The organism is Arthrobacter sp. B2I5 (assembly GCF_030816735.1).
In the GTDB taxonomy this organism is placed as follows: domain Bacteria; phylum Actinomycetota; class Actinomycetes; order Actinomycetales; family Micrococcaceae; genus Arthrobacter.
In genome coordinates this window covers 1812176-1869720 of the sequence record NZ_JAUSYF010000001.1, presented here as the reverse complement: position 1 = coordinate 1869720, position 57545 = coordinate 1812176, and the positions used below count along the sequence as shown (strand labels likewise).

Annotated in this window: 53 protein-coding genes and 1 pseudogene (2 of these 54 running past the window's edge); 38 read left to right on the top strand and 16 right to left on the bottom strand. The window is 63.1% G+C overall.

What is annotated here, in order from left to right:
* A protein-coding gene (locus QFZ60_RS08965; RefSeq protein WP_307089871.1) for a heavy metal translocating P-type ATPase crosses the window boundary here: on the bottom strand, positions 1-1410 show its 5' portion. 564 nt of this gene lie to the left of the window's left edge; 1410 of the gene's 1974 nt are visible here — the first part of the coding sequence; it begins with the start codon at positions 1408-1410; the stop codon falls past the left edge of the window.
* Positions 1411-1625: 215 nt separating this feature from the next.
* On the opposite strand from QFZ60_RS08965, the gene QFZ60_RS08960 reads away from it, so the two are divergent.
* Genes QFZ60_RS08960 through QFZ60_RS08950 form a run of 3 tightly spaced genes read left to right on the top strand, consistent with a single transcriptional unit; the run spans position 1626 to position 2987 of the window.
* The gene (locus QFZ60_RS08960) at positions 1626-2078 is read left to right on the top strand and encodes a flavodoxin domain-containing protein (protein WP_307089869.1); all 453 of its coding nucleotides are present in this window, start codon (positions 1626-1628) and stop codon (positions 2076-2078) included.
* A 15-nt stretch (positions 2079-2093) separates the two neighbouring features.
* Positions 2094-2456 (top strand): DUF5655 domain-containing protein, encoded by a 363-nt coding sequence (locus QFZ60_RS08955; RefSeq protein WP_307089867.1) that lies wholly within the window; start codon positions 2094-2096, stop codon positions 2454-2456.
* Between the two features lie 60 nt (positions 2457-2516).
* A complete protein-coding gene (locus QFZ60_RS08950; protein ID WP_307089866.1) occupies positions 2517-2987 on the top strand; it encodes a GyrI-like domain-containing protein in 471 nt (156 codons plus the stop codon).
* Positions 2988-3023: 36 nt separating this feature from the next.
* Here QFZ60_RS08950 and QFZ60_RS08945 read toward each other — a convergent pair whose 3' ends face one another.
* Positions 3024-3410 carry a hypothetical protein gene (locus QFZ60_RS08945; RefSeq protein WP_307089864.1) on the bottom strand — a complete coding sequence of 129 codons (387 nt, stop codon included), beginning with the start codon at positions 3408-3410 and terminating at the stop codon, positions 3024-3026.
* 152 nt (positions 3411-3562) lie between these two features.
* Here QFZ60_RS08945 and QFZ60_RS08940 point away from each other — a divergent pair, with 152 nt between their 5' ends.
* From QFZ60_RS08940 to QFZ60_RS08920, 5 genes are all read left to right on the top strand, one after another.
* A complete protein-coding gene (locus QFZ60_RS08940) occupies positions 3563-4342 on the top strand; it encodes a DUF4386 family protein (RefSeq protein WP_307089861.1) in 780 nt (259 codons plus the stop codon).
* Between the two features lie 172 nt (positions 4343-4514).
* Positions 4515-4787 (top strand): DUF1508 domain-containing protein, encoded by a 273-nt coding sequence (locus QFZ60_RS08935; protein WP_307089859.1) that lies wholly within the window; start codon positions 4515-4517, stop codon positions 4785-4787.
* An 11-nt stretch (positions 4788-4798) separates the two neighbouring features.
* Positions 4799-5761 (top strand): ABC transporter ATP-binding protein, encoded by a 963-nt coding sequence (locus QFZ60_RS08930; RefSeq protein ID WP_307089857.1) that lies wholly within the window; start codon positions 4799-4801, stop codon positions 5759-5761.
* Position 5762: 1 nt separating this feature from the next.
* On the top strand, positions 5763-6935 hold the full coding sequence (locus tag QFZ60_RS08925) for an ABC transporter permease (protein WP_307089855.1): 1173 nt from the start codon (positions 5763-5765) through the stop codon (positions 6933-6935).
* Entirely contained in the window at positions 6932-8098 is a 1167-nt protein-coding gene (locus QFZ60_RS08920; RefSeq protein WP_307089853.1) for an ABC transporter permease, read from the top strand. The genes QFZ60_RS08925 and QFZ60_RS08920 overlap by 4 nt, the downstream gene beginning before the upstream one ends.
* Before the next feature lie 70 nt (positions 8099-8168).
* On the opposite strand, the gene QFZ60_RS08915 is transcribed toward QFZ60_RS08920, so the two are convergent.
* Complete coding sequence (locus QFZ60_RS08915; RefSeq protein ID WP_307089851.1) at positions 8169-9626, bottom strand: DUF5129 domain-containing protein; 1458 nt, start codon at positions 9624-9626, stop codon at positions 8169-8171.
* A gap of 121 nt (positions 9627-9747) precedes the next feature.
* Between QFZ60_RS08915 and QFZ60_RS08910 the strand changes: the two genes are divergently transcribed.
* From QFZ60_RS08910 to QFZ60_RS08860, 11 genes are all read left to right on the top strand, one after another.
* Positions 9748-10599, top strand: coding sequence for a universal stress protein (locus QFZ60_RS08910; RefSeq protein WP_307089849.1), 852 nt, complete (start codon positions 9748-9750; stop codon positions 10597-10599).
* A gap of 60 nt (positions 10600-10659) precedes the next feature.
* A complete protein-coding gene (locus QFZ60_RS08905; RefSeq protein WP_307089848.1) occupies positions 10660-11190 on the top strand; it encodes a hypothetical protein in 531 nt (176 codons plus the stop codon).
* The gene (locus QFZ60_RS08900) at positions 11187-11381 is read left to right on the top strand and encodes a hypothetical protein (protein WP_142031419.1); all 195 of its coding nucleotides are present in this window, start codon (positions 11187-11189) and stop codon (positions 11379-11381) included. The genes QFZ60_RS08905 and QFZ60_RS08900 overlap by 4 nt, the downstream gene beginning before the upstream one ends.
* 53 nt (positions 11382-11434) lie before the next feature.
* Positions 11435-12301 (top strand): HNH endonuclease, encoded by an 867-nt coding sequence (locus QFZ60_RS08895; RefSeq protein WP_307089845.1) that lies wholly within the window; start codon positions 11435-11437, stop codon positions 12299-12301.
* A gap of 24 nt (positions 12302-12325) precedes the next feature.
* Positions 12326-13273 (top strand): alpha/beta fold hydrolase, encoded by a 948-nt coding sequence (locus QFZ60_RS08890; RefSeq protein WP_307089843.1) that lies wholly within the window; start codon positions 12326-12328, stop codon positions 13271-13273.
* A gap of 107 nt (positions 13274-13380) precedes the next feature.
* Positions 13381-14403, top strand: coding sequence for a LacI family DNA-binding transcriptional regulator (locus QFZ60_RS08885; RefSeq protein ID WP_307089842.1), 1023 nt, complete (start codon positions 13381-13383; stop codon positions 14401-14403).
* 143 nt (positions 14404-14546) lie between these two features.
* The gene (locus QFZ60_RS08880) at positions 14547-15839 is read left to right on the top strand and encodes a sugar ABC transporter substrate-binding protein (protein ID WP_307089840.1); all 1293 of its coding nucleotides are present in this window, start codon (positions 14547-14549) and stop codon (positions 15837-15839) included.
* 65 nt (positions 15840-15904) lie between these two features.
* Complete coding sequence (locus tag QFZ60_RS08875; protein ID WP_307089839.1) at positions 15905-16876, top strand: carbohydrate ABC transporter permease; 972 nt, start codon at positions 15905-15907, stop codon at positions 16874-16876.
* A 1-nt stretch (position 16877) separates the two neighbouring features.
* Positions 16878-17756 (top strand): carbohydrate ABC transporter permease, encoded by an 879-nt coding sequence (locus QFZ60_RS08870; RefSeq protein ID WP_056336391.1) that lies wholly within the window; start codon positions 16878-16880, stop codon positions 17754-17756.
* Positions 17757-17758: 2 nt separating this feature from the next.
* The gene (locus QFZ60_RS08865; protein WP_307089837.1) at positions 17759-19276 is read left to right on the top strand and encodes a glycoside hydrolase family 32 protein; all 1518 of its coding nucleotides are present in this window, start codon (positions 17759-17761) and stop codon (positions 19274-19276) included.
* Positions 19277-19509: 233 nt separating this feature from the next.
* Complete coding sequence (locus QFZ60_RS08860; protein ID WP_307089835.1) at positions 19510-21369, top strand: substrate-binding domain-containing protein; 1860 nt, start codon at positions 19510-19512, stop codon at positions 21367-21369.
* 62 nt (positions 21370-21431) lie between these two features.
* Here the strand turns inward: QFZ60_RS08860 and QFZ60_RS08855 are convergent, their stop codons facing one another.
* Positions 21432-21761 (bottom strand): hypothetical protein, encoded by a 330-nt coding sequence (locus QFZ60_RS08855; protein WP_307089833.1) that lies wholly within the window; start codon positions 21759-21761, stop codon positions 21432-21434.
* A gap of 164 nt (positions 21762-21925) precedes the next feature.
* On the opposite strand from QFZ60_RS08855, the gene QFZ60_RS08850 reads away from it, so the two are divergent.
* Positions 21926-22426: a DUF2087 domain-containing protein gene (locus QFZ60_RS08850; protein WP_307089831.1), complete on the top strand. Its 501-nt coding sequence runs from the start codon at positions 21926-21928 to the stop codon at positions 22424-22426.
* A gap of 62 nt (positions 22427-22488) precedes the next feature.
* Here the strand turns inward: QFZ60_RS08850 and QFZ60_RS08845 are convergent, their stop codons facing one another.
* From QFZ60_RS08845 to QFZ60_RS08835, 3 genes are all read right to left on the bottom strand, one after another.
* The gene (locus QFZ60_RS08845; RefSeq protein ID WP_307089829.1) at positions 22489-23340 is read right to left on the bottom strand and encodes a phosphotransferase; all 852 of its coding nucleotides are present in this window, start codon (positions 23338-23340) and stop codon (positions 22489-22491) included.
* A 70-nt stretch (positions 23341-23410) separates the two neighbouring features.
* The gene (locus tag QFZ60_RS08840; protein ID WP_307089826.1) at positions 23411-24283 is read right to left on the bottom strand and encodes a hypothetical protein; all 873 of its coding nucleotides are present in this window, start codon (positions 24281-24283) and stop codon (positions 23411-23413) included.
* Entirely contained in the window at positions 24283-26031 is a 1749-nt protein-coding gene (locus QFZ60_RS08835) for an FAD-dependent oxidoreductase (protein WP_307089825.1), read from the bottom strand. Before QFZ60_RS08835 ends, QFZ60_RS08840 begins: the two co-directional genes overlap by 1 nt.
* 252 nt (positions 26032-26283) lie before the next feature.
* Here QFZ60_RS08835 and QFZ60_RS08830 point away from each other — a divergent pair, with 252 nt between their 5' ends.
* The 8 genes from QFZ60_RS08830 to QFZ60_RS08795 all read left to right on the top strand — a co-directional run bounded on the left by QFZ60_RS08830 (position 26284) and on the right by QFZ60_RS08795 (position 33203).
* Positions 26284-26646, top strand: a complete 363-nt coding sequence (locus QFZ60_RS08830) for a UBP-type zinc finger domain-containing protein (RefSeq protein WP_307089823.1) — start codon at positions 26284-26286, stop codon at positions 26644-26646.
* A 64-nt stretch (positions 26647-26710) separates the two neighbouring features.
* Entirely contained in the window at positions 26711-27418 is a 708-nt protein-coding gene (locus QFZ60_RS08825) for an MSMEG_4193 family putative phosphomutase (RefSeq protein WP_307089821.1), read from the top strand.
* A 9-nt stretch (positions 27419-27427) separates the two neighbouring features.
* Positions 27428-27982, top strand: a complete 555-nt coding sequence (locus tag QFZ60_RS08820; protein WP_307089819.1) for a DUF3090 domain-containing protein — start codon at positions 27428-27430, stop codon at positions 27980-27982.
* Positions 27982-28749: an SCO1664 family protein gene (locus QFZ60_RS08815; RefSeq protein WP_307089817.1), complete on the top strand. Its 768-nt coding sequence runs from the start codon at positions 27982-27984 to the stop codon at positions 28747-28749. Before QFZ60_RS08820 ends, QFZ60_RS08815 begins: the two co-directional genes overlap by 1 nt.
* A gap of 258 nt (positions 28750-29007) precedes the next feature.
* Entirely contained in the window at positions 29008-30183 is a 1176-nt protein-coding gene (locus QFZ60_RS08810) for a serine hydrolase (RefSeq protein ID WP_307089815.1), read from the top strand.
* A 706-nt stretch (positions 30184-30889) separates the two neighbouring features.
* On the top strand, positions 30890-31618 hold the full coding sequence (locus QFZ60_RS08805; RefSeq protein WP_373427670.1) for a hypothetical protein: 729 nt from the start codon (positions 30890-30892) through the stop codon (positions 31616-31618).
* A 26-nt stretch (positions 31619-31644) separates the two neighbouring features.
* Positions 31645-31821: a hypothetical protein gene (locus QFZ60_RS08800; protein ID WP_307089811.1), complete on the top strand. Its 177-nt coding sequence runs from the start codon at positions 31645-31647 to the stop codon at positions 31819-31821.
* A gap of 230 nt (positions 31822-32051) precedes the next feature.
* Positions 32052-33203: a glycosyltransferase gene (locus QFZ60_RS08795; protein ID WP_307089809.1), complete on the top strand. Its 1152-nt coding sequence runs from the start codon at positions 32052-32054 to the stop codon at positions 33201-33203.
* A 2001-nt stretch (positions 33204-35204) separates the two neighbouring features.
* Here QFZ60_RS08795 and QFZ60_RS08790 read toward each other — a convergent pair.
* Entirely contained in the window at positions 35205-35549 is a 345-nt protein-coding gene (locus tag QFZ60_RS08790; RefSeq protein ID WP_307089807.1) for a helix-turn-helix domain-containing protein, read from the bottom strand.
* 198 nt (positions 35550-35747) lie between these two features.
* Between QFZ60_RS08790 and QFZ60_RS08785 the strand changes: the two genes are divergently transcribed.
* Together QFZ60_RS08785 and QFZ60_RS08780 are read left to right on the top strand one after the other, a co-directional pair.
* On the top strand, positions 35748-36467 hold the full coding sequence (locus tag QFZ60_RS08785) for a DUF4389 domain-containing protein (protein ID WP_307089805.1): 720 nt from the start codon (positions 35748-35750) through the stop codon (positions 36465-36467).
* Between the two features lie 106 nt (positions 36468-36573).
* Positions 36574-37323 (top strand): DUF4386 domain-containing protein, encoded by a 750-nt coding sequence (locus tag QFZ60_RS08780; protein ID WP_307089803.1) that lies wholly within the window; start codon positions 36574-36576, stop codon positions 37321-37323.
* 67 nt (positions 37324-37390) lie between these two features.
* Here QFZ60_RS08780 and QFZ60_RS08775 read toward each other — a convergent pair whose 3' ends face one another.
* Positions 37391-37783: a hypothetical protein gene (locus tag QFZ60_RS08775; protein ID WP_307089801.1), complete on the bottom strand. Its 393-nt coding sequence runs from the start codon at positions 37781-37783 to the stop codon at positions 37391-37393.
* Between QFZ60_RS08775 and QFZ60_RS08770 the strand changes: the two genes are divergently transcribed.
* From QFZ60_RS08770 to QFZ60_RS08760, 3 genes are all read left to right on the top strand, one after another.
* Positions 37782-38339 carry a hypothetical protein gene (locus QFZ60_RS08770; RefSeq protein WP_307089800.1) on the top strand — a complete coding sequence of 186 codons (558 nt, stop codon included), beginning with the start codon at positions 37782-37784 and terminating at the stop codon, positions 38337-38339. The two genes, QFZ60_RS08775 and QFZ60_RS08770, sit on opposite strands and share 2 nt — an antisense overlap.
* A gap of 262 nt (positions 38340-38601) precedes the next feature.
* Positions 38602-39159, top strand: a complete 558-nt coding sequence (locus QFZ60_RS08765) for a hypothetical protein (protein WP_307089799.1) — start codon at positions 38602-38604, stop codon at positions 39157-39159.
* Positions 39156-39329 (top strand): hypothetical protein, encoded by a 174-nt coding sequence (locus QFZ60_RS08760; RefSeq protein ID WP_307093431.1) that lies wholly within the window; start codon positions 39156-39158, stop codon positions 39327-39329. The genes QFZ60_RS08765 and QFZ60_RS08760 overlap by 4 nt, the downstream gene beginning before the upstream one ends.
* 1229 nt (positions 39330-40558) lie before the next feature.
* On the opposite strand, the gene QFZ60_RS08755 is transcribed toward QFZ60_RS08760, so the two are convergent.
* Positions 40559-41182 carry a GIY-YIG nuclease family protein gene (locus QFZ60_RS08755; RefSeq protein ID WP_307089797.1) on the bottom strand — a complete coding sequence of 208 codons (624 nt, stop codon included), beginning with the start codon at positions 41180-41182 and terminating at the stop codon, positions 40559-40561.
* A gap of 189 nt (positions 41183-41371) precedes the next feature.
* On the opposite strand from QFZ60_RS08755, the pseudogene QFZ60_RS08750 reads away from it, so the two are divergent.
* Positions 41372-42607, top strand: a pseudogene (locus tag QFZ60_RS08750) (IS3 family transposase); the annotation flags it as partial.
* 538 nt (positions 42608-43145) lie between these two features.
* Positions 43146-43742, top strand: coding sequence for a hypothetical protein (locus tag QFZ60_RS08745; protein ID WP_307089795.1), 597 nt, complete (start codon positions 43146-43148; stop codon positions 43740-43742).
* Between the two features lie 769 nt (positions 43743-44511).
* Here QFZ60_RS08745 and QFZ60_RS08740 read toward each other — a convergent pair.
* From QFZ60_RS08740 to QFZ60_RS08715, 6 genes are all read right to left on the bottom strand, one after another.
* Positions 44512-45837: a hypothetical protein gene (locus tag QFZ60_RS08740; protein WP_307089793.1), complete on the bottom strand. Its 1326-nt coding sequence runs from the start codon at positions 45835-45837 to the stop codon at positions 44512-44514.
* Positions 45830-49225 (bottom strand): serine/threonine-protein kinase, encoded by a 3396-nt coding sequence (locus QFZ60_RS08735; protein WP_307089791.1) that lies wholly within the window; start codon positions 49223-49225, stop codon positions 45830-45832. The genes QFZ60_RS08740 and QFZ60_RS08735 overlap by 8 nt, the downstream gene beginning before the upstream one ends.
* Positions 49226-49512: 287 nt before the next feature.
* Positions 49513-49824, bottom strand: a complete 312-nt coding sequence (locus QFZ60_RS08730) for a hypothetical protein (protein WP_307089789.1) — start codon at positions 49822-49824, stop codon at positions 49513-49515.
* Positions 49821-51095, bottom strand: a complete 1275-nt coding sequence (locus tag QFZ60_RS08725) for a hypothetical protein (RefSeq protein ID WP_307089787.1) — start codon at positions 51093-51095, stop codon at positions 49821-49823. The genes QFZ60_RS08730 and QFZ60_RS08725 overlap by 4 nt, the downstream gene beginning before the upstream one ends.
* Positions 51096-51281: 186 nt before the next feature.
* Positions 51282-51941 (bottom strand): DUF4352 domain-containing protein, encoded by a 660-nt coding sequence (locus tag QFZ60_RS08720; RefSeq protein WP_307089785.1) that lies wholly within the window; start codon positions 51939-51941, stop codon positions 51282-51284.
* 50 nt (positions 51942-51991) lie between these two features.
* Positions 51992-52654: a hypothetical protein gene (locus QFZ60_RS08715; protein ID WP_307089783.1), complete on the bottom strand. Its 663-nt coding sequence runs from the start codon at positions 52652-52654 to the stop codon at positions 51992-51994.
* A 238-nt stretch (positions 52655-52892) separates the two neighbouring features.
* On the opposite strand from QFZ60_RS08715, the gene QFZ60_RS08710 reads away from it, so the two are divergent.
* The 3 genes in view from QFZ60_RS08710 to QFZ60_RS08700 are tightly spaced (each overlapping or abutting the next) and all read left to right on the top strand, a layout consistent with a single transcriptional unit that may run on beyond the window.
* Positions 52893-54950 carry a hypothetical protein gene (locus QFZ60_RS08710; RefSeq protein WP_307089781.1) on the top strand — a complete coding sequence of 686 codons (2058 nt, stop codon included), beginning with the start codon at positions 52893-52895 and terminating at the stop codon, positions 54948-54950.
* A complete protein-coding gene (locus QFZ60_RS08705) occupies positions 54950-56578 on the top strand; it encodes a class I SAM-dependent DNA methyltransferase (RefSeq protein WP_307089780.1) in 1629 nt (542 codons plus the stop codon). The genes QFZ60_RS08710 and QFZ60_RS08705 overlap by 1 nt, the downstream gene beginning before the upstream one ends.
* Positions 56575-57545: the 5' portion of a restriction endonuclease subunit S gene (locus QFZ60_RS08700; RefSeq protein WP_307089778.1), read on the top strand. Its footprint extends 220 nt past the window's final position; only the first 971 of its 1191 coding nucleotides appear in the window; the start codon lies at positions 56575-56577; its stop codon lies off the right edge, out of view. The genes QFZ60_RS08705 and QFZ60_RS08700 overlap by 4 nt, the downstream gene beginning before the upstream one ends.

The window sequence follows — 57545 nt, the reverse complement described above, 5'->3', positions numbered from 1 at the left end:
GGCATTGCGGCGCAGTAGATCCTTCATGATCAGCGCCCCGGCGTACTCGCCGTTCACCGCCACATAAACAGCCAATTGGCCGCTCCGGACTGCTGCTTCGCGGAACCCGGTGGACGAACTGCGGACCAGGCCGGCTTTTCCCACCACCACCCGCTGGCCGTCGCAGACAGCTTCCACCCCGTGCGTTGCGCTCTCCGTCGCTTGCTGTACCGGGAGGAGTCCCAGGCCGGCCGACTCTGCCGCTTCGATCACGGAGGCCGCCAGCACGTGGGAAGAGTACTGCTCCGCCGAGGCAGCCAACTGCAGGATTCGTTCGCTGCCCAAGGCCTCACCCGGGCCTGGCGCCACTTGGATGCCATCCAGGACGGGCCGCCCTGACGTGAGCGTTCCGGTCTTGTCAAAGACGGCGGTCCGGGCCTTCGCAAGCTGCTCAAGCGTCCCGGTGTTCTTGATGATGATCCCCTTATGGGCTGCCTGGCTGGTGCCGGCCAGGAACGCCACGGGTGCAGCGATCAGGAGCGGGCAGGGCGTGGCTACCACCAGGACCTGGGCAAAGCGGAGCGGCTCACCCGAAAGGAACCAGGCGGTCCCGGCCATGGCCAGGGCCAGGAGGGTGAAGGGAACTGCGTAACGGTCAGCGAGTCGGACAACGGGAGCCCGGCTGTTGGATGCCTCCTCCACCAGGGCGATGATGCGGCTGTACTGGGAATCGGCTGCGGCGGCCGCGGCCCGCATGCGGATAGCGGCCTCGCCGTTGACCGCACCGCTGAGCAACTGTTCCCCCTTGCTGCGCTCAACGGGCAGGCTCTCACCCGTCAGCGATGACTCATCCAGGGTGGCTGAGCCGGACAGCAGTTCGCCGTCCACAGGTACCAGCTCGGACGGGCGGACCACCAGGATGTCCCCAGGTGCTACCTCCCCAATGGGGATATCTTCGAGTATCGCGCCGGTCCCTTCCCGGTGCGCGAACCGGGGCGCCCTGTCCAGCAGCGACCGCAGTTCGCGTGCCGCGCGTCCCTGGGCAAAGTTCTCCAGCGCCTCACCCCCGGTCAGCATCAGGATTACCACCAGTGCGGCGAGATATTCCCCCACGGCCACCGTGCTGGCAATCGCCGTCAGCGCCAAAAGGTCGATACCCCAGCGTCCCTCCCGCAGGGACCGGACCATGCCAGGCGCACGCGCCACTACGATGACCGCTGCGTAGGCGGAGGCGAGGACGCGGACCTGCAAGTCCAGGCCGGCCTGGAGCATCACCAGCGTGGCGAGGAGGACGAGGCAGGTCAGTGCGACGACGGGATAACGCCTGAGAAAGCCCCATGCCTTTCCTGCCGGCGACGTGGGGGATGCCCCGTCGTCGAGGTTGCCGGGACTCCCCTTGGTTGCCGCGGGCAGTGCGGCCTGGTTTCTCACTTAGGCCCCCCGGGAAGTAGTCGGCGGTGATCGCACATAAAGCCGAACCTACCCGGCCGCCCGCAGCCGGGCTAGGGCATTAGGCCCCAACCCCCTCCAGGCAAAGCCCTCGAGCAGGCCTTTGGGCCCTGCCGTGACTTTTGGCCCTGACACGGCAGCCGGACCAGGAGCATGGTTGAGGGCAACATGCCGCCGACAAAGACCGGGAGTTCCACATGAAAGTCGTTGTCCTCTACGACACCGCGTATGGGAACACCAGGACCATTGCGGAGTCGGTGGCATCCGGACTGGGGCAGGGTGCGGCCGCCGTTCCGGTTGAAGGGTTCGATACGGAGACCCTGCACCCGGGTGACCTGCTCGTCGTCGGCAGTCCCATCAATGGCTGGAAGCCCACCGCCCGGATCACTGAAATGCTGGCAGACCTCGGCCGTCGTAGGCTGACCGGGGTGAAGGCCGCTGCTTTCGATACCAGGGTGAAGCTGTTCATCCACGGTGATGCAGCCGGGAAGATCACCAAGGCCCTTGAGGCGGCAGGTGCCGGCATCATGGGCGAACCCATGGCCTTTTACGTCAAAGGCAGTGAAGGGCCACTCATCGACGGCGAGGCAGAGCGGGCAGCAGCATGGGCCGCCGGTCTTGCGGCCTCGCTGGGCAATGGCAGTGTGTAGGCAGGGCCTTCGACCTTGCAGCAGTTGACGGTGGAGCGGTTCTTCGACGGCGCACCGTCGGCCCTGAGGCTTTACCAGGCGGCGGAGGAGATGGCCGCGGAAGTGGGTCCGCACGACGTGCGGGTCAGCAAGAGCCAGATCTCCTTTCGCCGGCGCCGCGGCTACGCCTACCTCTGGCGGCCAGGGGTGTACGTGAAATCAGCGGTTCCGCTGGTCCTGTCCCTCGCGCTGCCGCGTTACCTGGCATCGCCGCGGTTCAAGGAAACCGTCCATCCAGCGGCCGGAACCTGGATGCATCACCTGGAGCTCACGGACAGCTCCCAGCTCGATGCCGAGGTCCGCCGCTGGATGCAGGAAGCGTATGACGCCGCTGCCTGACCTTTCCCCTAGAGTCCTATGGCCCTGTCAGGCTGCTTCCCGGAAGGCAAAGCTGATGCCATGAATGAACAGGGCCAGCCGCCGCGAAGGATCCATCTCACCGCGCAACCAATCGCCGTGGTCCGCGAACGCGTCCCCATGAACGAACTGACAAACTTCTTCGGCCGCGCCTTTGGCACAGTCATGGCCGCCGTCCAGCAGCAGGGCGCCAGCCCGGCAGGCCCGCCGTTCGCGCTGTACCACGGAATGCCGGACCAGACAGTGGACGTTGAAGCAGGATTTCCCGTGGCCGGGAACTTCCAGGGAACCGCGGAAGTGGCCAGCGGGATGCTTCCTGATACCGACGCCGTCGAAGCCATCCATACCGGCCCCTATGACAGCCTGGGCACCACCTACGATGCCATTCTTGAGCACATGAAGGCTGGCGGTGTCGCCCCCTCGGAGACCATGTGGGAGTACTACCTGACGGATCCGGAAGCGCAACCCGATCCGGCGACATGGCAGACCAGGGTGGTCTGGCCAGTCGCCTGAGGATGGCCCAAACCTGAGGGAGCGGGCGTCGGAGGGCTACGAGCCCCTGCGCCGGCTGAAGGTCAGGTCCCAGGGCTGGGTGCCGTGGCTCGTTTCAGACCATCCATCCCGTGCAATCTCCTGGCGGAGCTGGCCCAGGCTGGCTTCCAAGCCAGGAGCCCACGCCTCTTCTGGTGGTGTCTTGTTCAGGGGTGGTCCGGGAAACGTATCGCTGGCATAGAGGCTGCGGCCATCCTCCGTCCTGCCCACGAAGCGCAGCTGCGTGCGTCCGTACTGCGAGCCGAGCGTCGAGAGGATGCGCACCCACCACTTCCCGGACGCGGCGTCCTCCAGCTCTATCCGGAGCCGCTCTTCAGGCCCGGGTTGTGCCGGGTTCGAAGCAGGACCGTCCGGGTGGGCTGGCTGCGGGGCATCTGCGGTCATGTCTTCCTCCGGGGAAACGCGATCATGGGCTAGGTCCCGCAGTCTTCCAAGGATTGGCTCGACGGAACAGGGCCCTTGGTCACTGCGTGCACTGGAGGAGTGGGCCTGTGCTTCGCCCTGGGTCCAAAGGCACTACCCCGCCCGGAAGGCGGATGGCAGAGTCCAGCCATGACAAGGCACTCCCCATGACCGGCCGGCATCCGCGAGCCCCATACCCGGCCGGCGGTACTGCGGTAAACACCGGGCACGGGCACGGCTGGCAGCTACTGTATCTGGCCGCAGGTGCGTCCTCGATCGTGTTTGTGCTCCTGCTGATAACTGCCCTGGTACTTGACTTCATGGCTCCGCCGCCCGTGCACGGCGGAGCCGCCACCCTGGAGTTCATCGCCGCCAACAAGCAGGTCTACGTGGCCGAGCAGGTCCTGTGGATCCTGCCGAACATCCTCCCTGTCCTTGTTTTTGCTGCACTTTTCGTGGCTCTCTCGGCCGGTCAGAAGAGCCTTCCCCTGATTGCGCTTGTTTTCGGTGCCCTGCCGTGGGCACTCCTGCTTGCCGTACCGGTAAGCAGCCGGGGTTCACTCAACCTGGTGTACCTCAGCGACCGCTTCACGGCGGCCGGGTCGGATGAAGAACGCAGAGCCTACGCCACGGCCGCCGAAGCCATCATTGCGGAGAACAACACTCCTGCCATCGTTGGTGCCCTCTCTTCCCTCGGCATCCTCCTGATGGGACTGGCGATGCTGAGGGGAAGCACGGGGCTCTTCCCGCGGTACCTGGGATGGCTTGGTGCGGGCACGGGAGCCTTGGGTGTTGTCAGCGAGGTCCTCCGGCACGCTGCACCCGGGTTTTATTGGGGCTACGGCATCCTGCTGTGGGTGTGGTTCATCGCCACAGGAACCGCACTCATCCGGCTGTCCCGCGTGCCAACCTGAAGCCCGGTGCCGGCGTTCAAGGTCTTTGGTCCCTAAAAAGCCCGCTCGTCATTTGAGATGGTGGTTCAGGCCGGATTCACCACGCTGGGGTTGTGCGTCCGGGTTGCGGGGCCGATGTTGGCCGGTATGCAGCCTCATCAACGGGGGCGGGAGCTAGAGGAGAGCAAGGCTTATGGCAGGTACGTTCGAGTTGTTTGTCGATGAAGATTCACAGATCCGGTTCCGGCTTGTAATGCCGGATGGACACGTACTCGCGGTTTCCGGACAATTCACTGACAAGCGCGCGGCGGCCGCGGCCATCGAAGAGGTGCGCGAATGCGCCGGAACCGGGCTGATCCGGGACGTGGTTTCGCCATCGCCCAGCCGGGCCATAGTCCCTGTTCCGCACCCCCGCCACACCGTACGGCGCGGGGTTCGCAGGCTGAACTCCCTCGGCGCCGCTTAGGTACGGACGCCGTGACAACGGGCCTGCAGATCCAGCGGACGGAGGTCCTTGGCGCCGAAGGGTTCGTAAAGAAGTACGGCAACCGCACCGTCGTGGAGGGCGTCTCCTTCCACATCCGTGCCGGTGAAACTTATGGGCTGCTGGGTCCGAACGGTGCCGGCAAAACCACGATCATCTCCATGGTTGCAGGTTTGATTCGTGCTGATGCCGGGTCTATCCGCATCGCCGGCGAAGTGATGGCGCCCTCGAGTATCCGCGCCAGGCGGCACTTCGGCCTGGTCCCCCAGGAGCTGGCGATCTACCCCGATCTCACGGCGAAAGAGAACCTCCGGTTCTTCGGCAGGCTGCAGGGCATGGGCGGGCAGGAGCTCAAGCTGCGCACCGCGGAGGTCCTGGAGCTCATCGGGCTGGCGGACCGGGCGGGTGAGCAAACCAAGAAATTCTCCGGCGGGATGAAACGCCGGCTGAACATCGGCATCGGCCTCCTTCACCGTCCCACCCTTCTGATCCTGGATGAACCCACTGTCGGCGTGGACCCCCAGTCACGCAATTCAATCCTCGAATCGGTGGAGGTCCTCGCCACCGAAGGAATGGCCGTTCTCTACACCACCCACTACATGGAAGAAGCCGAACGCCTTTGCAACCGGATCGCGATCATCGATGAGGGCCGGATCCAGGCAGAGGGCACCAGGAACGAGCTGGTGGAGCTGACCGGAGGGGTGGACCGCATAGACCTGCGGGGCAGCGGTGACGTTGCCGCTGCGTCCGCAGCGCTCCGCCTGCTCCCCGGTGTGCAGAATGTAGACGCCGGGTCATCCGGCATGATCCTGACCGTCCACAATGGACCCGGCCTGCTCGCCCCCATCGTCGAACGGGCCGGTTCAGCGGGAATGGCCCTGACCGCCGTCGAAATTGTGCGCCCCGACCTCGAATCGGTGTTCCTGCACCTGACCGGCAAAGCGCTCCGGGACTGACATGCGCGGCCTCTGGGCCATGGTTGCCAACGACCTGCGGCTGCGGATCCGGGACAAGTCGGTGTTCATCTTTTCCCTCATCGTCCCGTTGGCCCTGATGGGGGTGCTGAATCTTTCCTTCGGCAGCTTCGGAACTGACAGCGTGGAGCTGAAGCCGGCTGTCGTCGTCGCAAATTCCGGCGACGGCGGACAGCTGGGCTCCGCCTTGCTGGAAACCCTCGACACGCTCCCCGTCATGGAGGTGACCATCAGGACGGTTCCTGCCGGCGACGTCAGCCGGGAGACGAAGGATTCCGGCGCGGATCTGGGCATCGTGCTGCCGGCGGATTTTACGACGGCGGTCACGGCCGGCCGTCCAGTTGCCGTGCAGGTGGTGCAAGGCGATGCTGCCCGCATGGAGACGAACGTGCTGGTTTCGGTCGTCGACGGCCTCCTGGAACAGTTTTCGGCCGGAACCGTCACGGCGACGGCAGGCGAGCGTGCCGGGCTCCCCCACCAGGTGCTCGGCGACCTTGCCCGTCAAACCGCTGCCGGCACCCCTGCCCTCAGCCTTTCTGAAGGGCAGGCAGCATCAGGACAGCTCTCGCTGAAGGGCAGCCTGGTAGCCGGCCAGGCCGGGCTTTTCCTGCTGTTCACTGTCGGTTTCGGAGTTTTGGGACTGCTGGCCGAGCGCGAAGGTGGAACACTTGCCAGGCTGGAATCTGCCCCGGTGACGCGCGGGAGCATGGTCACGGCGAAAGCGCTGGTGGGATTCATCCTGGGCGTGGCGGCAACAGCGGTGCTGCTGGGTGTCGGCAGCCTGCTGTTCGGGGTCTCCTTCGGCTCCCCTGCCGTTGTGGCACTCCTCGTCCTTGCCGTCGCCGCGGCAGCCACCAGCCTTACCTTCATTGTGGCGCGGCTGGTCCGGACCGCGGAGCAGGCCAACATTGCCCAGTCCATCCTGGGCATGGTCCTCGGCATCGCCGGCGGGGCCTTTTTTCCCATCCAAACCTCGGGTTTCCTGGCCAGCCTCATGGATCTGAATCCCGTGGCCGCGTTCATCCGGGGCCTGGGGATATCCGCCGGTGGCGGCGGCGTGGCTGACGTCGCCGTCCCCCTGGTAATAATGCTGGGTTTCGCCGCCGTGGCAACACTCGCCTCACGCCTGGTACCGGACCGGGGTTCCCGGGGATGAAAAGCCTGGCGGGAATTGCGCTGGTGGAAGTCCGCCGCTTCCTGCGGGACCGGTCGAACATCTTTTTCGTGTTCATCTTCCCGCTGCTGCTGATCCTGTTGCTCGGTTCGCAGTTCGGGGCCAACAGCGGCCAGGCACGGGTGGGACTGGCCGGTGACGTCGGCAGCGGGCTGGCGAAGGCCCTGGTCCAGCAGCTGCAGGCAGACGGCCTGGATGTGGCAACGGCAGGCGAGGCAACGGTACGGGACCAGTTGAGCCGCGGAAGGATCGACGTCGGGATCTTCCTGGCGGATGCTGACGCTGCCGATTTCTCCGCGGGGCGTCCGGCCCGGATCGAGGCTGTGGCGGCATCACAGTCCTCGGCGCAGGCAGTCCTGCAGGAAGTGCGGGGTTCTGTCCAGGCAGTCAGCACAGAGCAGCGGCAGCGCAAGCTTCTGGAAGGAGCGGGCATCGGTGCCGCGGAAGCGGCCGCAGTATTGGAGCAGGCAAGGGAATCGGTGAAACGGCCCATCATGGACCTGGTTGACACGAATGATGTCACGCAGGAATTCCGGGGTCTGGGCAAGTTCGATCTTGGCGCGGTCCAGCAGCTCCTGCTGTTCGTCTTCCTGAGCTCGCTTACCGGGGCTGCCACCCTCATCAAGGCCAGGCGCCTTGGCGTCGTTGCCCGGGTCATGGCCGCGCCCGTGGCCAGCTGGCAGGCAGTGGGCGGCCAGGCACTGGGACGGTTCGGGATCGCGGCCGTGCAAGGCCTCTACATCATGGCCGGGACAGCGCTGTTGTTCGGCGTGGAGTGGGGAAACCCCCTGCTCGCCGGCGTCATCCTCGCTGTGTTCTGTGCGGTTTCCGCTGCGGCGGCAATGGTCATCGGCTCCGTCCTGGACAATGACGCGGCAGCATCCGGGGTGGGTGTGGGTCTGGGTTTGGTGCTGGCCGGCCTGGGCGGGTCCATGGTGCCTCCGGAGTTCTTTTCCGGAGCGCTTCAACAGGTATCCCTCCTGACGCCGCACCGCTGGGCCTATGACGCCTTCGCCGAAGTCCAGCGGCACGGCGGCACGCTGACGGACATCCTGCCGCAGTTGGGCGTTCTGGCGGCGATGGCCGCGGCTTTGTTGGTTCTGGGGTCATTCCTGTTGCGGCGCAGTCTTGGACGCGCGCTCTGAACCGGCGCTAACGAAACCCGCAGGGCCGCAGGCGGCCAGCGCTGTGCCTGCACCGGTAGTGGAATTGCGGCTAGAAGCTGGACGAACTGCCGGAGCCCGAGAAACTGCCGCCACTGCTTCCGTACCCCGTGGTGCTGCCGCCGCCCCTGGCGGAGTTGACGCTGCTGACTCCGGTATTGAAGCCGGAGCTGAATGTGGCCACGGAGAAAAAGTTGTAGGACGGATACACCGTGCCCAGGATGCTGGGTTCGTAGGTCCGCTGCCTGTGGTGGTCCAGGCCCCCGTGTGCCGTCTCCATCTGCTCGCGCATCAGGCGGGCCTCGCGCTCATTTTTTGCGAAGCCCTGGATGACGGTTTCTGCATGGTTCTCCAACAGCTCCGAGAGCCGTGAGCGTGCCTCATAGAGCCGGTCCAGGGCCTTTTCCGGGCTGATGCTCCGGTCGGCCAGTTCCGCCGTCCACCGTTCGATGTCCCGGAGGCTCTCGTCGCGGAAGGAACGAAGTGCCGTGGCGGTGGCAGAGTCCCCCTGCCCGTGGCGTTTGGCCAGGAGTTGCTCAAGCCCGGCCAGGTCTTTGCGGAACGGGGCGAGCTGCCGGTCCCAGGCGGTAGGCCAGGTGTCGGCGCGGTTGAGCAGGGCGTTGCTGTCGGCGATGACGTCATCCAGGGCATCCAGCTCTGCTGCGGCATCCGCGAACTGGCGGGCGAGCTTGAGGTTCTTCCGCCGGCTGAGCGCCCGTTTGCCCAGCGCGTGCACCTGGTTGGAGAGTTCGGTCGCGGCCGCATAGCGGCTCAGGAAGGTGCGGTGTTTCTCCAGGACGCGGCTGCCGTAACGGGATGATTCGGGGATGGTGCCGGCGTTCAGTTCCGTGACGTCCAGGTCCATGCTGACGTTGGAGTAGCTCCGGTCACCGCGTTCGATCTGCGTACGGCAGGACGTCCTGGTCACGGCCCGCACAATCAGCCATGCCGCAGCGCCCAGGGCCGCAAGGCCCCCGGTGATCCAGGCCGTGATCAGGAAGGCGGCAGACCTGTACCAGGGCTGGTTGATGAGCTCGGCGGCACGGCGGATTCCGGCCACCGTGCCGTCGGTCCATTGTGCGTCGCGGAACAGGTCCTTCGAGGCGTCCTGGATGTCGCTGCGCTGTTCAAGCGACACTTTCCGGTCCTCGCCCATGTAAGTGCCCACGTGGCGTCCCACCGGGTCGAGCGCGAAAATGAACAACCCATCTGCCCATTTCTGTCCATCCGCGCTGATCCACTCAGGGTGCCTGTCACGGGCGAACTTCAGGACCTCTTCATTGAGGTTGTCCTCAGGCTTTCCGTTGTATGTAAAGACGGCAACGCGGGTGGGCTCGTAGAACTGGATCTTCTCGATCGCTGGAACCAGCGTGTTCCGGTCCAGGACACCGGCTGTGTCTTCCACGACGACGGCTGCCGGGGCCGTGGCAACGCTTGGGGCCGCAGCCCCCAGCAGGGTGGCAGCCAGGGCAAGCATGATCACGGCTATCCGGCCAACCATGCTGCCCATATCCCTTCCCGCTTCCTAGAATCAGAAGGATTCCTGGATTCAGCATGGAACCAACGGCCCGGCGCGCCAAAGGGGCGAAGGTCCCGCCAGCGAAGATCGGCCTGATGAGGAGCGCTGCCACATGACACACGGTTCGGGGCACATTGTGGCCGGTTATGACGGCTCGGACGAGGCGGCGGCCGCCGTCCGGTGGGCGGCGCGCCATGCCCGGGCGATCAGTTGCCCGCTCCATGTGGTGCATTGTTCGATGTGGCCGTTGCTGACAAGGCACCTGGGTCCTGTCCCGGGGGTGTCCGGCAGTGGCCTGGAACAGTCCGCCCAGTCCGTCGTGGAGGAGGGCGTCTCGCATGCGGCAGCGGAAGTACCTGGCCTTGAAATCCGCAGCACCCTGCTCCACGGACTGCCCGCACAGCTCCTGGCTGAATTTTCCGCCGGTGACAGGATGCTGGTTGTCGGCAGCCGCGGGCTGGGCGGTTTCCTGGGCCTCCTGGTGGGGTCCGTGAGCCTGGGGCTGGCGGCCACTGCGGCCTGCCCTGTTGCTGTGGTCCGGGAGGACACCCATCCCGCCGGACCCGTCGTCGCCGCCGTCGATGCATCGGGCTCGCCCGCAGCCCTGGAAGACGCCTGCGGCCTGGCGTCCGCATGGCAGGCACCCCTCACGGTGGTCCACGTCCGCCACGAGCCCGCCGGCTACCCGCGGCAGGACGGGCAGGACTCCGGGGCTGATGCCCGGGAAGTCCTTGAATCCGCCCTGGCCCACGCGCGGACCATGGTGCCCAATGCTGCCGTCGACGGCAGGTTGCCCACGGACAGTTCGGTCCCGCACGCCATCCTTGAGGCCGCCCGGGAAGCGCGGATAGTGGTGGTGGGTTCCCAGGGCCGCGGGGTCCTCCGGGAGACCATTGGGTCAACCGCGCACGCAGTACTGCACCATGCCCACGGGCCGGTCCTCGTTTCCCGGCGCGGTGCCTGAGCAAGGCTGCGGCAGGAGTGTCGGCCCGGCTCCAGCAGCACTGGCGCCTAAGCTGGTTCGGTGACCCCTGTCCCCTCCCCCGGCCCGCTGGACGTCGTCGTCCATTCGGGGCCGGCGGACTGGTGGGTCATCCTTGCGGGGCTCGGCCCCCTGGCCGTCCTTATCGCAGCCCTGCTTGCCTTCTACATCAACTGGCGGACGCTCAAGCAGCGCACCGCAGCTGACCAGACCGCGCTGGACCAAAAGCGCGAAGCGGACGCCGACGCCCTGCGGCAGAAGACCGAAGCAGACAGCCGTGCGGAATGGTGGCGCCGTACGCAATGGGCGCTGGACCGGGCTTTGGATCCCGATGAAGGGACAAAGGCGCTGGGCCTGGCCACGCTGGAAGTCCTTGCCAGGAGCGAACTCGCCCGCACCGAGGAACTCGAGTTGTTCGACATCGCCTGGAAGAGTGTGTCCGGCGACGAGAACGGAGATGATGAAGAAGCCGGTGCAGCCCCGGGGCAGGAGACGGCCTTCGTGGACGACGGCGGGAACTTAGGCGAGAATGGAACAACGGATGAAGACAATGCCAGGGAGGTTGAACCATGAGTGCAGCATCGCCTGAACACCGCCTTGTCCACCCTCCCCGGAACAGCGCTGCCAAGCCTGCCGGGAAAAAAGCCACCCCCGCCGAACATCGGGTCCAGGTTGCTGCAGCCAGGCTGCGCGTCACGCTTGATGAACGCTTAGGCCGGGAAACGCCTGCCAAGACCAAGGCCCTTGCCAAGGAACCGATCTAAGTTCCGTTGCAAGTGCTTGGGGTTCGACGACGCATGGCCGGGTTCGGTGGGCAGTGGCAGTAATCCTTGGCTGCGGCCTGGAGCGGCTGCGCCGCTGGGACTATGAGGCCGTCGTCGGGCAGGTGGCGCAGTCCGGCAGGTATCTGGACCGTTGGCGTATCGGCTCCCGCCCTGACATCCTCCCGGGAAGCGAAGCCTGGCTCCTGCTGCAAGGCAGCAATGATGCGGGCAGCGGACTGATCGGCCACGGTTGGGTGGCGTCGGAGCCGTACCAGGCTGCAGCGGGCGAGGTTCCCGGTGCCACGGATTGGTCCATCGCGGTGGTCTTCGATTCCCTGTTGCCGCTGGGTGAACAGATACGTCCCGGGACCCTTCGGGAAGCCTTCCCCGGCGGCCCCTGGGATATGGCGAACGGCCCCTCCCTGGTGGCCCTGCCGCCGTCGTCCGGGCCTGTTCTGCAGAACTTGTGGCGGCAATGCGGGCCAACGACGGCGGATCCCACCGAGGTGGTGGCCGGAGCCTGGCCGCCGGGCGCCGTCAGCCATGTCCAGGTGAACCGCTTTGAGCGGGACCCTGACGCACGGCGCGCCTGCCTGGCCTTCCATGGCACGTCGTGCGCCGCCTGCGGCTTCTCCTTCGAGTCCGCCTACGGCGAGGCCGGCGCAGGAGCAATTGCCGTGCACCACGTGGTGCCGCCGGCGATGCTTGGCGGCGGATACCAGCTTGACCCCATCGCCGACCTCATTCCGCTCTGCCGTAACTGCCACTCGGTGGCGCATGGCGCCAACCCGGCGCTGACGGTGTCCGAACTCCGGAGCATCATCTCGGCCGCCGGGCATCTGAGGGGTGAAGTGGTCAGCGATCCGGCCCTTCAGGCGCAGGAGGATGCGCGGCGGATCCTCGGGAGCGGCCAGCCGTAGGGTTTGCGGGGTTATCTTGGGACCATGGCGGAGCCGGACCGGAAAGAGTACGGGGTTGACCCTGAGGAGTTCGGTTCTGCCCTGGTGGATACCGCCGCCCTCCTGGATGCGGAGTTGGGGGACGTCGATTGGTCAGTTCCGCCGCCGGGCTCGGTGCATGTCCCCATCGACGTTCCCAGTGGCAGGCTGGCAGCCATGGCGCTGGGTGATCCGGACAATCCCTGCGTACTCCTGGTACCCGGGGCCACCGGTTCGAAAGAGGATTTCTCGCTCATGATGCCCGACCTGGCTGACGCCGGCTACTTCGCGCTGGCCTACGACCTGGCCGGTCAGTACCAGTCAGCAGGCGCAGGCCCGGAGAACCTGGTGCCGCCCCGGAAGCACTACGACTACCGGCTATTCGTGGATGACTTCCTGGCGGTCATGATGTCCACTGCCACCCCTGTCCACGTCGTGGCTTATTCCTTCGCCGGCGTTATCGCGCAAATGGCCTACGTGGAGCACCCGGAGCTTTTCAGGTCCCTCACCCTGCTGGGCTGCCCGCCGGAGCCCGGCCAGGGCTTCAGGGGCGTGAGCCACCTCGGCCGTTTGAGCACGTGGGTGAACGGACGGGCAGGCGCTGCCCTCCTGATTTGGGGCATCCGCAGCGGCCGCATGGTCCACGTGCCGCCTGGGCGGCAACGGTTCGTCAATTACCGTTTCCGCTTCACGCACCGCGCCGCCGTCCGGCACATCTACATACTCATGCAAAATGTTCCGGACCTTCGGCAGCTCCTGGCGGAGGCGCCGATTCCCAAGTTTGTTGCGGTAGGCGAACACGACCTGTGGCCGCTTCAGCTGCACCGGGTGTTCGCGCAGGCCATTCGTGCCAGGATCGGGGTATACAGGGGCGGGCACAGTCCCTGTGAAACTTCCCCGCATGAGTTCAGCCGCGATCTTTTGGCCCTTTATGCCAAAGCGGACGAGGGGTAATCCAGGCATTTGAGCCGCCAAAGACCCGGAAGGCCTTGACGGCAGCAAAACGTTTTGCATAGAGTGATGCAGGCAACATACAAAACGTTTTGCAAAGGAAGAAGTCAATGGCGACCAAGGTAAACATCCGGGACGTGGCGAAAGCTGCCGGCGTTTCCGTGACCACCGTGTCCCATGCCCTGAGCGAGGCGCACAGCTCCCGGGTCAACGCCCGGACTGTGGAGCACATCAAGGCGGTGGCCGGAGAACTCGGCTACGCCCCCAACCGGCTGGCCAGCGGACTGCGCAACCAGCGCTCCCGGATCCTCGGCCTGGTCAGCGATGAGATCACCACCACCCCCTTTGCCGGTGCCATGATCCAGGGTGCACAGGACGCAGCCTCCGAGCACGGACACCTGCTAATGGTGGTCAACTCCGGCCTGGATAATGAACTCGAACGACAGGAAATCCGGGCCCTGCAACAGCACCAGGTGGACGGGGTCATCTACGCCCGGATGTTCCACCAGCTGGTATCCGCTCCAGGCGAGCTGAACGGTCTGCCGACGGTCGTCCTGGATGCGGCCACGGACGATCCCCGGCTGTCCTCTGTGGTACCGGATGAATTTGGTGCCGGCCAATCGGCTGCCGAACTCCTCGTGGCAGCAGGCCACCGCAGGATCGCCATGATCAACAACGAGGACGACATTCCGGCAGCCCACGGGCGGCTTGCAGGCTTCCGCGAACGCCTGCTCCGCTCCGGACTGGAACTGGCGGAAGAGAACCTGGTGGCCGCACATCCAAGCACGGCCGGAGGGCGGGAAGCTGCGCTGCAGCTGCTGTCCGGAACGGAGCGGCCCACAGCGCTGTTCTGCTTCAACGACCAAATGGCCATGGGCGCCTACCAGGCCGCCGGACACCTCGGCATCAAGGTGCCGCAGGAGCTCTCGATCGTGGGGGTGGACAACCTCGAACTGATCGCGGATGCCCTGTGGCCCGGGCTGTCCACCGTGGCCCTCCCGCACTACGAAATGGGCCGGTGGGCCGTCCTCAAACTCCTCGCCGAACTTGATGACCCGGACGCCGCCCGCATCCAGGAAAAGATCTCCTGCCCGCTCGTCGAGCGGGCGTCTGTGGCTCCACCCCAAGACTGAACCATCCAGCGCCTGAACCGGATCCGCACAGCGGACCCGGCCCTCAGTAAACCCGCAAAAAGGGAACGCAGCCGTTGCAGCGGCCGCGTTCCCGGCAGGACCCCATCAATCCCTCCACCGTGTCCAAGCAGAAAGACCGACCCATGAACAAGACGCTCACCAAGGTCCTCGCGACCAGCATAGCCGCCGCCGCACTCACTGCCACCCTCGCCGGCTGCGGCAAGGGCAGCGCCTCCTCCTCCACGGAAGGATCCGGCGAAATTGCCCTGTGGACCCACAATGCAGGCAACCCCGACGAACTGGCCGCCGTCCAGAAGATCGTCGACTCCTACAACGGCAGCCAGGACAAGGTGAAGATCAAGGTCCAGGCTTTCCCCCAGGACTCATACAACGACTCCGTGGTCTCCGCGGCTGCGGCCGGGAAGCTGCCATGCATTGTGGACATCGACGGCCCCAATGTCCCCAACTGGGCCTGGGCCGGCTACCTGAAGCCGCTCGAACTCGGCGCCGACCTTTCCAAGCAGCTGCCCAGCACAGTGGCGGAATGGGACGGAAAACCCTATGCGGTTGGCTACTACGACGTCGCGTTGGCCATGATGGCCCGGGCCTCGGACCTGAAGGCTGCCGGCGTCCGTGTTGCCACCATCGAACAGCCGTGGACCAAGGCAGAGTTCCAGGACGCCCTTACCAAGCTCAAGGCGTTGGGCAAATGGGATTACCCGCTGGACATCGGCACTGCCGGGACCGGCGAATGGCTGCCTTATGCCTACTCCCCTTTCCTGCAGTCCTTCGGCGGCGACCTGGTGAACAGGGACGGCTTCCAGAGTGCCGATGGCGCGCTGAACGGAGACAAGGCAGTGGAGTGGGCCGGCTGGTTCCGCGGCCTGGCCGACCAGGGCTTCATGGCCAAGAAGAGCGGCAAGGACTCCACCCAGGACTTCCTGAACAACAAGAGCGCCATCGTGTATACCGGGTCCTGGGCTGCGGACAAGGCCAAGGCAGCGCTCGGCGATGACCTGGTGGTCATGCCGCCGGTGGACCTGGGCAAGGGCCCGAAGATCGGCGGCGCCTCCTGGCAGTGGGGCGTCACCAGCGGCTGCAGCAACTCCGAAGCGGCCATGGACTACCTCTCCTACTCACTGAAACCGGAGAACATCGCGGCAGTGGCCAAGGCAACCGGCGCCATTCCCGCCAGCAACGAGGCTGCCGCCCAGATCCCGGCCTTCGCTGAAGGCGGGGCCAACCGGATCTTCATGGACTTCTCCCGCCAGTACGCCGTGATGCGGCCGGAGACCCCGGCGTACCCCTTCATCGCCACCGAATTTGGGAAAGCCACGCAGGACATCCTCAACGGGGCAGACGCCCAGTCCACCCTGGACAAGGCCGTGAAGGCGATCGACGCCAACATCAAGTCCAACGGCGGCTACAAGAAATAGCCGGACCCGCGGGAGGCCTGCACCCAACGGTGCAGGCCTCCCAGGCCCGCCGATCGGAGATTCCCATGGCAACTGTCCCCCTCCCCACCCGTCCCCGCGTTCCGGACGCACCCAAACCCGCCCTGCCGCCGTCGGACGCCAAAACCAACGCACGGCGACGCCCCGGCTTCCGCCGCGACCAGGTCAGCGGCTGGGGCATGATCGCCCCGGCAGCGTTGCTGCTGCTGGCCTTCGTGTTCATCCCGGCCATCCTCGGCTTCGGCCTGGCCTTCACCAACGCCAGGCTCATTTCGCCCCGTCCCGTCGAATTCGTGGGAATGGACAACTTCGCACGGCTCTTTACCGACCCCACGTTCTACCGGGCACTGCTCAACGTGGCCTACTTCACCGTGGTCATCGTGCCGGTGCAGTCCGGCCTGGCCCTGGTGTTGGCCCTCCTGATCAACAAGAAGTTCCGCGGTGTGAACTTCTTCCGCACCGTGTACTTCCTGCCGGTGGTCACCTCCATGGTGGTGGTTTCGCTGCTGTGGCTGTTCATGTACCGCAAGGACGGCCTGATCAACGAGATCCTCTCCAGCGTCAGCTTCGGCCTGATCAACGGACCTGACTGGCTGGGCGACCCCAATACCGCCATGCCGGCCATCATCATCCTGTCTATCTGGCAGGCTGCCGGCTTCCACATGATCATCTGGCTGGCAGGGCTGCAGGGCATTTCCGGTGAGCTGTACGAGGCGGCGCAGCTGGACGGCACCAGCCGGTGGCAGCAATTCCGGTACGTGACGTGGCCCGGGCTGTTCCATACCCGCAGCCTGGTCCTGGTCACCATCACCATCCAGGCCCTGGGCCTGTTCGACCAGATCAGCGTGATGACGCAGGGCGGGCCGATGGATTCAACCACCACCATCGTTTATGAGGCCGTCCGGTCAGGCTACCGGCAGCAGGAAACGTCCTATGCATCCGCCATCTCGCTGGTGTTCTTCGTCCTTGTACTGATCGTCTCCGCGGTGCAGCGCTACCTCACGCGGGAGAAAGACTGACATGAAAAACCAACTGCTTCTCAGGAGCGCCGGCACCATGCTGGTGCGCGTCCTCTTCGCCGTCGTCGCTGCCTTCCCCATCGTCTTCATGCTGGTGTCCTCCCTGAAGCCGGACCAGCAGATCTTCGGCGACATGTCCTCGCTGGCGGCGTTCCTGCCGGTGGGCAACATCTCCTTCGACAACTACGCAGCCGTCTTCGACCGCGTCCCGGCCGCACGCTTCCTGCTCAACTCCGTGGGCGTTTCCGCCGTCACCGTGGTCCTGGGCATCTTCGTCAACAGCCTCTGCGCGTTCGCCCTGTCCCGGATGCAGGTCAAGGGCAAGAAGATCGTCTTCACCGCGATCCTGGCCACCCTGATCGTGCCGTTCCAGACCCTGGCCCTGCCCCTGGTGTGGTGGGTCAACCAGCTCCCCTACTTCGAGCTGAACGGCTTCAGCCTCGAGTTCTCCAAGGGCTGGCTGGACACCTACCAGGTCCAGATCATTCCGTTCATCGCCAACGCGTTCTCCATCTACCTGTACCACCAGTACTTCGAGTCCATCCCTAAGGAACTGGATGAAGCAGCCCGGATCGACGGTGCCGGCTGGTTCAAGATTTACCGGCAGGTGGTCATGCCCCTGGCAGGCCCGGCCACGGCAACGGTGGCGATCCTGACCTTCCTGCCGGCCTGGAACTCCTACCTCTGGCCGCTCATGGTGGTCCAGTCCGAGGAACTGCGGCCTGTGATGATCGGCATCCAGTACTTCTTCCAGTTGAACGTCTCGTGGGGCGAGGTGATGGCCTACGCCTCCCTGATCACGGTCCCGGTGGTGGTGCTCTTCATCGCCTTCCAGCGTTCATTCGTCAACAGCATCGCCTCCAGCGGCGTGAAGGGCTGAGCATGAAGACATTGACGACGGCGGCAGGAACCCCGCCCGCTGCCATCAGCGATCCTTACCGGCCCGCCTTCCACTACACGGCCGAACGGAACTGGCTCAACGATCCCAACGGACTGGTGTACCTCAACGGCACCTACCACCTGTTCTACCAGCACAATCCCTTCGGCCCTGACTGGGGCAACATGTCCTGGGGGCACGCCACCTCAGAGGACCTGCTGAACTGGGACGAGCAGCCGGTGGCGATTCCGTGCGACGAGCACGAGGCGATCTTTTCCGGATCGGCTGTGTTCGATGAATTCAACACCAGCGGCTTCGGCACAGCCGCCAACCCCCCGCTCGTGGCGATTTACACCAGCGCCTATACCGGTGCCTCCCCGCTGGCCGGCCGGCAGGCACAATCGCTGGCGTACAGCCTGGACGAGGGGCTGACCTGGACCAAGTACCACGGCAACCCCGTCCTGGACCGCGCATCAGCGGAGTTCCGGGACCCCAAGGTGTTTTGGTACGACGGCGGCGCAGGCAGTTACTGGGTGATGGTGGCCGTGGAGGCGGTGCAGCGGCAGGTGGTGCTGTACAAGTCCGACGATTTGAAAGCGTGGAAACACCTGAGCACTTTCGGGCCCGCCAACGCCACCGGCGGAGTCTGGGAGTGCCCGGACCTTTTCGAACTGCCCGTCGACGGAGACCCGCAGGACACCCGGTGGGTCCTCATCGTAAACCTCAACCCTGGCGGCATCGCCGGCGGCTCGGCGGGGCAGTACTTCCTGGGAACGTTCGACGGCGTGGCGTTCCGGTCCGAATCGACCGTCACGGCGGGCCTCCAGACCGACGGTTCGCGCATGCGCGAGTACGGCTGGCTGGACTGGGGACGGGACTATTACGCCGCCGTCTCGTTCAGCAACATGCCCGATGGGCGCCGCGTCATGATCGGCTGGATGAACAACTGGGACTATGCCAGGGAAACGCCTACCGGGGACTGGCGAAGTACCATGTCCCTGCCACGTGAAGTTTCGCTCATCCGCGTGGACGGGAAACCGGCCCTGCGGCAGCAGGCCATCGACCCGTTTTCCGGGCTTGGCCCCGCGCAGTTGCAGCTCGGGCCGCAGGCCTTGGCAACCGGCGTTATGCCGCTGCCTGCTGCGTCAGAGGTGGCACGGATCGATGTTGAGTTCCGGCCGGGCACTGCAGACAGCGTGGGGCTGCTGCTAGCTACTGCGGATACCGAACGCACCGTGATCCGCTATGACGTAGCGGAGGGAATCCTCAGGCTTGACCGCAGGGAGTCGGGGAACGTCAAATTCCATGACGCTTTCCCATCCATTGAAACCGTGGCGGTTCCCCTGCAGGACGGCCGCCTCGGGCTGCGTGTCTACCTGGACCGCTGCTCCGTGGAGGTGTTCGCGCAGGACGGCCTGGCCACCGTGACGGATCTGGTGTTCCCCTCACGGGCGGGCACGGCGCTGGCGGTTTTTGCCCAGGGTGAGGGCGCGCACCTTGTGGCGCTCGACGTCGTCGGCTGACTCCGTGGAAGGCCTGCGGTCTCCCCGGTAATCCTTTGACTGATGCGGAACACCACATGGCTGATCAAATTTCTGAGAGGACACCCACAGATCGCGTACTTCGGGGTTATCCTCAAAGGGCGTATCCAGTTGTTGGGGCAGGGCAAGGCGTAACTGCGGTGTGACCGCCGCGGGTCAGTTTCATCATTTGCATTCACACCGGGGGAACCCGGCGGATTTCAAAGGAAACGAGCATGGGCCGCCGACATGCAGCAGCTGACGTCAGCTATCCACGCTGGATCTGGATCGTTGCGGCGGGCACCGTGGCACTCCTCATCCTGGGCGGCGGGTTCGTGTTGCGAATGCTGATCTTCCCCGCGGGCCCGGAGGGAAATCGGGATGGTGGTGGTGCTCCCCCGGCGGCCTCACCCCTGACGCAGGACAGCCCGGCATCAGTCCCCGGAAACCCGCCGTGCATTTCCTTGAACATCCTCACGTCACTGGAGAACGCCGACATGGTGCGGGCTTTGGCGGCCGGGTACACAGCGAAGCCTCGGAGCGTTGACGGCAAATGCGTGACTCCGGCAGTGACCCAGGAAGAGTCAGGAGTGGCCGCCAACAAGGTTGCCGGGAAGTTTTCCGGCATGGCCGCCGGAGACAAGCCGTCCATCTGGCTGCCGGACTCCTCAGCGTGGTTGCGGATCGCGGCTGCAGCTGACGGCGGAAGCCCTGTCCCGCAGGAGGCAACCAGCGTGGCCCGCAGCGCCATCGTTGTAGCCATGCCGGAGACCATGACTGCCACCCTGGGCTGGGACAAACAACCCCCGTCATGGTCCGAAGTCTTCAAAATGGCCGGGGAACAGGATATCTGGGAACGCCTGGGCCATGGCGACTGGGGAAAATTCAAGTTTGGGAAGGCCAGTCCACTCGTCTCAACGGCGGGCCTCTTGGCCCTTGCTGCTTCCTATGGTGCCGCCGGCGGCAGCGCAGGTGGTGTGGACGGCATGGACCTGCACGCGCCGTCGCTGATCGATAAAGTCCGCGCGGTTGAACTGGGCACCAGCCACTACATGGCCACCCCGGAGCACTTCCTGTGGCACACGAGGCAGGCTGACGACGCCGGGAACGTCTCGGAATTCCTCTCCGCCGTCATCGTTGATGAAAAATCGGTGTGGGACTACAACCGGGGAGTAGTCAGCGAAGACGGCAAAACCAAGCACTCCGGGCCTCCGCCGAAGGAGCCGCTGAGAGCAATTTACCCCCAGGACGGGGTGTACGTCGCAGACAACCCTGCGGTCATTCTCGAGGGAGATTGGGTGGGGAGCCAACTGCGATCGGCGGCCCAGGATTTCCTTGCGTTCGCAGCGACCCAACAGGGCCAGGACGTTGTGAAGGCCTCAGGCTATCGGTCGGCGCAGGGGGCGGTGGATGCCGGGGTGGCATCAACCGGACAATACGCCCAAACGCTGCAGCCACTGCCGCTGCCCAAAGCGGAGGCGCTTGCAGCCATCAAGGACAGCTTCCCCGAGGTCCGGAAGCGGGCCAGGGCCTTGTTCCTGCTGGACGTCTCGGACTCGATGGTGCAGGAGCCCGGGCTGACCAAACTGCAACGGGCCAAGGATGCCGTTGCCAGGGCGCTGGAACATTTTGTCGGCGATGATGAGATCGGGTTGGCCGCCTTCTCCCATGAAGGCGACGGTCCCCTGCAACCGGGCATCGTGACCCCGGTAGCCCCGCTGAAGTCCAATAAGGAAGACCTCATCAGCAAACTCAACGGGCTGCAGGCTGTGGAAGCAACACCCCTGTTCGAAGCAGTGAGCCGGTTCGCCAGCGACCAAGCCAAGGAATACAAAGAGAGCTTTATCAACTCGATTGTGCTCTTGAGTGACGGCAAGAACGATACCCGGCACCCTGGGGACCTGGGCGGGCTCTCGGAGCAGTTGAGTCACCAGAACCACTCGACGCCGGTGCTCGTCTTTACCCTCGCGTACGGTCCGGGCGCCGATGTCGCCACTCTCCGGGAAATCGCCAGGTCCAGCGGGGCTCACTACTATGACGCCACAGATCCAAGCAGGCTCGAAGAGGTGCTCGGCGAACTGGTGACCAGCTTCTAGGCCAAGACATCCGACTCCCGGAGCCGGACGACGGCAACAGGGCCACATGTCCCGCCGCAGCCTCAGCGCCCGCCCAGTGCATGGAGGACAGCGGCACCAAGGTTCGTCAACGTCATGAAGACCAGGGCCGGAACTCCGAGCATCCAGGCTGCCCGCCGCCGTCGTGCCTGGTTGACAAGGATCCGGAGGCCGTCAAACCTCCGTTGAAGCGCCAACTGGTCGCCTTGGGGAGCCGGCCGCCGGTGCCACGTCCCAGGCTGGACTGCCACCGAGGATATTCGGGCAAGCTCCACCGGGCTGAGCACCGGGTTGAACCCGTGCAACCAGCGCAACAGTTGAGCGGCCGTGACCACGGCAACCTGCTCAGGCCGGGCCTTTTCGGCGCTGGCCAAGTGATTCAGATACGTGGCCTTGAAGACCTGGGTATGCGAGGCCCACGGCACCGCCACCGCTTCCGGCAACAGGAGCTTCGGGGCTACGATCTTTGATCACCCACTGACACAAGTGGCTTGGTTGGGCGGCAGAGGAGAAAACTGACGTGGCCGAAAGCAGGAGAATGAGCGGCCCCCATTGGCGCCGGGTCCTGGGAACGCTCGGCAACGGCGATGCCCGGATTGCCTACGCCCAAATTGTGCTCGGGGCTGCGCCTGCCGACATCCTGCCTGAAGCAAAGGAGCAGCGGCGGAACCGGGCAATCGCCGGCCTTCTTGAAGCCGGGCTCGTGGAGCAGCAGGCGTCAGGCGACTTGGTGGCGTCGGACTCCATATTCCGCGACCTGCTGGACCAGCAGCCACGCCGGCAGCCCCGGACGGGACTCGACAGGTTCATGCGGCTCGGCCGGATCGAAAGATACCCGGCAAACGTGGCGGAACGGCGGGAGCTTCTTGCCAGGATTGCGGGTGAGGTCATTGCGCCTGGAGAACAGCTAACAGAGAGGCAAGTCAACGAGCGTCTCCTCAGTTATACCGACGACGTTGTGCTGCTGCGCCGCTACCTGGTCGACTTTGGACTACTGGAGCGCACGCCCTCGGGCTCTTCGTACTCCCTGGTGGTGTAGCCCCGCTTTATCCAGCCCTGGCGGCGGCTCGGTCAGTTCATTCAGCCCGGGGAGTTTACTGGCTAGAAGTTCTGCAGGGCCTCACCCAGCATGCGGTGGCCCTGGGCTTCGAAGGCTGTGTCGCCTACGAGAAAAGCCCACACGGCCGTGCCGACTGCTTCCCTCAGCAATTCGATCCGCCACGGATCATGCGCCCGCGGATCCTTTCCGTACCCGTCCAGGAACACTGATTCGAGGGCCGGGTCCGTCTGCCACTGCTGCATTGAGAGACGGCAGAAGTCGCTCGCGGCCGGCCGGAAGTCGAACCGCCCGAAATCTATCGCTTTGAGCCGCCCTTCATGACTGATCCAGTTTCGCGGGTGCCAGTCACCGTGGGTCGGAACAACCCTGACCGGCGAAGGGCTGTAGTCCAGCAGGTGCCGCCGGGCGTCGCTTTCCAGCCTCGGATCAATCCTGTGGTGGCGGTCAAGCCAGCTCAGTGCCTTCTGCGTGACCCGGGCTTCATATTGATCGTTCACCCGGTGTTCCTCTGCGTGGAGCATGCTCAACAGCTGCCCGGCCTGGCGGTGCAGTCCCCCGTCCAATTCCTTTGCAGTGCCTTCCAACAGGTCCCCGTCGAGATATTCGAGGACCATAACCCTTGCGGACCGACTTGAGTGCAGCATCAGCGGTGCGCAGCCGGCAGCCAGGAGCGGGCGGGTATAGGAGGCGTGGGCCGTGATCTCGCGGTGGATGTGATGATTCTCGCGGCCAGCGGCCTTCACAATTCTCGCCAGGCCACCGGCATGGACCTTGAGGACCTTCGTGTCCGTCAGCCCCCACGACAAGTCCTCAATGAGTTCCGGCGGCCCCAGCCACCGTGCCACCAGTTCGGCTTGCGGCGCAGACAGGCAGCCCCGGTCCCATCCCTTCATGCCCGGAGCCTATCAAGGCTGGCTCGGGGAAGATCCCGGCGCCCTGTGCGAAGCATAGGAACCCTTCCGATCAACCGGGAGCAGCCGGTCCCCGGGAAGTCGTCGAAAGCGAAAGCGCGAGTGCCCACCCGCCGGCCACTCCAATGGCAAGTAGGACGGCTACGAAGGCGATCGCCGGTCCACTCGGCCATGCCAGGGCGCCGCCGTACCGCAGTAGTGCAAGCGCCTGAAGAAGAACGAACGCAACGGAGGTCAGGGCCACTGGGCGGACAGTGCTGAGGTCACGGCTGAACTGACCCTGCGCTGCCGCCCACCCCAGACCGACCAGCCACGCGCCGATAGCCCGCCCTGTCAGTTCGGACAGTGTCCACGGCCACCAGCGCGCGGCCAGCGTGGGGACTGCCAGGAGCGCCACGCCATACAACAGCAGTACCCCGGCGATTCCCGCCAGGAGCATCCGGAGCGCAGGAGGCAGCACTGGCGGTCCCGCTGTCACGGACTTTGGATCGGGACGCCGCGACCGGACCTGCATCCGGCTGATGATGAGCATCGCCACAGGCACCAGGGCATAAATTGCCAGCCAGGCCCAGGTGGCTATCCGGGCAGTGGGGGCAGCGTTTGAAGATAGGTGGAAGCGATCGATATGGAGCAGGGTGACGCCCAAAGTTAATGCAGTAAAGATGAACACGGGCCAGACTGCCAGCCGCGCTGAATTCCAACCCGCCGACCGGGCGCCCGTCACCTCCAGGCCGGCACTCGACCAGTATGCCGCGCCGAGGAAGACAGCGGTCATGGGCGGATTGACGGTCCACGCGAAAAATTCATCAGTCTGGAGCGGAAAGACGAACAGCACGAGCCCGGCCAGAAACACGAGGAACGCAGCGGCATAGAGCAGCCACCGCATCGGCGGGATCAACGGTACAGCTTCAGTTGAAGCAGACATCACCGGGGCAGTTCCTCGCGCGCGGCTGCCCCACCAGGGGCAGCGGACGCGGCCGGGAGAGGGTGTTCGGCCAGGTAAGCATGAAGCATCGAAACCACAGTGGCACCATCCCCCACTGCGGTAGCCACTCTCTTGATGGAACCCGCCCGCACGTCGCCAATCGCGAAGATGCCGGGCATGCTGGTTTCCAGCGCCAATGGGGAGCTGTCCGCCCTGGCGGACCCGCCGTAACTGACATCCCTGCCGCCTGTGCGCAGAAAACCGGCCGGATCCCGCTCCACAGTTGCGGGCAGCCAGGAGGTCCGTGGCACCGAACCGATCAACACAAACAAGCCGCCCGCTTCGATTTCCTCGCCCGGGACTGCATCGGCCGCTCCGGATGCGGCTACCTTGACGGCGGCAAGGAATCCGTCATGATCGCGGGCCCCTACGATGGCGGTGCCAAAGCGCATTGCCACATTCCGCGTGGCCTCAAGCTGGGAGATAAGGTACTCCGACATACTGGCCGCCAGTGTAGGCCCGCGTACCAGCAGCGTCACCTTCTTTGCATACCTGGCCAGGTGCAGAACCGCCTGTCCGGCCGAGTTACCGCCGCCCACAACACAAACATGCTTCCCGGCCATGGACGGCGCCTCCGAGACTGTGGCCCCGTAAAAGACGCCTCTGCCAACCAGATCCTCCAACTGGGGTATGCCGAGCCGGCGGTAATCCACGCCGGTGGCCACCACCACTGTGCGGGAATGCACCACGCTGCCATCGGAAATCGACACGGCGTACAGTGTTCCGTCCACGCGGAGCCCCTCCACTTTGCGCAGGAACAGGAAATCGGTGCCCAGGGTCCAGGCCTGGTGGAAGGAGCGGTAGGCCAGGTGGGCCCCGCTCACACCGCGGGAGAAGCCAGGGTAGTTCCGGATGAGCGAGCTGGTGCCGGCCTGGCCACCCACAGCCTCTCCCTCGATCACCATCGTGGAGAGGCCCTCGGAGGAAGCGTAAACAGCGGTCGCGAGGCCGGAGGGACCGGCTCCAACCACCACCACGTCGAAGATCTTGTCCGCCGGTGGCGGCCGGGTCACCCCCATCGCTTCGGCGATCTCCAGGTCAGTGGGGTTCTCAAGGACAATTGGTGGAGCGGTGAACTCAAGCACCATGACGGGCAGCACGGGGTCGCGCAGGTCCAGGCTCTCCAACGTCTGTTGCGCGGTCGCAGACCCTACAGGATGGAAGACGGCGGGGATGTGGTTCCGGCTCAAGGAGTCACGCAAGGTGTGTGTCCTTTCGTCCCCTACCTCCCCGATAAGCCGTACCGCCTCGAACCCGACCCCCTGGGCAAGGTGCCAGTCGTCAAGGGCGTCGGTAATAGCCCCATGGAATTCCTCGTCGCGCAATCGTTCGGGACGTATGATCACCAGTTCGGCGTACCCCTGTGCCACGGCGCGGAAGACAGTTGGGGCGCTTGCGAAGTCACCCCATGTCACCACAACAGCACGTTTGGCCGCAGGGTGAAACCCATAGGCACGCCGCAGGAAATCAAGTCCTCCGCGGTCGGCCGGTCCGTAGCACCCGAGGATGAGGGCCACCTGGCGGTTCCAGCGGCGGAGCCCCTCCAGCACCGCCCGCCCGTGCGCGTGGCCGTCGCAGACCAACACCTCGTAGTCGGCACCGTACCGTCGACGTAACTCATCCCCAAGAATGCGCCGGGAGGTCGCGTCCGTGGTGGCAATCAGCATGATCGGAACCGGGTCATCCATGGGCCGCCGTCTTTCCGGTTCAATGGTTCGGTGGCGCTCACGATACTCGCGCTGAGACACCGGGTACAAGGGTGCTCCTTACCCTCCGGGACGGTCCTTCGCCACCGAAGCAAGTGTCCTATCAGACCCCGTGTTTGACGCCCTGATGCGTCATTCCAAGGGCGCGGAGATAGTGCCAGAATTGCTCCAATCAGTGGCACACGGGATGACATGAACGTCAGCAGAACCGGAGGGATGGACATGGAGGCCTTCATGGAGAATCGCCCTGTTCAGGGAATCAACCTCACCGCCACGCCCAGTGGAACCGGATGCCTGGAGTGCCTGAGCGGTGATGGCCCAGGCTGGTGGCTGCATCTTCGCCGCTGCGCCGAATGCGGCCACATCGGCTGCTGCGATTCATCGCCCTCACAGCATGCCAGTATCCATGCCCGCACCGCCGGACACCCCGTCATGAGATCCTTTGAACCCGGCGAGAACTGGTTCTACGAGCACACCACAAAGAAGTTCTTCCGCGGGCCGCGGCTTCCGGACCCCCAGTCCAGACCGCTGGAGCAGCCATCACCTGCACCGGCAGAGAAGGTACCGGCGGACTGGCGTGAGCGCCTGCACCGGTAGCCGGGATTTCAAACACCCCGTTCGACGCCGGGATTCAGTGGAGGAGGCTGGCTAGGCTGTAGGGATGGCAACAGTTATCCTCGTGCGGCACGGCCGCACCACAGCCAACGCCGCTGGGCTGCTGGCTGGCCGGGCGGCCGGCGTCAGTCTGGACCAGATCGGGCGTGAGCAGGCAGTTTTGACCGGAGACCGACTGGCGGCCGTGCCCTTGGCCGGAGTGGTATCGAGCCCCCTCGAGCGTTGCCAGCAAACCGCCCAACTCATCCTCGATCGCCAGACCAGCAACCCTTCTGCGCCGACCGAACCCGATCTTACCGAGTGCGACTACGGCCAGTGGCAGGGCCGCCTGCTTAGCGATCTCGCCGCCGAAGAGCTCTGGGCGGCTGTGCAGTCGCAGCCGTCCGCCGTCGTTTTTCCCGGCGGTGAATCCATGGCGGCGATGCAGGCCCGGTCGGTAGCGGCAGTCCGGCGCCATGATGCAGCCTTCGAAGCCAAGTACGGGCCAGGGGCCGTGTGGGCGGCAGTGAGCCACGGTGACATCATCAAATCCATCCTCGCCGACGCGTTCGGTATGCACCTCGACTTGTTCCAGCGCATTAACGTGGGCCCGGCCTCCGTGTCGATCGTGCACTATGGTGCTGTTCGGCCGAGCGTCTATGCGACAAACACGGACGCGGGGGATCTGTCGTGGCTGTCGAACGGCATCAACTCGGCCGATGCGCCGGTGGGCGGCGGTGCGGGGCAAACGGCGAAGGGAACCTCGTGTGCCTAAAATACTCACATGCCCACACGCGTTCACGAGTTTGCCTGGCCTGACCGAGTTGTCATCGGCACCGTCGGCCTCCCAGGGGCACGTACGTTCTACTTGCAGGTCCGTACCGGCAAGCAAATCGTGAGCATCGCCCTCGAGAAGCAACAGTCGGCCGAGCTCGCCGGGAAGATTGACGAAATCCTCGATCAGCTCATCGCCCTCGAGGGTAACCCCTTCAGCATTCCCACGGGTACGCCCATCGAACTCGTGGACAATGACCCGCTCGAGGCGGTCGAGGAACAGTTTCGAACCGGCGCCATGACCTTGGGCTGGGACCCGACGACGGCGCAGGTGGTCATCGAGGCATACCCGCTCAGCGATGCCGATGCTGACGATGACGACGACGCGGTTGATGGAAACGGCGCTGAGGTGGCCGAAATGTTGCTGGTGCGGATGCCGGTTGGCACGGCCCGCGCGTTCGCCAAGCGGACCCGTGAGGTGGTGGGAGCCGGACGTCCCGCGTGCCCGCTCTGCGGTTATCCAGTGGACCCCGACGGACACGTCTGCACCCTGCCTGAGGTTTGATGCCGGCACCCGACCTGCTGACTGGCGAGCTGACGCTCACCGGTCGCATTACGACGGCGTCGAATGCCACCTTCGTGGGGACCATCGGCGACACCACGGTCGTTTATAAGCCGATAGCCGGCGAGAAACCGCTGTGGGATTTCCCCGAGGGCTTCCTTGCCCACCGGGAGGTGGCCGCCTACCTGGTTTCTGAGGTCCTGGGCTGGAACGTGGTGCCACGCACCTGGCTCCGGGATGGTCCCCTGGGCGAAGGAATGGTGCAGCTGTGGCAGCAGGCTGATCCCGACCAGAACGCGGTGGACCTCGTAGCCGCGGATGACATTCCGGAGATCGGGTGGAAACAGGTCCTCGAGGGGCAGGATGAGACGGGGCGGATGGTCGCCCTCATCCATGAGGACACGCCGGAGCTACGACGCATGGCGGTGTTTGACGTCGTCGTCAACAACGCTGACCGCAAAGGCGATCACATCCTTGCCATGCCGGACGGACACCGGCACGGCGTGGACCATGGGCTCACCTTTCACCGTGACCACAAGCTGCGCACGGTGCTGTGGGGGTGGCTGGGCGACGGGCTGACGGCCGAGGAACTTGAGGGCATCGACCGTGTCAGCGCAGGGCTGGACGGTGAGCTGGGGCGAAACCTGGCGGACCTGGTCAGTGCCGAAGAAATTGCGTCGCTCGCCGCGCGCTGCGCCCGGTTGCGGTTGGCAGGGCGGTTCCCGACTCCAAGGGGTGGGATGCCCGCGGTGCCTTGGCCGCTGTTCTAAGAACATCAGATCGAAGGACTTGGCTCTTGCTGGCGACGGAGAAGCAGCTGGATGAGGTACTCCCCGTATGGCGGCACGAACGGACGCAGCGTGGCGCGAACAGCCACTGCCCCGCTCATGAAATGAGTCGAGGTCGTTCCCGACTACGAGGGCCAGTCGTAGGATTGAGGTGCTGGGACGGCGGTGCCGCCGCAGGTCTGGCCGGATGTGGTGCCGCAGGCGGCCAAGTCTGTCATTTCGTCCCGAGCGGATGCGGTAATGAGCACAAAGAATCCCATCTGGAGGCGGGCGACCCTAGCATTCGTCCTCCTTGTGTCTGGCTGTACCAATTCCACTGATGAGCCCGCACCGTCATCAAGCTCACCGAGCCCCTTCGTTTCCCTGGAAAATCAGGTCCAGCTGTTTTTAAATGAGGGCGCGGTGGCCGCCGTTGTTCAAATCCGCTGGCCCGGTGGCGAGTGGTCGAAGGCCTACGGCGTGAGGGATCTTGAAACCAGAACGCCGGCGCAGCCTACTGACCGGACACAGATCGCCAGCGTCACCAAAACGATGACAGCAGTGGCGGTGTTGAAGCTCGTGGAGGATCACCTCATCGGTCTCGACGATCCCGTCAATGATGTGATACCTGGATTCACGTCCGCTCTTAAGCCCCCAGCGCCGATCACCGTCAGGCAACTGCTCAGCCATACGTCCGGCATGCCCGAGGTCAACGAGGCTGGGCCACAAGATGTTGACTTCCGACATGCGCTCTCTCAGAAGCTCACGATGGAAAGCGGATTGAAGTTGGCGGGGACTCTCCCCTGGCCAGCAGCCAGCGTGGGATCTTTCAAGTACTCGAATACGAATTACCTCGCCCTCGGCCTCCTAATAGAGGAACTGCGGCACACGCCGTTCAACCAGGTCATGCAGGAGGAGGTCTTTGAACCACTCGGACTGAAGAACACGAGCCTGAAACCCGTAGACCTCACCGCACCCGGACTTCTGCACGGCTACGCCACCATCCGAGGTGAGCGGGTCGACGTCACAGACAACACTGCTTGGGCGGGCAACCCGGCTGGAGGGGCGACGTCCACTGTCGAAGACGTGAATCTCTTTATGGCCGCCCTCTTCACCGGTCGGGCGATCTCGTCGGCGTCGCTGCGGGAAATGAAGACCAGCCCCGGCTTCGCCCCCTACGGACTGGGAATATGGGAGCATTCGGACGGGTGCTCGAAGGAGTCGAGGCACGAGGGCTTAGGCTCGCTCTGGGGCCATCAAACGACAGCCGTCAGCAGCGCAGATGGGCGATACCAGGCAACGATGACCGTGACCGTGCCACCGCTGCCGACCGGACTCGAGGACCCAGCCAGTGAGGAGAAGCGCAGTTTCATGAACGGCCGGATGGAGTCCACCCTCAACGAGGCCTTGGACCGCCTCTGCATGCCAGCCAGATGACAAATCATCTGTTCGTCAGCGGCTGGGTGCGGTCCGGGACTGGCTGTTTGTTGACGCAACCCTCGACAAAGGGTGTCACCTGCTGCGCAGGACAGTGACAAGCCGACATAGGAGCACAGGTATGCCATCCAGGAGGCCGGCGGCCTAGATCCCGCCTCCTCCGACTGGCCCTGCCCAGCCACTGAACTCCCCGCCTCCCCTCTGGCGCTCATCGTCGTCCTTTCCACAGTGGAGACAGCGCCTGTACAGGCTGCCGTCTTCGGCGTGTTCGACATGCCATTTATGGCTGATATTCAGCTTGCACAACAGGGCCTTCAACATGGCCTTCTCCCGTCCGCGTATCTGGCAATTCAATAATGGCCCTCGCGCGTCACGGACGGTACCGGCAGTTACCTCAACGCTGCCCCAAGCCGTTCGACCAGGTCTTCCAAGGATTCGCGCCGTTCGGGTTCGTCGGCGTCGTCCCAGAGCTTGGCCACCTCGGACTTCTCCCCCGAATTGTGCGCTGAGCGTGATCTCCGTACAACTCTCCATTGTCACGGGCCCTATGCCCGAGGAGACTTGAGGCGACGGCATCCCATCAGGGGCCGCCCGCGAGGCCACCGGCTGCGGGCCTCACATTACCCTGTAGCGGCTTTGTGGATCGATGAGCTCCATGACACCCCTCGAAAAGGCCGGTCAGCGGTCGCGCCATCTCTTGCCCCTAGTGGCTATCGCACTGATTGGATTTCTCAGCGGGTGCCAGTATGAGCCCGATAACGTCTCCCTCCCTTCCGCCAGTTTTCCGACTACGGAGGCTCGCACGGTTTCACCCCTCCCGGAGGATGCCGACACCGGCACGGTCCCACTGCTGCCGGAGAACGGCGACATTGACGCCGGCACATACCTCGTGCTCGCCACTGGCTACACGGCGCCATTCGAGATCACTGTCCCGGACGGCTGGTCCAGTGAAAGCGGCGAAGTCCTGGGCAAGAACGACCCGGATCATCCAGGTGAAGGGGCCGTCTACGTGGCTTGGTGGCCCGCCGACTATGTGTCGACGGACGCCTGCGAGTGGGTGGGCGCCCTCGTCAAGGTCGATCCGTCGCCTATGTCCTTCGTTGACGCCATGGCGGCGCAGAAGTCCACGGTGAGTACCCCCGCCGTCAAGGTCATGGTGGGCGACTATTCCGGCTTCGAGTTCGACCACTCAGTTGAGGGCGACGTGGACATCACAGCCTGCGATGGCGACAAGCTCTGCATCCACGCATCATCCGCATACCAATGCTCACGCTGGTACTCGACTCAGAATGAACACGAAACCTACCGAGTGGTCGACCTGAACGGCCAGCGCGCCGTGATCTGGGTGGCCCAATACCGCCCACCCATCAATCCGGAGCTGACGAGAGAGGCACGCGCCGTCTTCGACTCGATCGTGTTCACGTCCGACAAGTGACCAGCTGATCCAATAGGCGATCCTGCATGGGCGCCGACTCCTTGTTCGAGCTGTCGAGCCCGGAGATCCGTTTGGCCGATTGCATGCCGCTCTCGAAGAACTGTGGCAATTTCTACGCCCGGCGGGGGCTGGCAGTTATGTTGCGGCAGATCCTGGTGAAGAGGAAGAAGTTTCTGGTCAGCCCGGACAGGACGCGGCCATAATGGGTTCATGAGCCCGAGAGCGCGGATCGCGGACAACCCTCCAGTGGAGCGCCGCGGCCACCGGGCGCTGAGATCGAAGAGGCCAACGACGGAAGAATCCGCCCAGCGTGGGGGGCCGCCGTCGTCATGACCTTCACAGACGAGCCGCACGCCGGGCTCGTTGGCATGCCCTCGGCCGCGAGCATTCCCGGGGGCGGCCGCGTATATCCGGTGCTGCCGATCCCGTCGTGATGGGACAGCCAGGGAAGCGCCCGCCGCTCGACGTAGTGTTCCTCAGCGGCGACATTGGGGGAAACCTCCCGCCAACCTTCGCGATCGCCGGAGAGCTGGCACTGCGTCGCCATCGCGTGACCATCGCCGGCGTCCGCCCGCGCGCCCAGAGCTCAGCCCCCACAGGCGTGACGATGGTGCAGTTGCCCGCCCTGGCACAAATGGACGTCACCAGGCCTACAGGGAGGTTCGGACACCGGCCTGCGCTGGTGCGGATGGCACTGGGGCGAGGAACTGCCCGGGATGTCCGCTCTTTGCTTGCCAGGCAACGCGCCGACGTGATCGTTGTTGACGGCGTCATGCTCACTTCGCTCCGCGAAGCCCTCAGCACAGGTACCCCGTCCGCCGTGCTGTTTCATTCTCTCGGGAAGTTCTGGGAGCAGGGCATGGGCAACCCAGCCCTGAACGGGACGCTGCGGCCGTTTGGCCTTAGTCCATTGGCTCTTCTTGAGCGGTGTGCTGCGCGGCTCCTGCCCACCGACCGCGAGATAGATCCGGCCGGGCAAGGAAGGTGCCGGATCGCGTTCGACTGGATCGGCACAACTGAGCACGCAAGTCCCCCCGCCCCCCGCGCACCCGAAAACCCGCCGCTCATCCTTGTCAGCCTCAGCACCGTCTGGCAGAAAAACCAAGAGGACGTATACCGGAGGATCATCATCGCGCTGGGGCAACTAACAAAGGGCACATCAGCAGTGCGGGCCATAGTGACCACCGGAGGAGTGCCAATACGAATCGAGCAGCCCCTGCCGGCCAATGTGGAGCTCCAGGGGCGAATTCCCCACGAGCAGGTCATGCCCCACGTCGACCTTGTCATCGGCCACGGCGGACATTCCACTACCCTCAAAGCCCTCGCTCACAGCATCCCACTTCTGGTGCTGCCACTGGACCCCTCATCCGACCAACCACTCATAGCCAACGTCATCGAACGCAATCGGCTGGGCCGCACCCTTTCCGCAAACGCGCTTCCAGAAACTATCGGCAAAACCATCAACGATATCCTCACCGACCCCGCCATCGTCGCTGCGACCGCACGAACGGGCGAACGCCTCCGCGGCCAGAACGGTGCGCGGAACGGAGCCGACTGGATTGAAAGGATTGGTTACGGTCCCTGAGACCAGCACACCTCCTCGGAACTGTCTTGGATTGTCGAACCTGCCACGGTAAGTCGTTTACCGATGCGCCCGAAGGCCCGGATGCGGACAAGGTTGCCCATGGACGTCGAGTGCCCAAGCGCACCTGCTACCCACGAAGACCTAGAAGCTCTTCGCGGCAGAGGCCGCATCGGGTCATTCGACGTGTGAGATGACGGCAGGCACAGCTGTGAAGAAGAAAAACTTGTGAGTTGCAGATCCACGTGGATGAGACTTTCAACAAGGAACGGCCAGTTCTTGCCAAACACGTACTTTGTAAGCACGCAATCGTGGCCAGTTGATTTGGAAGTTTGCGGTGTAGGCACAGCCTGAAATTCAAGAGAATTCGGGCACACAAGTTTGAGCGGGCCCTCCTTGAATGGAATTCGCTGCAGGGGTTCGGGGTGAGGCAACGGTGATGACTTTGCCATCATGCTCACCTGTAGTCCTAGTTTGGCGCGTCTTTCGCATGTCGCAACTCCAGGATAAGAGCTGATCTGCAGCGGCGAACTCGCGTACTCGGAGTTGAACGGTCCGCTTGTGTATGGACGTCTTCCGACCTTGATAAGGCAAGTGTCCCGAATGGGTCCTGAACGGCCCTCACGAAGGGTGCTGGCGCAAGATTCACGACAACGTCCTCGTCGGATCGGTCACAGGCTCTTAGGAGGTGTGCATGGACGCCGGAGCAGGCTCGGCCCCTGTCGGACCGGTCCAAATCACCATGAGTGTCAGGGACTTGCTGTTCATTGGCTCCACCATCGACACACGGTCGCCATTCCCGCCCAGAACGGGGACGAGCCCACCGCAGAGAAGGGCCTGGCTGTCCGGATGACTGGCTGGAGCGCGGCACGCCGCCACGGTTAAGGCATTCGGGGAGCGAGTGTCGGTGGTGCTGGTGGGCCGCAAGAGTGGAGGGCCAGCATAGGCCTGCAGGAATTGGGGGCTTCTCTTTGCTTGTTTTGGAGCAGTGGATATTCTCTACCGCCGACGGCGGGCGTGACCTGAACTACCTGAACTGCAGTACCCAGTTTCACCGGCCTGACCAAGCACCAAAGCTGCACTCTGGTGCGTTCATCATCGTTTTTGCCGCAGCGGAGAAGGCGCCCGTACAGGCTGCCGTCCTCGGCGTGTTCGACGTGCCACTCATGCCGTTTGTTCAGGCCTGGACAGCAGTGCCTGGATCAAGGCCGTCTCCGATCCAAATTTCCATGAGCGCTTCTATTTGACACGAGGGAATGGCCAATCGTTAGATAAGCGATCACGTCCTAAGCAACCCGGCCTGCTCAGCGTTCCGCTGCAGAGACCTACCACCAGCGCCTTAGGGCCCAGTTGTCTGAGGCACCGTCCCCATCGTCTCCATCCTTGCCGCAATGAAGGCAGCGTCTGAACAGGTCTCCATCATCGGAGTGTTCTTTGTGCCACTGGTGATGGATGTTGAGCTTGCACATTAAGTCTGCGAACATGACGAGCTCCGATTGGACGAGCCGATGATCCCAGGAAATACTGCGATCCCCCGCCTAGTAGTAGTCGCGGCTATGGGGATATTGGGGGTGGTCGCGGCTGGAGAGCCTCCCCGACCACCGGGCATTACTCGGATACTTCTTCCCGCAATTACATTGACGGCGGTACTCACCGTCATACATTTGGGCCAGCCAACGATGGCCACCCCCCATCTGCAAAGCAGTTTCCGGATCATATGATGTTCTCTTCTGGAATTGCCCAGCCGTCTTCTGCTGGCCAGCGCATAGGGCCGTAAAGCTAATCATGGGCTCCGCGAAGCACCAGAAGAAGAGCCAATCAGCAAGGCCTCGTCCAGCTTGCCCCTATCCACCGGGGAGAGTAAAGAAAATCTTTGGGTCGTCTGCGCCTAGCAGGTCGTGGTGGAAGACAACTGCACCCGCCGGCCGGGTGTACACGAACAGGACTGCCGCCGAACCACGGCGTTGCCGGGTGAATGGCGAAGTCGGCGGGCTCGTCTTGCCCTTAACCGGACTCTGCCACCTTCCCCTCGTTGGGATGTATTGTGGGCAGCGCGGGGACGCCGACTTCTTCACCTCTTCGAAGGAGGACGTCGAGAATCTCGCCGACCGCGACCTCGTCCAGACCTTCCCGGCGGAGTGGCTGATTCGGATGTAGCTCGTAGAAGTTGCGACTCCCGACCCGGCGGCGGGTCAGGTAACCACCCTCGACCAAATCCGCCACGAGTCGGTGCGCCGCGCGCTCCTGGACCCCCACGCTTTCGGCGATCTCACGGATCCGGATGCCCGGGTGGCGTGCGACGCAGTAAAGCGCATGCAGGTGATTAGTTAGAAAGCCCCATTCAGCCATCCCCCTATGGTAGCTGTCATTAGGGACATGTCCCTATTGACCTGTCTCGGGGAACAGCGATACCGTGACCGGTATCGGCGCAAGAATGCCCACGGCCGACGACGTCGCGGACCTGGCCGAACTGGAGAGACCCCGCCCGCCGCTGAATGAACGACGCCCTGTCGGAGCGCGTGCTTACAGCTCAAGGAAGGACTTCTCATGTCACAACAAACTTCGTACCCGCTCGCTCTCGACGGAGCGCGATCTCCGCACCTGAGCCGTTGGCTGTGGCTGGTCAAATGGCTGCTGATCATCCCTCACGTTATTGTCTTATTCTTCCTATGGATCGCCTTCCTGGTGCTGTCGGTGGTGTCGTTCTTCGCGATCTTGTTCACCGGCCGCTATCCGCGGGCAATTTTTGACTTTAACGTCGGCGTGCTGCGCTGGACGTGGCGGGTCAGCTTCTACTCCTACAGTGCACTGGCAACCGATCACTATCCGCCGTTCACACTGGCCGACGATCCCGACTACCCGGCACGACTGTCCGTTGACTACCCTCAGTCGCTTTCACGCGGACTCGTACTGGTGAAATGGTGGCTGCTCGCACTCCCTCACTACCTAATCATCGGAGTGTTCACCGGAGCCGCCTTCGGCAGCTACAACCAGGTGCGTGACGGCAACGCCTGGGCCTACGGCAGCGGCCTGATCGGCCTGCTGGTATGCATCGCCGGTCTCGTCCTGCTCTTCGCTGACCGCTACCCCCGCGGCTTGTTCGACCTCCTCATGGGCATGAACCGCTGGGTGTTCCGTGTCACCGCCTATGCAGCGCTGATGACCGACCAATATCCCCCGCTGCGGCTCGACATGGGCGGCAGCGAACCACCACCCAGCGCAGACACCCCCGTCATGATCGGGCCGGAACCACTGCCGACGACATAAAAGAGTCCACCTCCGGGGAGGGGACCGCCCATCATTATTCGCAGTCGCTACCGCGTCCGACAGCCCGATTAGCCGGGGAGTAAGTCAGCTTTCAAAGGAGTACGTCATGACGGCCAACATCAATATCAATCCGCCGCTCCGAGGACCCACCGGGCAGCGCGGAATGCATCCAATGAGGCGAATCTCGCTGGCCGCCGGCATCCTGTACGTGCTCACCTTTGTCTCCATCCCAACCCTCGCCCTCTACAAAGGGGTAAAGGATGACGCCGGCGCTTTCGTCTTGGGCGCCGGCAGCACTGCCGCCGTGCAGTGGGGTGCCTTGTCCGAGGTCATCGTTGGACTGGCCGGAATCGGCACCGCCGTTGTGCTCTATCCGGTGGCCAAGCGGGTCAGCCAAACCGCGGCGCTCGGATTCGTGGCCGCTCGACTCGTGGAAACCTGCCTCATATTCGTCAGCGTCGTCAGCCTGCTGTCAATCACGACCCTGCGGAACGACGTTGCCGGCACCGCCGGGACGGACTCCGCCTCACTGGTCACAATGAGCCATGGCTTGGTCGCAACCTACAACTGGACGTTCCTTCTATCGCAAAGCTTGATGCCCGTGGCCTGCGACCTTCTGCTCGGCTACGTGCTGTTCCGCTCGGCGCTCGTGCCCCGTATCCTCCCGATGGTCGCATTCGTCGGCGCACCGCTGCTCCTTGCCTCCGACATCGCAGTCTTCTTTGGCGCCTACCCCCAGGTGTCCCCGATCGCCGTTCTGGCCGCACTGCCCGTCGCCGTGTTCGAACTGTCACTGGGCGTCTGGTTGATCACCAAGGGTTTCAAGCCAACGGCTCTGACCGCGGGCCACCCATAACCAGTGACGATTTGTTCCGCTTCGGAAGGGCAAGAACAGCCAATACGAAGTGAAGCGCCGGCCTTCCTTACCCCGGAATCGTGAAGAAGACCCTCGGGTCGTCGGCGCCCAGGAGGTCGTGGTGGAACGCGATGCCGTCCACGGGCCGGGTGTCCACGAACAGGACCGCGACCGTCCAGGAATGGACCACCGTGTAGCGGGTGAAGTCTTCCACCCAGGATTGGATCCCGGTGTACGCCTCGACGAGCAACCCGTCACCGAGCAGGCCCCGCTCCTCGAGCAGGTCATAGACAAGATTCCAGGCGAGATCCATCAGTTCATGGATCGCTGCCACCACCGTTGGAGTCGTCATACTTTCATGGTCCTCCCGGGGGCTGACAGTCTTGCGGACGACGGCGGGTGTGTCCTTGGGGCTGTTGCTTTGAGCAGCAGGTGTGGCGACTATGGGAAGCGTGGACATGAAGGGCACCCTCCGCAGGCTGACCTTTCCCCTGTGCCTGCTGGTGCTGGTGCCAGGCGCTGCCGGATGCTCCTATGACTACCCGGATCCAGCGGGCACGCAGACAGGCCAAGACAATCGCCCTGCCACAACTGACCGGTCACTGATTACGGAATCAGCCGCATGGCCCACTGATCCCCTGGTCCTTCAGCGCGAGGCGAGAAACTACCAGGACTTGGACGCGCTCCTGAAGGTCGTGCCCGGGCCAGTCCTCCTCTTCGAAGAAGGTCCAATGGACGGCCCTGCCAGGGGCTTCGGCGGGCGCGAAAAGGTGCCGGCGGCGAGCCAGTACACGGTCACAGCGGCCTGCGTGGGCGCCGCCAGCGCCACGATCTTCATCCGGCAGGAGCACCCGACGGTCACGCTCTGGCCCGTCGAGCTCACAGTCGACTGCCCAGGAACTATGTCCCAGGTCATCACGCTTCAACAAGGCTACGTTTCCGCACACCTCTCCCTGCCCGACCCCGGAGACACGCCCAGAACGGGGGCCGTGGGCGGAGTACGGGTGACCGGCTGAGGCCCGACCTCCGCTTCTCCACCGCACCGGCGGGCTCCATGAACTCACTCCCAGGTTTGGTATCCGTGCCATGGCGGCGCCGCCATCGTTAGACTGGGCCGTGTAAGGACGGATTGGGGGATCCAGGGCGGCTTAGGCCGCTGTTCCGCTGGTCGGTCGCAGCCAGCGATACCCGAGGACGACCGTGACCTTCTTTCAGGACTACTCAATACCCGCGCCACCTCCCCGCCCACGGACCCCTCAGTTCACACCACCTCCCTGGGTGGCACCGCCCCGTTACGAACTGCCGGCAATCGTTCCTGTGGGACGATTCGCCTACCAATCCCCAACCTTCGTCCTGGCTATTGAGGCCGTGAAGGTCTACTCCACCGGATGCAACTTTGACCTGACCTGGATGCTCCGCCGCACAGACCAGGAAGACCGGAAGTGGGCGGAGCTCAACGCAGTGTTTCACCGTCCGGCGCCGCAGGTGCGCGACGGCGGGATGTCTGCCGAGTCTGTGCTTCTGCTCGGAGTGCAGTTGCCCGACGGTACTAAGGCCAGCAGCTCGTCGCTGGCGATGTACGCGCCCAAGTCGATGGACCAGGAACCTGATGGGCCGGTCTTCGACTACCGGCCCAGGGGCGGCAACGGCGGGGAAGACGACATGTCCGCAAACGGCGAAGTGTGGCTGTGGCCTCTGCCGCCGGCCGGGGACCTGCGGCTGGTCGCCCAGTGGACCGACATGGGCATGCCCGAAAGCAGTATCGTCCTCGACGGGGCCCAGCTCCGGAACGCCGCCGCCGGTGCCCGGAAGTACTGGCCGGAGGACACCCAGTGACGATGGCCCTGGACAACCCGGTCCTGCTCGTGGTCTTCGCGGCGGTCTTCTTCTACGTCCTCTACGGCGTCATCCGCGCCGCCGTCCGTGACGCCATCCTCCAGGCCGACGAGGGGCGGAAGCATGCTGGTGAAGACCACAACAAACCCATATCTCAGTTCCGGCGATGAGAACTCGGGGAAAGCCGTCATGGCCCTGGACCCAGCTTTGGCCTTGGATGATTGGTATTTTGGCCGTCGTAGTTTTCCTCTTGCCCTGGTCCGTCATGCAGGTCGGCCATTGCGTCGACTACGCGCCAGGACAGGGAGAGAGCTACTGCGCAAGCGGACCAATTATCGGGTCATCGGCTGCAAACGTCGTGGCGGTCATATCGGGACTACTGATCCTCTACTTCGTACTCCGGATCGTGCGCATCCTCATCCGACGCGTCCGGCGGCCAGATACCTCTGGGACGAAATGACCAGCTACTACCAACCCAAAAGGCCTGACGAAGAAGTCTGGGCCGACGTGGACGAGTACCTGCGCAGCTGCCTTTGGTCCTTTGTCCCGCCCGACGGGCCCTTCGGAAACCGCTCCGGGTGCTTCGGATCCCTCCCGCGTTCCCGCCAGTATTCGTCGCGCTGCCAGAGCGAGAACCGGATCGCAGCCGTTCCGAGAACGATGACGAATATGGTCTGGACGCCCATTTTTTACGATCAGCCAAGGCAAGGAGATGTTTGGGATAACATTCCACACCCCGAAGATGATCAAGAACGGCAGTGACCAGAACTCGATGCGTGTGAGCTTTCGTCGGGCTTCCTCTGTGGAGGCAGCAGACTTCCTTGCCTGAGGATCTTTCTGCGCGACTTGCATGACTGAAATGAACCACCGACTCCCGGCCCAGGCAAGGTGCTTGACCGGATCTTGTGGCGGGCTGGCTACGAGGATACCGGTTCGACGGTGTCCTGGATCTTCTGAAGCGTCGCTGGACTGGCGGCAATCTCGATAACTCCGCCATCGGAGTCCAGCTTGATGATCTGGAAGCCAAATGGGACAGCCTGCTTGTTGTCATTTCGGCTGGCTATTCGCGGCGGCAGCGCGGTTTCAAGGGAATCACAGCCACGGGCTCTGAAGTATGCTCGACGCTGAAACGGCCCCGCACTGGACGTGCGGGGCCGTTAGGAACAGCATCCTTTGATGATAATGAAAGCCGGGCCGGACTGTGAGGCGAAGAGGTAGTTGGAAGAAGTGGTTGCTGTTGAAGGCGTCCATTTGCGGTTTCTGTGTCCACAATGCATCGTCCGGGTGTTCGACTAGTTGGAAGTTTGTGAGGTTGGGGGCCTGTCCTCGTTTGCATTCTGGTCGCAGTCCTCGGCTTGCACGATGGAAACACTGTTCATGGGATACATGGGGACGGTTATCACACGATGGGAAGCGCTCGTGCTATTGCCTTATGCTCGGCGCGGAGGGCCTTGAGCGTCGCATAGTAGGGATGGCGGCTGTTGCCCTGCAGGTTGAGCGGCAGGCTCAGCTGCTTGATCGCCTGTGCTTCCGGGAGCCACGGGAGATCTGTTTGAGCCCAAGTCACGCGGGCGTGCCGGCTCATCCACTCGGTGATCTGTCGTTCGCCATCGGCAGTGAAGGTCAGTCGGGTTCCGCTGCCGACCCTGCGGAGGGCGATGTTTAAAGTGCTTGCCAGGTGGCATCCCAGCGTCAGCCGCAACGTGGAGCCCTCGGCGTTGCCGCGGTAGTGGTAGCGGATCCGGTGCCAAAGCGTCTGCGTGCTCGGCCGCGTGCCGTTTCGCGGCGGCTCCTTCGGGGCGATGCCGACATAGAGCAGCACGCCTTCGGGGATGGTGTGGCAGCCACGGACATCCACACCGGGTGGCAGTTCATCGAAGTACCAGGCGTAAATGCCGGGCACCTTGAGTACCGGGGATGGCCGCTCGAGCACTTCCTCACGGGTGTAGAGGCGCGCGGGCATCAGTAGCTGTGTGATCACTTCGGCGATGTCGTTGATGATACTGTTCCGTTCCGTGCTCACGAGAAGAGTCGAGAGAGCAAATGCTGCGACTCGTTGACTGCAAACAGAGCCAGCAGCCCCCACCTCGTTCGAGGGTCTCTTGTCTTGTTACTACAAATCAACAGTGACGGCGTGACACCCTGAAACGGTTCGTCAATATGAACCGTCCCGGGTTTGATGCCGCTCTCTTCTGTGAGAAAGATAGTGATTGTGCCCAAGCAGTTCCCGCCCGAAGTCCGTGACCGTGCAGTGCGCATGACCATGGATCGGTTGTCCAGATACCCGTCTGTTTACGGTGCTTGCAAGGCACTGGCACCGAAGCTCGGGGTCGGTCCAGAATCGTTGCGCCGCCGCTGGGTTGTCCAGGCCCAGATCGATGCCGGTGAGAAGACCGGGCCCAGCAGTGAGGCGCTGGAGGAGATCAAACGGCTCCGGGCTGAGGTGAGGGACTTGAAAGAGTCCAACGAGATCCTCAAACAGGCTTCGATTTTCTTCGCGAGGGAGCTCGACCCTCGCCGCCGCTGATCTGTCGATTCATCGACGAAATGCGCGCTGAAGGTTATGCGTCGAGTCGATCTGCGCCGTCCTGCGGGAGCAGGGCGTGCAGGTCGCCGCACGAACCTACCGGGCGTGGAAGAAACGCCTGCCAGCCCTGCGCACCATCGAAGACGCCCGCATCACGAATGCGCTCCGGGCCTTGCAAGTCCCCGACGCGAAGGGACGCCCCGGCCCGAGATCATCTACGGGCGGCGGAAAATGACGCAGTGGCTGCGCCGTAACGGCTTCCCGGAAGCCTCCGAACACGCCGTGGACCGGCTCATGCGCGAAGAGGGAATGAACGGCCGTATCAGAGGACGCAAGACTCGCACCACCATCCCGGGCAAGGACGGCCGCCCCGCCGGGGACCTGCTGAACAGGGACTTCACCGCCCCGGCCCCGAACCGGATCTGGGTGACTGATTTCACCTACGTCCCGGTCTACTCCGGATTCGTCTACGTCGCCCTGGTCATCGACCTCTACTCCCGGGCGATCGTTGGCTGGGAAACCTCAACCGTCAAGGACACCGCGTTCGTCGAACATTGCCCGAGGATGGCCCTGAGGCGGCGCCAGCACACCGGCCGCCCGGCACCGGCAGGACTAATTCACCACTCCGACGCCGGCAGCCAGGACAGCTCGATCCGCTACACCGACACCCTGGCCCTGGAGGGTCTGCAACCGTCCATTGGCAGCGTCGGTGACGCCTATGACAATGCAGTCGCCGAGACCGTGATGGGGCTCTTCAAGAACGAGGCCGTGGCAAAGGATTCACCGTTCCGCAGCGGGCCGTTGAAAACCGAAACCGACGTGATGGAGATCGTCTTCGAGTGGGTCCACTGGTACAACAAAGAACGCCTGCATTCCGCCCTGGATCACCAGACGCCAGAGGAATATGAGCAGACATATTATGATCTACACCGGGCCGTTACCCGACGACCCCGCCAACAAACAGGGGCACGATTCCCGGGACGGTTCATTCCGTTTTGCATAAAAAGCCGACGTGGTTCCCGGAGCGGGACTAACCCGCTCCTGCCTGCCGTCGTTGTAGATCACTAGACTCGTGTAGCAGGATTCCTCCTCGACATCGCTTGTGTGGTCATTACCCCAAGGCTTGCAATGCGGTGACGCGGTCATATCGTCCCCCGTTAGTTTGCCCATAAGGCATAGGCTATTGGCAATACTGTCGTTTCTCCGCGTGGTAGTCCGGTGATCCCGATCGTCTACTCCGCGTTCTGTACGCCGGCTCGTGCATTCTTCATAGATGGTTTCGCTCTTGGGGCCAAAGCCAATCCGACAGATATTTGCCATCGCGTTAAAGTTTAGTTAAGAGCGTAATAGCTGATCATCAATATGGAGTGCTCCGATATATTTTTTCAAAAGAGCCCCTGTGCCGGTAGGGCATATTGGACGCCCCACACCCTATTTCGGCATTGGAGAGAAACAAGGCATGGATCTGACTCGCGCAACATCCCTACTCGAGATCGGCCCAGCGCTCGACCATGCTGGCATGACCTGGAGCTATGACGACGATGGTGACGTCCGGATTCGATTCCGATCGGGGCAGCAGCCTTGGATCGATGTCGTCTTTTATAAGTTCGATGCCGCCAGGCAAGACTTCTCCATGCGCGGTCAATTCCTCAACGGTCGTGCCGTTCCAGAGGCGAACGGTATGACGCGGTGGGAGGTACCACTAGAGTCTGGCCACACGCCCACAGCAGTGGCGCAGAAGGTCGTCACCATTTACCTGATGCCTAGGCCTGGCGGCGTAAGTGTTCAGATCCATGCGGCGATTGCACCCCTCGAACAACCGCGTCCGATGCACATTAAGATCAGGCCCGAAGATCGGCAAGTCAGCAGGATCGAGAAGGATTTCCCGGGCTTCGTTCGTGCGGGAGACTCCAAGCAGGTTTGGATGTCGACGCGCGTTGGAGGAACCCGGGTCGCTGAGACGGATTTCTGTGACATGGTCATGACGGCCGCAGAAGTCGGCCTAGCCATGTTCGATGGCCCGTTCACGGGCTGGCTTTTCCCGAGAGAAGTGTAGGTCCGCGTCTGTTGCCGGCCGCCTCCGCACGTAAAGGTTATTCAGTGAACCGTCCCGGGTTTGATGCGCACTCTTCAAGAACGAGGCCGTGGCAAAGGATTCACCGTTCCGCAGCGGGCCGTTGAAAACCGAAACCGACGTGATGGAGATCGTCCACGAGTGGGTCCACTGGTAAAACAACGAACGCCTGCATTCCGCCCTGGATCACCAGACGCCAGAGGAATATGAGCAGAAATATTATGATCTACAAACCGGCCCGTTACCCGACGACGCCGCCAACAAACAGGCGGCATGATTCCCGGGACGGTGCAACACGCCCTAGCTATACCTGCTACTCACGTAAACGAGCACCGTCAGTCTCGGCGTTCCGGCGTTTTCCCGGGACAAGTTGCCGTGCCTCGTCGCTTCATGAGGGCCCTCCCCTGTAGCCCGTCAGGGCTGTGTCCTCCAAGCGACGGGGACTCCTCCCGCTCCTTTACACTCCAGCCAGCGCCGCTGTAAGGTCACGCAGAAGGGCGTCCAAAGCCATTCAGATGAAGTCGTCCGACTGCATCCCCAGGGGTACGACAGCGACTGGAACTCCGGACTCAAGACAAAATGCTCATGGAACTTGCATAATTACGGAGTAGTCCCTGGCCCGCCAAGAATAGGGGCGCCGTGCAGTTCCAGCCGGGCCTGACCGGACGTGACGAGCGCTTGTGGCTAGCTCCCTAACCAGCTTGTTAAGCCCCTTTTTCCGGTTAACGTGTTCGAGGTCAGACTGGTAACGCTAGGATTGCCGCTGGTCTTCGATCAGTTCGAGATACCTCTGGTACTCCTTCTCGACCCGCGTTGTAATGCTGACGAGGGTGCCCTCCTCCATTCGGTAAGTGCGGTCTGAGTCGCCGCGGAAGGAAAGCCAATTGAAACTAGTACTTACCCAGATGTCGTCGAAGATGAGGATCTTAGCGTGAGTGTTTTTCACGCGGACGAAAGTGAACTTGTCGTATCTGCTTGCGAGGTTCTTTAGGCGGTTAAGGGCATACTCGTCTGACCCACTGTCGTCGTCGCCGTATCCGTGAGCGATGGTCACCGTGACGCCAGCGCGCAGTCTCTGCTCGAGTTTTGTTACGAATTCAGTGGTAACCACTGCCTTCTTTATCCATGGTGCGATGATAAGCAGCCTCCGTTTGGCCGTCGACAGTGCCTCGGACAGCAGATCTGCGTGTTCGAAGACGCTAACGCTCCTGACGAGTGAGGTCGAGCCGCCGCTGGGGACCGGGTGTGTGGGCTCCAACTCCTCGCCGGGGTCGACAGCGGTGTTTGTCGTGCGCTGGCCTTCCAGTTCAGCGTCCAGTATTGGCCGCGGATCAGCTTTTCCGAGTGTCAACCCGAGGCGGTTGACAGCCTCGATGCCGTCAAGTGCCAGTCCATGCGCTACCGCCAGTTCGTCATCGATGCAGATGGCCAGTTCTAGTTCCTGCCGGTCTTGATCCGCGTAAACCAGCATTTGCACGGGAAGGTACCGGTGTTTCTTGACCGCGACCTTGTGAATGCGCAGGACTTGAAGCCGGTCCCCCTTGAATAGCGCATTGAAGCCCGAAGGAGTTACATCGTCGATTCCGATGTGGGCATTTCTGGCAGCGGGGAGAATGATCATCCCTCGCTCTTGAGCCTCCTTCTTTTCGATCAAGGCCCTTTCCTGATAGTCGGCAAGTGACCAGGTCAGCCGGTCGTACGTAATCGGTAGTTGCTTCAGTACGGGTTGAGTCGCGGCAAGGTTCCGCACGACCTCGGTTCCGATTGGCGTCAACGCGAGTCGTCCGCCATTATCTCGGCGGCGGAGGTGGTTTTCACTCAACTGGGCAGCTGATGCTTCTAAGACGTGGACCGGATCGAGGCCCAAATATGCGGCGATTTCCGCGGGAGTGTCCACACCAAGGTCCACAAACCGAAGCGTAAATGCTTCCGTGATCGGGAGGTCCTTCTTCTCCTGAGCAAGAACATCAGCACGGAGTACGGTGACGGGGATCGCGGCATCTTCAACAGCAACGAGCTGCAAGCCTGGCCGCGCATCACCGAACCTGCGTTTGAGGATCTGAAATTGTCTAGTCATGTTCGGCCGCCCTTACTGTGCAGTCTGCAGGGTTCTTCTCGATGTACTCCAATACTGTTCGCAGGGCCCCGTTAGTCTCCCTGATGAATCCAGCATCGCCGACGATCGTTAGGCCGTAGCGAGCACGCGATAGGGCCACGTTGATGCGTCGCCAGTAGTCGGCCCCCAAGAAGCCAAGTTTCCCCTTTTGGTTACTTCTTGTGAGGGACAGGAGAGCCAGATCAGATTCCCGGCCTTGAACTGCATCGACGGACATGACAGTGATTGCTAAGTTACGGAAAGACTTTGGCGCGAGTTTCCTCCGTAGCTCTTCGACCTGCCGCTTATACGGGGCGATTACAAGGACTTCAAGTTGCTGCTTGTTGTCGGGAACTTTAATGAGCCCGAAGTCAACAGCGTGTTCGAGGGTGTCCAAATGAGAAACAAGTATCTGGGCCTCGGCGCGGTTGGCAAAACTTGTCGTGCCACTTTCGCGTCGGTTCTCGCCGAGTGGACTGGTGTCAATCCACGTTACGGCTCGTCCAACCACCTCGTCGTATCCAGAGATGCCCGACGTTCGCGGTGAACGAAGTTGTCCGTCATAGAAGCAGGTGGAAATCAGGTCGCCGATTGGGCGAATCATTCGGTACTGCTCTTCGAGCGTGAGCTGAGAATGTCTTGGGAGGTAGTCGACGAGCCGCTGGAAGAGTGTTTCCGTGACGTTGTCTTTGGTTAGATCGTGTTCGTTGAGCAAATTTTTTGATCGCAGCAGATCCTCGTCAGTGGGCGGCAGCTGCCGTGTGTCTCCCACCAAAATCCACCGCTTTGCACGAGACATAGGGACGAGTGCTTCAGTGAGGGTTGCCTTTGATGCTTCGTCGACGATACAAAGATCGAACTCAAGCTGGCCGACGGCTTTGTTACGCAAAAATCCTGTGCAGGTTCCAGCAACAACCGAGGTACCAGACAGGAAGATCGAGGTGAGGCTGTCTTCGGCTCCAATGGCTTCAAGCCACGCTGCTTGAAGCTCAATGCGCTTCAATAGTTCGTGTGCCTGTGCACTGTCTCCAAGGAGAACGTCTACAGCGTGCCGTGCTTCGATACTCCCGATGTTGGTTGGAATCGTTAGCTCGCCGGCCAGGTGCCTCTGAGCGGCGGTGGCGAGCTCAATTCGTCTATCGTTGAGCTGGTCAAGCCGAGCCTGAAACCGCTCGGCCGGGTTTTCGTCCTCAATGGCCGTGGCAAGGTCTGACTGGTCCTGGGACGAGGCGGCAACGAGCACTGCGACGTGTTGTTCTACAGCCTCGAGCTCTCGGGAGACGGCTGCCAATTGCTCCAACGTCAGTGCGGCCCGCAAGTGGTTCGCATCGATGCCCAACCCGGCGGCAAAATTAGAAACGTTAGCTTCCGCACGTGAGCGCACTCCTTCTGCCCATCGGCGCGTTTGAGTGTCCAAGAGGAGGTCTCTGACGCTCGCTTCGACGACGGATTCGTCGGCGCCAGCTAAGCGAACTAGACCTTTTATGCCGGCCTTATGAAGACGTTCAACCGCATTATCAACGGCTACATGGGTCTGTGAAGCGATGAGCACACGGGCGGCAGGCTGCTGCTTCAGGAATTGGGTGACTGTCTCTGTAATGAAGCGAGTTTTTCCGGTTCCTGGCGGCCCCTGAATGACCAAAACGTCCTTAGCACCGAGTGCCAATTGCACCGCCCGCTTTTTGACGGGGTCGAGGTCACACTCAGCGATTTCCACCACCGCAGGTTCTGCATTGGAGGTTGGATCCACCAGAACACTGCGCAGATCAGGGCTCGGAGTGGTCCCGCTCTTCACGGCAAGTACGGCGTTTCGCTGGCGGTTCAAAGAGATGGCCGACGGCCGGTCGTATGGGACAAGGGTTGCTGTCCCAGGTACCCCGATGAGTGTACGGGGTGACAACACCGTGATCTGATCCGCGTCTTGATCAATTACCTCGCCGTGCCCAAATTTTTTGCCCGAGTGCTGGTCGGTGACTTCCCAATCCGTGCCGACAAGTTCAACTTCGCAAGCTTCGGTAAGAGTAAAGACGCCACGACGCCCCTCGACACGGACCTTCTTGTAGCTGAGTGGCTTGTTTTCCCCCCGCGCCAGAGCCTCTCGGGCATCGAGTACTCGCAGCCAGAGGTCGAACAACTCATCGCCGGTCTGCTCCGACGGTTCATTGCTGGAGTGGTCCCTGCGATCATAAAAGTCGTCGATGAGATGAATCAAAGTGGTGCGTGCATGCTCACTCGGAGCAGGGTTGATGGGCTGACGCACGGTCCAGCTGAAGATTGGAGGCAGAGCAAGTCCGTGACGTCGACCGCCTTCGAGGGCCTCTAGTTCCAGCGCAGGTGCCGCGGTGACAGTGAAACACGACCGCGAGTAGTCGGGGCGAAGTGTGTAACGGTGTTCGGAACCAACCAGGAAGACAACGTTGGGGTCACGCTGGCCAGTCTCTCGATTCAAGCCAAAGGAAGCGAAGATCTCACCGGCGAGGTCGGACTGAAGTCTTGCCGCCGCTCGCTCCTTGTCAATCGGTTTTCCAGCAAGGTGTTCTTGTGCCGTACGAGTCAGGTCAAGCCAGATCGGATTGCGCGGTTGCTGCTGACGCGCGATGCGTTGGTTGGCAAGCTTCTTAAACTCGGATGCCAACTCACTCCCGTTCGCTGGCCGCTCGGTCGGCTCGGGACTAACGCACGCTTCCAGGAGCGCGTGTACGTCCCTTGGAACGTCAACGGACTCAAGCGCCCGCTTGACATCGGGGAAGTCTCGGATCGACGATTCACTCAAGCACTGAAGCAAAACGACGCCGACGCTGTACACATCGCGTACGTAGGGTATTGCCGCGTCGAGTTCGGGGGGCGCGTAAGGCCCGGAACGGAAGTTACGCACGGTCAGCTCGCTGTGCTGCTCATCCCCGCGAATTTTGGCGATTCCGAAATCGGCAAGCAAAGGGGCCCCACCGGAATCGATAAGAATGTTTGCGGGCTTAATGTCGCGATGCTCGAATTGCTTGAGGTGTGCATGGGCAAGGCCATCAACGAGGGGTTTCCCGATTGTTTCATATAGATCGTCCCACCCCTCCCAGGGTCGCTCCTTTAGCAAGTCAACGAGGCTGTGATCAACCCAATCAAGAACAAGGTAATAGGTCCCGGTATCGTCAATCCCGGCGTCCCGGAATTTAACGATGTTGGGATGACTGAGATTTCGAAGGGCTCGAGTCTCGCGTTCGAACACTTTGTGAGAAAGCTCGTCAGTTCCACCGGCTACAAACTTCACCGCGACGGCCGAACCGTCCCTGGTGTCTACGCCGCGGCGGACCGTAGAGAGTCCTCCTATGCGCTGGTCAGCATTGACGAGCACGAAATGTTTTCCCACCAGTTCCATTCGATCCCCCTGTCGCGACGGTGCAGGAATTAACCGCTTCACTAATGCTCGTGAAGCAGAGCTTTGATGAGCCTACCTGCAAATCCAGGCCCAAGAAGTACCGACAGTTCCTGCCGTGTTTACCCTCCAAGCCTTTGCCGGGCGGTCTTACGAACCGCCTGTGGGAAAGCTACTTTAAGGCGCAGCAGGCCGCCCAGGTCGCCAGGCGTATCGCCGGGGTGGTGTGCAGCGTCCCGTCGGGATGCACGATTGTCAGAATGTGTTGCTGCTCGAGGACGGGCGGGTTGCTAATGGAACTCGTTCCGGCGGACCTCGCCACGCCTTTGAGCGACTTTCATGGCCACACGAACCGCTTTAACCCGGATGTAATTGAACGTCATCACGACTTCTCCCGGCGACGCGTTGCTCTTCTCCAGGGACCAAGCAACGAGGCCGTCGTACTCCCTGCGCCCCTCCATGTCCTCAGGACGGGAACTTCCGGCCAGGGAAGCCATGTAAGCGTCGGCAAGGCTGTGACAGTGCTCGCCTGTGTTGGGGTTCTTTATGTAGCCAGCCTCCATGGCCGCTGCCAGCTCTGCACTGTAGGCGTCTGGATTCATTCTTCGGACGCCCTCTCCGGCGTGTCTGCCGTGTCCCGCTTCCGGGATTTGAACAACCCAGCAACTTTTCCACCCGCTGCACCAGTGGCACCGGCCAGCGCACCACCAAGGCCCTTCACGGCGGTGAGGGCCTGCGGCTCGTCGGGGATCCCGTCGCCGTCAACGTCCACGGCACGGAACGGGCGGGAAACCGCAGCAGCGGCACTCGCAACCCCCGACCCGACGGCGGAGGCACCGGTCGCGACTCCTTCTCCGACAGTACTGGCCGTCCCGGTGATCCAGCTTCCTGTTGACTTCGCAGCGTCTTCCAGAGCTGCAAGTGCGCGGTTGGGCTCGGACTCCCGGTCGTCGGCTTCTGACGACTCGATCTGCACGGCAAGGTGCGCCGGGAACTCCGCCGGAGCCTCAGGGAATGCCTTACGGGCGGACTCAACCACGTCCCGGCCGAACACAAAACGGCTCACACCTCCAGTGAGTGCACCCACTCCATATTCGATCGCCGTCTGCTGTTTTCCGTTCAGGGTCTCCCGCACGGTGTCGAGCTGACCCGTTTGGATGGTCCGGACAAGGCTCTGCGCGGCCCCGCTGGGCAGGGTATCTGCCAAGGTTGTCGCCCAGTGAGACCAGTCACCGCTGGCGGCCGCGAATTTGTGGCCAACACCCACTACACCTTCAGGGGAAGTTTCCGCCACGTCCTTGGCCATAGTGGCAATTTGTTCCTGACTCACCCGGTCGTTGGTCAGCCCGTAGACCAAAGCATGGGCCTGGTCCTGGTCCAGGGCCTTCCCGTGGATGTCGGCCAAGGCAAGCCCAAAAATTGCCGTGAGCTCGAACTGGAGCTGCTGATCACCTGCAGGGAGAAGCGCGGCCACACGGTGAGCACCCGTTTTCGCAGCCCCCATGGCCATGTTCTTCGCGGCCACCTTGGCCGCCTCCTTGGCCGTTACCTGCACAGTCTTCTTAGCCGCCTGTTTCCCAGCCGTCTTCAGACCAGTTGCCGCGACGCTGCCACCGGGAATCAATGAGATTCCCACCTCAGCCGCGATCGACCCGGCGGTGATCGCGGCCCCTGCAGCCGTAATCGACGTGCTGTAGTGACGTTCGAGCAACCTGATCACTTCCGCGGGTGTCGCCTCTGGACGCCGGCGACGAATCCGCATGACGTACTTGCGTGCGATTGAATGACGCGCACTGACCGCCTTCGCGATGTCTGCGTTGGCTTCCTCATCATCCAACTGGGTCTCCAGCGTGACAGCTTCGCTCTCAGTCATTTACATCGTCCCCCTCTAAACCACAGGCTCAACCCTGAGCCCTTTATCAACGCTGCGATTCAATTCGCGGCAGAGGAGGTGAGACTCCCCTGCCGCGCAGTCATCAGTGTCCCGCATGCGGCGGCAAGAAATTGCTCGCCACACTGCACCGGCCCGCGCCAGTAGAGCACACAGGCGGAAGTGAGCTTATCCCGGAATCTGGATCCGGGCAGCCTCCTGCAGCAGCGGATCAGAAATCATGACGGTGGCAGCACCCGGAGCAATATCGAAGGCAATGTTGCCCCGTGCCTTGTCGCCAGGCAGAACCTCGCCTGAGCCCAATTGGTTATCGGCAAACAAGCTCATGTCTGCCTTACGCCCGTTGGCATCCTTCGCCGAGAAGTAGAGCGGGTTGGAGCTCGTCTTGCCGGATTCCGTTTCCCAGAGCACGTCCAGGAGCAGGTAGGTGCCGTTCTTGGGCGGGGCAGCGAACGCGCCGGTGGTGACAGAGTCGGTGCGTACGGCGGACACGACCGTGATCCTGGCGACGTTGCCGTTGCGCATCTTCACGGAAAATGGAACGCCCACAGTAGGCGCCGCGGGAGCAGCAGGAGCGGACGACAGCGGTGCTGCCGCCGCCGGGGCGGCCGTAGCGGCGGCAGACAGCGCAGTCGCTTCAGCAGACGCCGTGGTCGAGGCGATCGGGCTGGAGTCGGAAGCCTGCTTGCTTCCCCCGGAGCAGGAGCCCATGAGAATGCCGACCAGCAGGACGCCTGCCGGGACAACGAAGCGCTTCTTCTTGTAGAACGGCCGGGCGGCAGGTGCACCGGCGGCAGGCGGGACAGGGGCAAAGTTCTGGTTGGTCATGATGGTGCCTTTCAGTGATGCGATTGGATGATGCTGCGGAGTAGCAGTGGCTACTGTTTTTCCCATTTGCCGCAGCGGGTTGAGTTGAAGTCCTGCCCTGCTGAGAGGGTTACGACGGGCCGGCCGCCGCCGGGGATGTCGTTTTCGATGATGTCGCTGCCGTTGCTGCCGCTGCGGTAGATCCCCCAGTAGCAGGTGGAGCCGACGGCTGCCGCGGCCCGGTAGGTGCCGGGTTCGATGTCGGTTCCCACGGTCCAGGTCCCGTCGCCCACGGTGCGCGCCGCTTTGGCCTTTTCGGCTCCGGTCACGGCGTCCTCGCGGGCCTTGACCGCTGCCTCAGCCGTCTTCACGGCAGCATCGGCCTTGCCGACTTCGGCTTCCCGGGCCGCGACCTTGGATTCACGGGACGCCATGCCGTTGTCAAGCGTGTCGTACTTGCCTTTCAGTGAGGCGTAGCTGGAAAGGGCCGCGTCCCGCTCGGTCTCGACTGTGGACTTCTCGCCAGCGAGGGACTTGTACGCGGTGCTTTCCTTGGGATCCGGCAATGCCGTTCCAAGCGCCGTTCCGCCGGCAAACAGCACGACGGCGGCCGCCGCCAGAAGGGCAGGCTTCTTCCGGCCACGCTTGGTCACCTGGGCAGGAGTCGCCTGCCCGGCTTGGTACACCTGATCCGTGTCCTGGATCTCCCCCGGTCCGATGTCGTTGTTCAACACTTAGTTCTCCCCATTTCATGAGTGCTGCAGGTCGGCGGCGGGATACCTCCCCCCAATGTGCGGTTTCCCGCCACCGCCACAGCTTCGGAAGATTTCCTTCGTGGCTGCAGGAAAAAGCTATTGCTTGCTCGATCACCGCCGCTGGAAAGGAACTGATAAGGGGGGTTATCAGGTTCAGTCTGCAACTGTCTATGCACTCAGTTAGGCTCTCGGACGAAGCAATGAAAAGGGGGAAGCAATGGATACAGTGACGACAACGATGCGAATGACGTTGTCGGATGTGGCATCCCTCGCACAGGTGCAGCGTCCCGTTGTCTCCATGTGGCGGAGGCGCAGCTGTGCGGGGCCGCTGCCCTTCCCCGCACCCGTCGAAATGTTGAACGGCGTCGAACTCTTCGACGCCGACGAAGTCACCGCGTGGTTGCAGGCAACTGGCCGGGGCAACAATCCGGAGGCAAGGAACGACGTCGCCGCCCACGCGAAACCTACGGCCAGCGGCTCGCTAAAGGACGGCCGGAAGACCTTCGACGGCCTGACGGCGCTGCTCGCACTGAAAGTCATCACCGGACAGGCGCTGGGTAACCGGAGTGCATCCGCTCTCTTAGACGAGGCCGATGAGGCAGATCCTGATGATCTGTTCCTCTATTCGGAGTTGGAGGCCTTGGGCTCTGCGCTTCCCGGATTGGCCAGCTTCGCCGACAGGCTGGCCGACAGCGCCTACAGCGCCCCAGCGGCGTTTGAGAAACTTCTGACCCACCGCTTCAAGGAGGGCCTCAGAGAGTATGCGGACACTGCTCTGACAGCTGCCGCCCTCAACCTCCTCAGCGCGGCAGCCATAGAGCTTGCGGCCACGCTGGAAAGCCGGCCCGTCTTCGTGGACGCCACACCGGGCGGGAGCGACGTCATGCTCAGCATCTCCCAGCAGTTCAGCGAGTCAGAGTCCGTCACCTTTTTAGCAGCGGATCACGACGGCGGCGCCTCGCGTCTGGCGCGCCGGCGCCTGGCTGTGCACGGTACGGACAGTGGGCCCGTCAAGGTCGACGGCAAAGGCGCCTTCGCCGTCACCGGTCCCGCAATCCATGTGGCGCAATATCCCGCGCCCGGCGAACCCGGCCTGAACACCAAGGGCATCCTGTCCGGCATCGAGAACATCGTGCTGCAAATGGACGACTTCCAACGGGCGGTTGTAATGGCTCCAGCCCGGGTCCTGACCGATGCCCTTGCCGGGGAAACGGGCAACGTCCGGGCCGCCCTGCTGCGGTCCGGCCGGGTGCGGGCCATCATCCGGCTCACCCCCGGGCTACTCCGGGCAAAACCACGCGAGCCGCAGGCGCTGTGGGTGCTGGGGCCGTCTTTTGCCGACGTACCCATTGCTGACCGCTGGACCATGGTGGCAGATCTCAGCACTTCCCCGCTGACCGTCGACGTGATCCAGGACCTGATCAGCGACATCGTCGCGTCGATGGGAAACCGCGCCACAATCCGCGCTCACTCCTTTCGGTTCGCCCGGCTGGTACAGACTCGGATTCTGCTCGCGGGAGCCGGCGCCCTGGTCAGCGGGCCGGCCAAGAGGAGGCCGACGGCGGCGCCGGGCGCAGAGGCCGCGCTCCACGTCGACGAACTCGTCCGGGCCCTGGCCATAGGGGCAGGTAGTGACACCAGGCTTGTCGGTGTGCAGCCCGCGCCTGCCTACTCATTCCCCGCTCCAGCCTCGGTCCGGGAACTCATGGGCTCTGGGCACCTGAAGTATGTGAAGGGCATCCGGGTCGAAGAGCACCACACCAACAGGACGGCGGGAAGCAGGATCCTTGGCCGGGAGGAATTGCTGGACCCGGACAATGCCCCACCCCGCTGCATCACCCTGCTGGAGTTCGCCGCCAACTACCCCGCCGGACGGCTCACCGAACCCGGCGACGTTGTCTTCTGTACCAGCCCACGGCCCGCAGCGTTCGTGGACACGGAGGGCGGCGCCGTCGTCGTCTTCCCCGCCCGGATCCTGAGGATCGACCAAGGTGACCCGGGCGGCCTACTGCCTGCAGTCGTCGCCCGTGACATCAACAACCTCAACCCGGCAGACAAGTCTTGGCGCAACTGGCAACTGCGGCGCACAGGCGAAGCCCAACGCCAGCCGCTCACCAACGCCCTGCACCGGCTGCAACACGAGCAAACCCAGGCCCGCGAACGACTCAAACAGCTGGAAGAACTCGCTACCCTGATTACGGACGGCGTAGCGGGCGGAAGCCTCACCCTGACAGACCCCATGACCCACGCCGCACCAGAAGAAGGAACTGCATAATGCCCCCGAAAGTAAAGGTGGACCTCGCCCCGTCCACCATGAAGGAACTCAAGGACACGCTCTGGAAGGCGGCGGACAAGCTACGCGGCTCAATGGATGCCTCACAGTACAAGGACGTGATCCTGGGGCTGGTGTTCCTGAAATACGTGTCAGACGCGTTCGAGGAACGGCGCGAACAGATCCAGACCGAACTGGAGTCGGAGGGGCTCAACGAAGGGCAGATAGCCCAGCTGATCGACGACGTGGACGAGTACACCGGCCGCGGCGTGTTCTGGGTAGCACCCCGCGCACGCTGGACCTACCTGGCGGAGAACGCCAAGGGCCTGGATGCCGTGGACGGCGCCGCGCCCAAGTCCATCGGGCTGCTGATAGATGAGGCGATGGAGCTCATCATGCTGGACAACAAGAGCCTGGCCGCCACGCTTCCCAAGATCTACAACCGGGACAACGTGGACCAGCGCCGCCTGGGTGAACTGCTGGACCTGTTCAACTCCGCGCGGTTCACCGGCCAGGGTGCGAGCAAGGCCCGCGACCTGCTAGGCGAGGTGTACGAGTACTTCCTGGAAAAGTTCGCCAAAGCCGAAGGCAAGCGCGGCGGCGAGTTCTACACCCCCGCGGGCGTGGTCCGGGTCCTGGTGGAGGTGCTGGAACCGCACCGCGGCCGGGTGTATGACCCATGCTGCGGCTCAGGCGGCATGTTCGTCCAGGCCGAGAAGTTCCTAGCCGCACACAACATGGAGGGCTCGGACATCTCCGTCTACGGGCAGGAGCTTAACGAGCGCACCTGGCGGATGGCCAAGATGAACCTCGCCATCCACGGCCTCAACGCCAACCTGGCCTCACGCTGGGGCGACACCTTCGCCCGCGACCAGCACCCCGAGCTGACCGGGAACAACGGCGCGGACTTCATCATGGCCAACCCGCCGTTCAACATCAAAGACTGGGCCCGCTCCGAGTCGGACCCGCGCTGGAAGTACGGCGTCCCCCCAGCCGGCAACGCCAACTACGCCTGGATCCAGCACATCATCTCCAAGCTCGCCCCCGGCGGTAGCGCCGGCGTAGTCATGGCCAACGGCTCCATGTCCTCCAACTCCGGCGGCGAAGGCGAGATCCGCGCCCAACTGGTGGAGGCCGATCTCGTCTCCTGCATGGTGGCCCTGCCCACCCAGCTGTTCCGCAGCACCGGCATCCCGGTGTGCACCTGGTTCTTCGCGAAGGACAAGACCGCGGGACCGCGCGGTTCCGTGGACCGGACCGGCCAGGTGCTCTTCATCGACGCCCGGAACCTCGGCTACATGGTGGACCGCGCCGAACGCGCCCTGTCCGACGAGGACATCGCCAAGATCGCCAACACCTACCACGCCTGGCGCGGAACTGCGTCGGCAGTTGAGTCAGGGCTGACGTACGACGACGAGCCCGGTTTCTGCTACTCGGCCAGCCTCGCCGAGGTGAAGGCTACGGACTACGCGCTGACCCCGGGACGGTATGTTGGGGCCGCTGAGGTAGAGGACGACGACGAGCCGATCCAGGAGAAGATCGCTAGGTTGTCAAAGGAGCTATTTGAGCAGTTCGACGAGTCCGAGCGACTGTCGGCGGTTGTGCGCGAGCAGTTGGGGCGCGTGCTATGAGTCTCAAGACCGTAACCATTGCCGACATCGCAGATCCCGATAAGCGTTCAATAGCCATCGGACCCTTTGGCTCAAGCCTCAAAGCTGATCTATACGTCCCATCCGGGGTCCCTGTTGTACGGGGCCAGAACATCAAAGACGGCGGAGAACTCGACGAATCCGACTTGGTCTATGTCGAGCCTGAAACCGCAGCACGCTTTCCTGCATGCTTGCTGAGCGAGGGCGACTTGGTCTTTCCCCATCGCGGTGCAATCGGCCGCGTCGGCATCGTCGGGAAGCGCCAGATGTTGTTGTCCTCGAGCATGATGAAGCTGACGGTTGACCCGCTCAAGGCTGATCCTCGCTTTGTCTTCTACTACTTCCGAGGGCCTGGTCAGAATGAGTTGCTTATGCGCGCCTCAACTGTCGGGACGCCGGGCATCGGTCAACCGCTGACCTCGCTCCGAGGAATACCCATCCAGGTCCCAGAACTGGACCAGCAACGAGCCATCGCGGAGGTGCTGGGCGCCCTTGACGACAAAATGGCCGCCAACATCAAACTCGCTGCAAAAGCCGAAGACTTTATTAGGGCCCAGCACGCGCGGGCAATTCGGTCAGTGGGGACGGTCTTGCGGCCGCTGCTTAGCGTCGTTGACTTCGATTTCGGGGAGGCCTTTAGGGGTAGTGAATTTTCAGAACCTGGTGTCGGTCGCCCGCTGATCCGTATTCGGGACTTGAAGACATTCACTAGTCAGATCTGGACCACGGAAAATCGTGTTCGGGAAATCCTCGTTCAGCCCGGCGATGTGGTCGTGGGAATGGATGCTGAGTTCAGGCCTACCTCATGGCTTGGCGAGCCCGGGCTCCTAAATCAGCGGGTTTGCCGCGCACGCGGCAAACTGACCGGCCCTGCTTTTGTGTGCGAGGCCCTGAAGGAACCACTTGGGCGGATAGAAAGCTTCAAGTCTGCAACAACCGTGATTCACCT

Coding starts and splice junctions, on each gene's coding strand:
- QFZ60_RS08875 (WP_307089839.1), top strand. CDS start 15,905: ATGGCAACTGTCCCCCTCCCCACCCGTCCCCGCGTTCCGGACGCACCC.
- QFZ60_RS08785 (WP_307089805.1), top strand. CDS start 35,748: ATGTCACAACAAACTTCGTACCCGCTCGCTCTCGACGGAGCGCGATCT.
- QFZ60_RS08795 (WP_307089809.1), top strand. CDS start 32,052: ATGGGACAGCCAGGGAAGCGCCCGCCGCTCGACGTAGTGTTCCTCAGC.
- QFZ60_RS08820 (WP_307089819.1), top strand. CDS start 27,428: ATGCCCACACGCGTTCACGAGTTTGCCTGGCCTGACCGAGTTGTCATC.
- QFZ60_RS08960 (WP_307089869.1), top strand. CDS start 1,626: ATGAAAGTCGTTGTCCTCTACGACACCGCGTATGGGAACACCAGGACC.
- QFZ60_RS08770 (WP_307089800.1), top strand. CDS start 37,782: ATGAAGGGCACCCTCCGCAGGCTGACCTTTCCCCTGTGCCTGCTGGTG.
- QFZ60_RS08835 (WP_307089825.1), bottom strand. CDS start 26,031: ATGGATGACCCGGTTCCGATCATGCTGATTGCCACCACGGACGCGACC.
- QFZ60_RS08735 (WP_307089791.1), bottom strand. CDS start 49,225: ATGGAACTGGTGGGAAAACATTTCGTGCTCGTCAATGCTGACCAGCGC.
- QFZ60_RS08730 (WP_307089789.1), bottom strand. CDS start 49,824: ATGAATCCAGACGCCTACAGTGCAGAGCTGGCAGCGGCCATGGAGGCT.
- QFZ60_RS08745 (WP_307089795.1), top strand. CDS start 43,146: ATGGATCTGACTCGCGCAACATCCCTACTCGAGATCGGCCCAGCGCTC.
- QFZ60_RS08925 (WP_307089855.1), top strand. CDS start 5,763: ATGCGCGGCCTCTGGGCCATGGTTGCCAACGACCTGCGGCTGCGGATC.
- QFZ60_RS08870 (WP_056336391.1), top strand. CDS start 16,878: ATGAAAAACCAACTGCTTCTCAGGAGCGCCGGCACCATGCTGGTGCGC.
- QFZ60_RS08725 (WP_307089787.1), bottom strand. CDS start 51,095: ATGACTGAGAGCGAAGCTGTCACGCTGGAGACCCAGTTGGATGATGAG.
- QFZ60_RS08710 (WP_307089781.1), top strand. CDS start 52,893: ATGGATACAGTGACGACAACGATGCGAATGACGTTGTCGGATGTGGCA.
- QFZ60_RS08950 (WP_307089866.1), top strand. CDS start 2,517: ATGAATGAACAGGGCCAGCCGCCGCGAAGGATCCATCTCACCGCGCAA.
- QFZ60_RS08885 (WP_307089842.1), top strand. CDS start 13,381: ATGGCGACCAAGGTAAACATCCGGGACGTGGCGAAAGCTGCCGGCGTT.
- QFZ60_RS08915 (WP_307089851.1), bottom strand. CDS start 9,626: ATGGGCAGCATGGTTGGCCGGATAGCCGTGATCATGCTTGCCCTGGCT.
- QFZ60_RS08705 (WP_307089780.1), top strand. CDS start 54,950: ATGCCCCCGAAAGTAAAGGTGGACCTCGCCCCGTCCACCATGAAGGAA.
- QFZ60_RS08825 (WP_307089821.1), top strand. CDS start 26,711: ATGGCAACAGTTATCCTCGTGCGGCACGGCCGCACCACAGCCAACGCC.
- QFZ60_RS08910 (WP_307089849.1), top strand. CDS start 9,748: ATGACACACGGTTCGGGGCACATTGTGGCCGGTTATGACGGCTCGGAC.
- QFZ60_RS08940 (WP_307089861.1), top strand. CDS start 3,563: ATGGCAGAGTCCAGCCATGACAAGGCACTCCCCATGACCGGCCGGCAT.
- QFZ60_RS08740 (WP_307089793.1), bottom strand. CDS start 45,837: ATGACTAGACAATTTCAGATCCTCAAACGCAGGTTCGGTGATGCGCGG.
- QFZ60_RS08945 (WP_307089864.1), bottom strand. CDS start 3,410: ATGACCGCAGATGCCCCGCAGCCAGCCCACCCGGACGGTCCTGCTTCG.
- QFZ60_RS08920 (WP_307089853.1), top strand. CDS start 6,932: ATGAAAAGCCTGGCGGGAATTGCGCTGGTGGAAGTCCGCCGCTTCCTG.
- QFZ60_RS08845 (WP_307089829.1), bottom strand. CDS start 23,340: ATGAAGGGATGGGACCGGGGCTGCCTGTCTGCGCCGCAAGCCGAACTG.
- QFZ60_RS08935 (WP_307089859.1), top strand. CDS start 4,515: ATGGCAGGTACGTTCGAGTTGTTTGTCGATGAAGATTCACAGATCCGG.
- QFZ60_RS08830 (WP_307089823.1), top strand. CDS start 26,284: ATGGAGAATCGCCCTGTTCAGGGAATCAACCTCACCGCCACGCCCAGT.
- QFZ60_RS08860 (WP_307089835.1), top strand. CDS start 19,510: ATGGGCCGCCGACATGCAGCAGCTGACGTCAGCTATCCACGCTGGATC.
- QFZ60_RS08780 (WP_307089803.1), top strand. CDS start 36,574: ATGACGGCCAACATCAATATCAATCCGCCGCTCCGAGGACCCACCGGG.
- QFZ60_RS08815 (WP_307089817.1), top strand. CDS start 27,982: ATGCCGGCACCCGACCTGCTGACTGGCGAGCTGACGCTCACCGGTCGC.
- QFZ60_RS08900 (WP_142031419.1), top strand. CDS start 11,187: ATGAGTGCAGCATCGCCTGAACACCGCCTTGTCCACCCTCCCCGGAAC.
- QFZ60_RS08840 (WP_307089826.1), bottom strand. CDS start 24,283: ATGTCTGCTTCAACTGAAGCTGTACCGTTGATCCCGCCGATGCGGTGG.
- QFZ60_RS08800 (WP_307089811.1), top strand. CDS start 31,645: ATGGGCGCCGACTCCTTGTTCGAGCTGTCGAGCCCGGAGATCCGTTTG.
- QFZ60_RS08790 (WP_307089807.1), bottom strand. CDS start 35,549: ATGGCTGAATGGGGCTTTCTAACTAATCACCTGCATGCGCTTTACTGC.
- QFZ60_RS08880 (WP_307089840.1), top strand. CDS start 14,547: ATGAACAAGACGCTCACCAAGGTCCTCGCGACCAGCATAGCCGCCGCC.
- QFZ60_RS08810 (WP_307089815.1), top strand. CDS start 29,008: ATGAGCACAAAGAATCCCATCTGGAGGCGGGCGACCCTAGCATTCGTC.
- QFZ60_RS08775 (WP_307089801.1), bottom strand. CDS start 37,783: ATGTCCACGCTTCCCATAGTCGCCACACCTGCTGCTCAAAGCAACAGC.
- QFZ60_RS08720 (WP_307089785.1), bottom strand. CDS start 51,941: ATGACCAACCAGAACTTTGCCCCTGTCCCGCCTGCCGCCGGTGCACCT.
- QFZ60_RS08850 (WP_307089831.1), top strand. CDS start 21,926: ATGAGCGGCCCCCATTGGCGCCGGGTCCTGGGAACGCTCGGCAACGGC.
- QFZ60_RS08890 (WP_307089843.1), top strand. CDS start 12,326: ATGGCGGAGCCGGACCGGAAAGAGTACGGGGTTGACCCTGAGGAGTTC.
- QFZ60_RS08865 (WP_307089837.1), top strand. CDS start 17,759: ATGAAGACATTGACGACGGCGGCAGGAACCCCGCCCGCTGCCATCAGC.